We start from the raw sequence: 57,671 nt of genomic DNA on the forward strand, positions 1-57,671 counted from the left end.
CTGGGGGGGAGCGGGCGCGGGGTGGCGGGGGGGTGCGGGGCGCGGGGCGCGGGGGGGGGGTGGGGGCGCGTTTGAGCTAGCTTGTGTCTTGCGTTTGTGTTCGCGCGCGGTGGGTCACACCGGGGGGGGGGGGGGGCGGGCTCCGCCGCCGGGGCCCGCCCCCCGTCCCGGGGCCGCGCCCGACGAAGAAGGGCCCCAGGCAGGTCAGCCCTTGTGCCACTTCTGGTTGGGGGTGCCGGCGCAGGTCCACAGCTGGAGCTTGGTGCCGTTGCCGGTGCCGTTGTCGGTGACGTCCACGCACTTGTCGGCCAGGGAGCTGACCAGGTCGCCGGCCGAGCTGAGGTAGAACAGCTGGGCGCGGTTGCCGCTGCACTTGGCGACCTGGATCGCGGTGCCGTTGGCGGTGTTGCCCCAGGCCAGGTCCATGCACAGGCCGAGCGAGCGGATGGTGCCGTCCGACTGGAAGACCCACTTCTGCTTGGCCGCGCCCGAGCAGTCCAGGATCTCGAGCCGGGTGCCGTCCCCGCCCGCGTTGGTGACGTCGACACAGCGGCCCGACGGGTTCCCGATCAGCGCCACCCCGGGGACCGAGGTCGTCTTGGTGCCCCCGCTCGACGAGGAGCCGCCGGAGGAGGACTTCCCGCCCGAGGACGACGACTTGGTGCCGCTCGGCTTCGAACCGGACGAGGTGGAGCCCGAGTTCGTGCCGGAGTTCCCGTTCGAACCGGAGCTGACGGATCCGCCGCCGGACCGCTGCCCGGACGAACCGCCCGTACCGCCCCCGGATCCCGAGCCGCCGGAATCGGTCTTGGCGGGCTGGTGGGAGGGGGTGTGGGACGGCGTCGGTGACGAGGACGGGGACGGCGACTCCGATGTGCTGGACAGCGTTGCCGGCTCCCCCGCCGCCACCGCCGCGGCCGGTGTGGTGTCCGGGTCCGGGAAGAGGTCGACGTGGCTCAGCACCGGTACGGCCAGGGCGACGACGACGGTCAGTCCGGCCGCCGCGGCCACGGTCGCCCACACCCGTACACCCGGCACCAGCCCGCGACGGGGCGTGGCGGGACGGTGGGCGAAGGTGTCGCTGAAACGTCCCGCCGGACTGCCGGGCCGTTCCGCCGAGGGCCGGGGTTTACGAAGGGGCGGCACGTCGTCTCCTGAAGGTCTCGTGAAGTTCTCGGAACGCCCGGAACGAGCGGGACACAGGAACAGTAACCAAGACGGGGCGCAGCTCAGGAAGCCTGTCCACGAAGATCCCGCCGAACGTCACCTTCCGTCCACCTATGCCGAGTTGCCTGTGACGAACTTGTTGAAGTCCGCTGCAATGGTGACTTCGGGAAGTTCCGTTGTTCGCGCTAGCGTTCGTGCCTGAAGCGTTTCACCGTTCCACAGAGCAACACCGCAAGACGGCACAACAGCACTACCGACACCGGAAGGCGGAGGCATTGAGCCTCATCGACCATGACCGCGCCGACAGCGCGGACCGGACGCTCGGCCTCCTGCTCGCGGAGCGCGACAGCCTGCGCCGCTTCGTGACCGGCATGATGGGGCGTGACCCCCACGGCGCGGAGGACGTCGTCCAGGAAACCCTGTTGCGGGCCTGGCAGTCGGCCGGCCGGCTGGACTGGCGGGACCGGCCCATCCGTATGTGGCTGTTCCGGGTCGCCCGCAACCTCGTGGTCGACAGCCTGCGCCGGGACCGGACCGTCCCGGTGGGGATCACCGCGGCGGACTTCGGAAGTGCCGTGCCGGCGCCCGTGCCCGATCACGCCGAACAGGTCGGTGACCGCCGGGTGCTGGTCTCCGCGCTGCGTACCCTCGCTCCCGCCCACCGCGAAGCCGTCGCCCGGGTCCATCTGCTGGGACAGGCCGGCGACGACGTGGCCCGCCAGCTCGGGCTGCCGCCGGGCACGGTCAAGTCCCGTACCCATCACGGCATCCGCGCGCTGCGCGCGACCCTCGAATCCCACGGCTGCCACCCGGCCGGAGCAGAGAGACTCCGGGGAGAGACGCGATGACCTCCGACACCATCACCACCCTGCTCGGCCTGCTCGGCCTGCTGGTTCTCGTCTTCGCCGTCACGAGCTGGCTGGTACGGCGTGGCGGCGGCTGGAAGGCCCTGGGGCGTCGCCTCCGGCGTGAGATCACCCTCACCGTGCGGGCGTTCACCGGTCCGGTCCGCACCGAGCTGCGCTACCGGCGCGGACTGCGGCTGCTGGTCCGGCTGCTGCGGGACCCGGCCGTGTGGTCCGACGCCGAGCGGGCCACGGCCCTGGCCGCGTCCGTCCGTCCCGGTGTCCGGCCCTACGGCGTGCTGGCAGGGCCCGAGTGGATGGCCGTGCTGGTCGCGGCGGACGGCGAGGCGCTGCGCGAGCCGCCGGAGCCCTGGGCGGCCGACGAGGCCGATCCGCGGCTGTGGTGGATCGACCGCGCCGACCTCACGGACGACGCCGAGGACCCGGCCGTACCGTTGCTGGTGTGCGTGGGTCACCACATGGGGCACGCCGTGCTGCTCGACGTGCGCTCCGGGCCGCCCGCGCTGTCCGTGTACGGCCCGCCGCGTGCCGCCCGTACGGCCCGCGCCGTGCTCCAGGCGCTCGCCGCGCAGGTGGACGCCCGGCTGCCCGAGGGCCGGGTCGCCATCGCCGCCGGGGTGCACCCCCGGCATCCGGGGGCGACGGCCACCGCCACGGTCGGGCAGCCCGGCATCGAGGTCGCCGTGTGCGCCGACCCGCTGGAGCGGCCGCTGCCGTCAGGAGTGCGGCTGCTGAGCCTCGGGGTGGCCCGGGGCCGGACCCGGCTGCTGGAGATCGCGCCGGACTCGACGCTCACGGTGCACGGCGCACCCTCCGCCGCCCGGGTCGACGTACTGCCGCTGTCGCGGGCGGTGGCCCGGACGCTGTCCGCCCTGCCGCCGTCCCCCGGCCTCCCGGACGACGCGGTCGCGCGTCCGCAGGACGTCACCTCCGTAGCCGATCCCGACCTGCTGCCGGACGAGCCCGACCTACACACCGGCGCGGCGCCGGTCGCCGAACCGACCGGTGTCTCGGCCACCCGGCCGGCCCCCGAGCCCGAGCCGGTACCCGCGCCGGTACCCGCCCCGGCCCCGGCGGCCGAGAGCGACGACGACTTCGCGGAACCGAGCACCTCCGGTGCGGCCGGTGTCTCCGCGAGCTCGCCGCCGGCGCCGTAACCGCCGTACCCGCCGTACCCGTCCCCCGATTCCGCACGAACGACCGCCCGGCTGGGAGCCGTGAACCTCACCATCACCACCGTGGACGCCACGGACGGACAGCGCCGCGACCACCAGGTCCGGCTGCCCTCGAACGCGACCGTCGGCGATCTCGCCGCCGCCCTGACCCAGGACGAGGCCGCCGCCGGCGGCGCCGACTGGGCCACGGCCGGCGCCCCGCAGGCGCGCAGCCTCTACGCCGACGGCCACCGGCTCGATCCCGGGACCCGGGTCTCCGGCAGCGGCATCCGCGACGGCGGCCTGCTCGGGCTCGGCGGCCCGGCCCGCCCGGCCGACCTGGTCCGGGTCCAGGACGACAGCGATCAGGACGGTGTCCTCGCCGAGGTGCACATCGTCTCCGGGCCCGGCGCCGGGCGCACCTGGCGGCTCGGCCCCGGCAGCCACGAGATCGGCACCGACCCGCTGTGCGCCCTGCGGCTCGACCCCGGCACCGGGGTACCCGAGTCCGGGCTGTGGGTGACGGTCGGCGCGGACGGCGCCGCGGCCTGGCACCGCACCGACGACGAGCCCGAGGCGACCGTCCGGGCCCGGCTCGCCTCGCCGCCCCCCGACGACGCCATCACCCAGCTGCGCAGGCCGCGCCCCCAGCCGCCGCGGGAACGCCCCGCCGGGCCGGGTCCGGTGCCCTGGCCGGCCGGTGAGGATCTGACCGTGGGTCCGGTACTGCTGCGGATGAGCGCACCGGTCGAGGCGGACGCGGCCGTCACCCCGTCCGCCGACGGTTACGGCGTGGACTACAACCGGCCGCCGCGGATCGCCCCGCACCTGGACGCCGAACGGGTCCGGCTGCCGCAGCCGCCGTCGCCGCCGCAGAAGCGGCCGTTCCCGACCGTGATGATGATCTCCCCGATCGTCCTCGGCCTGTTCATGGTCAGCATCTTCAAGTCGTACTACTTCCTGGTGTTCCTGTTCCTCAGCCCGATGATGATGCTGTCGAACTGGGCGACCGGCCGGCGTGCGGCCCGCAAGCAGTTCCTGGAGTCCGAGCGCGCCTACGAACAGCGCCGTGACGTCCTCGAGAAGCAGGTCCGGGACGCGGTCGTCGGCGAGCGGCGGGTCCGCGACAAGACCGGCCCGGACCCGGCGGCCGTCGCCCTGATCGCGACCGGTCCCGGCGGCCGGCTCTGGGAGCGGCGCCGCCGGGACCCGGATCACCTGGTGCTGCGCCTCGGCACGGTCGACCAGCCGTCGGTACGGGAGCTGGAGGACCCGGCGCGGGACGAGAACCACCGCTCGATCCGCTGGAACATCCCCGACACGCCGATCGGCGTCGACATCACCGCGCACGGTGTCGTCGGCATCGCGGGTCCCGCGGCCGAGGTGCAGCCGCTGGCACGCTGGCTGGTGGCGCAGGCGGGCGTGCTGCACAGCCCGCGCGACCTCAGGGTCGTCATCCTGACCGAGCCGGACCGGGTGGCGGACTGGGCGTGGACGCGCTGGCTGCCGCATCTCAAGCCCGGCACGGCCGGCGGCCCGATGGTGCTGATCGGCAACGACCCCGAGTCCACCGCCGCCCGGATGAGCGAACTGGTCTCCCAGGTGCAGGCGCGCCGCCGGCAGGCCGGCAACGACCGTGACGTGGTCTTCACCGACCCCGACGTGCTGGTGATCGCGGACGGCGCCCGGCGGCTGCGTGACGTGCCCGGCATGGTCCAGGTGCTCACCGAGGGCCCGCGGGTGCGGATCTTCAGCGTCTGCCTGGACGAACAGGAGCGGCTGCTGCCCGAGGAGAGCACCGGAGTGGTCCTCGCGGCCGACGGCCGGCTGACCGTGAAGCGCCCCGGCGCCCCCGACCTGCCCGCCGTCCGTGCCGACCGGGTCTCCCCCGAGTGGTGCGAGCAACTGGCCCGGGCACTGGCCCCGATCCGGGACGTCAGCCCCGAGCACGACGCCGGACTCCCCCAGCGGGTCCGCCTCCTGGACCTGCTGGAACAGGAACCGCCGAACGCGCAGGGCCTGTTGGAGCGCTGGCAGCGCGACCCCGCCAGCACCTCCTTCCTCATCGGCACCGGCTTCGACGGTCCGCTCTCCCTGGATCTGGTACAGGACGGACCGCACGGCCTGGTCGCCGGTACGACGGGTTCCGGCAAGTCGGAGCTGCTGCAGACGTTCGTGGCCTCCCTGGCCGCCGCCAACCGGCCCGACGAACTCACCTTCGTGCTGGTCGACTACAAGGGCGGCAGCGCCTTCAAGGAGTGCGCCCACCTGCCGCACACCCTCGGCATGGTCACCGACCTCGACGCCCACCTCGTGGAGCGGGCACTGGAGTCGCTGGCCGCCGAACTGAGGCGCCGGGAACAGGTGCTGGCCGCCGCCGATGCCAAGGACCACCCGGAGTACCGGGCCAAGCGGGCCGCCGATCCCTCGCTGGCGCCGCTGCCCCGGCTGCTGCTGGTCATCGACGAGTTCGCCACCCTGGTCCGGGAGGTCCCCGACTTCGTCCCCGGGCTGATCAGCATCGCCCAGCGGGGCCGCTCGCTCGGCATCCATCTGATCCTGGCCACGCAGCGGCCGGCCGGCGTGGTCACCGGTGACATCCGCGCCAACACCAACCTGCGGATCGCGCTGCGGGTCACCGACCAGACCGAGAGCCAGGACATCATCGACGTCAAGGACGCCGTCGACATCTCCTCGGCCACGCCCGGCCGGGCCCTGGTACGGCGCGGACCGCGACAGGCGGATCCGTTCCAGACCGCCTGGGTGGGTGCCGAACGGCCCCGGGAGAACCCCGCCGCGGCGGACGAGCCGGAGGCCGGTCCCCGCAAGCCCGTGCGTTCGGTGGACGTCGGCTGGGACGCGCTCGGCCGCCCCGCCGAACTCCCCGCGGAGACCCGGACGGTGACGACCTCGGCCCCGCAGGGCCCGGCACCGACCGACCTCCAGGTCCTCGTCGAGGAGATCCGCTCCGCCGCCGACCTGCTGGACGACTTCACCCAGCAGCCGAGCCCCTGGCTGCCGCCGCTTGAGCGCCGGCTGGTCCTGGACGACCTGGACGAACTCGGCGCCACCCGCGACGGCCGCCTGGTCATCCCCTACGCCCTGGAGGACGTCCCGCAGCTCCAGCAGCGCCGGGTCGCCGTCGCCGACCTCACCACCTTCGGGCATCTGTACATCATCGGCGCGCCGCGCTCCGGGCGTACCCAGGTGCTGCGGACCATCGCCGGTTCGGCGGCAAGGGTGGCGAGCACCGCCGACGTGCACCTGTACGGGATCGACGCCGGCGGCGGCGGCCTCACCGCCGTCGGGGCGCTTCCGCACTGCGGAGGGGTGGTCTCCCGGCACGACCTGGAGCGCCTCGGGCGGATGCTGCGCCGGCTGAACCGGGAACTGACCGAACGGCAGGACCTGGCCCAGACGCACAGCGCCACCGGTATCGCGGAGCTGCGCAAGCTGCTGCCGAAGGCCGAACGGCCGGCGCACATCATGCTGCTGATCGACGGCTGGGACTCGTTGCAGGTCATCCTCGACGAACACGACCACGGCCAGCTGCTCCAGGAGGTCATCCGGCTGATGCGCGAGGGTGCCGCCGCCGGCATCCATGTCGTCGCCACCTCGGAACGCTCCCTGCTGGGCGGCCGGATGGCCGCGCACAACGACCACAAGCTGCTGCTCCGCCAGGGCGACCGCAGCGACTACCAGGCCGTCGGCATGATGCCGAACAAGATCCCGGCCGACATCCCGCCCGGCCGAGGCTGGCACGTGCTCAGCGGCACCGAGACCCAGGTGGCGCTGCTCGCCGCCGGCGGCGGTACCGAGCAGGCGGAGGCGCTGCGCTCGATCGGCGAGAGCGCCCGCAAGCGGGACGCCCAGGTGCCCGAGGCCCGGCTGCCCTTCCAGGTGGCCGTGCTGCCGCGCTCGGTGGAGTTCGCCGAGGCCTACGCGAAAGTCCAGGCGGCCCAGCGGCGGCCGCTGTGGGGTCTGCTCGGTGTCGGCGGCGACGACGGCGGCCCCGTCGGCATCGACCTGGCCGGCACCGCCTCGGCGTTCGGGGTGTTCGGGCCGGCCGGATCGGGACGCAGCAACACTCTCGCCTCGATCGCCGTGTCGCTGCTGGCCGGCGGTACCTCGCTGGTGGTGCTCACCCCGCGCGAGTCGCCGCTGCGCGCCCTGGACCGGCATGCCACCGCCACCGTGCTCACCGAGAGCGACCCCTCGGCCGACATCGTGAAGGCGGCGCTGGACGCGCTGCCCGGACCACGGGTGGTGATGATCGACGACGCCGATCTGCTCACCAACTCGGCGGCCGACAAGCTCCTCAAGGAACTCGCCGTCTCCGGTCGCGACCAGGGTCTGGGCCTGGTCTACGCGGCCTCGGCGGAGGGCTTCCAGAGCGGTATGAGCGGCTGGACGCTCGCCGCCCGGCGGGCCCGCAGCGGTCTGCTGCTCGCGCCGAAGAACCTGTCCGAGGGCGATCTGGTCGGCCTGCGTCTGCTGCCCAGCGTGGTGCGGGCGGCGACGCATCCGGGCCGGGCCTGGACGGGCGGTCCCGGCGGCACCCTGCTCGCCGTCCAGGTGCCGCTCACGCCACTGCGCGCCTGACCGGCACAGCGGACAGCGAGAGGGCCTCCCCGGGAACTCCGGGGAGGCCCTCGTCGCGACTTCGCGAGTTACGAGTTGTTCTGCAGGCTGCTGCTGATGCCCTGGTCGAACTGGATCGCGTTCTCCTTGATGCCGTTGAACATCTCCGAGAAGTCGTTGATGCCCTTCACGGCGGCCAGCAGGCTGGTGTCGAAGTTGTTGTAGGTCGTGCGGATGACCTCGCTGGACTGCTGGAACACCATGCCGTCGTCGACCAGGGTGTTGACCCGGTTGCGCAGGTTGCTGAGCACCGGCAGCAGGTTCTCGTGCGCGTCGTGCAGCAGGCTCACGACCTCCTCGATCTTGTGGTAGTCGAGGTTGATGCCGTTGTAGCTGGCCATGGGGTTCCTGTCCGTTCCTGTCGGTGTCGTTACGCTGGTCGGGTCGTCACCAGGCGGCGGGGGTGCTGTTGTAGTCGTCGCCCCCACCGTCGTCGTCATCGGTGTTGCCGCCCGTCTGCTGCCAGTCCGGCTGGTTGCCGTTGGCGTCCTTGGGGCCACGGGTGTACTCGGTGCGGTCACCGTCGCTGCCGGTGGTCACCATCGTGCCGCTGCCGTCGGAGTTGAGGTTGGTCTCCGAGTGGACGGTGCTGCCGTCCGGGTAGGAGGTGTCCGTTGTGTAGTGATTGCCGTCGGGGGAGTAGTTGGTGACCGAGGTGTACGTCTTGCCGTCGTAGGTGACGGTGGACTCCTCCTTGATCACATGGCGCTGGTCGTCGAGCGTGAGGTGGGTGTGGACGCTGCCCCGCTCGGTGTTGATCGTCTGGTCCAGCGGCGGGTCGCCCGGGTCGGTGGCGGAGCAGAAGTCCGGCATCGTGCCGTCCGGGCCGGGCACGCACTGGCTGAGGTGGGACTGCTTGTAGTCCCACAGGTCCTTGTCCCGGAAGTAGTTCTGCAGGCCCAGGTTGCTGCCCGTGATGCCCATGCCCTGGGCGAGTTCCGAGTCGAAGGACAGGAACGCCTCGCCCACCGAGCCGAAGGCACCGGCCAGCTCCTTGAGGCCCTTGTCCGCGTGGCTCATGGTGCTGCTGGCGTTGTCGTAGAAGCCCGCGACGGCGTCGGCGAGGGTCTGGTCACCGAGGATGGTGAAGGCGTCGCCGGAGGTGTACCCGTCGTAGTCCCGCTGCCCCACCTGGGAGAAGAGACTGTTGTCGAGCAGCGGGCCGATGTCTCCGGCCAGGCTCTCCAGGTCCCGTTTGGCGTCGTTGAGAACGTTGTATTCGATTTTCAGGCTGTCGGCCATGTGTGGGCCTCCCAGTCGAGACTCCGGTCAGTTGGACCACGCCGCACACGTCCCGCCGGTTCACCGGGAACGGTGGGTGTAACTCAGATCACGTGAACCGCAGCGGGCGCTGTGGCGTGGTCAGTTGGGGAGTGACCGCCCCGAGCCCCGCAGCTTCCGGGAGGAACCCGTATGCCACGCCCGACCGACTGGAACGCGATCGGGCTCGACAGCGACCCCACGCCCGGCGACCCCGACCAGATCCGGACCCTGTCCACCGAGCTGAACCATCTGGGTTCCGAGGCCCGGCGCATCAGTACGGCCATCGACGCGGTCATGAACACCGCCGGGGACAGTGTCTTCGTCGGCGAGGCGGCCAACGCCCTGCGTGACAAGGTCAACGACCGGCTGCGCGGGCACATCGAGGACGTGGCGCAGTCCTTCGAGACGGCGGCGACCGCGCTGAACACCTGGGCGGACAAACTCGTCGACCTCCAGTCGCGGGCCGACGGCGCGCTCAACTCGGGGCGCGGGCTGTCCGAGGACGACCCGGACCGGGAGACCTACGCCTCCACGGCCCGGCAGGCCGGCACCGAGCACGGCGAGGGCGCCGCCACGGCGGCGGGCAGCATCTCGGGGGTCTCCAACATCCAGCTGCCGATCTCCAAGTGCCAGCTGTTCTGGGAGGCGTTCCAGTGGCTGGCGATCATCCTGATCGTGCCCGCTCTGATCTTCGGCGGCCCGATCGCGCTCCTGGCCCTCGGCGTCAACCTCACCCTGTTCATCAAGACGATCGTCGACTTCGCCAACGGTGACGCCAGTTTCCTGGACCTCTTCCTCGCCGGGCTGGGCATCCTGGCGCCCACCACCAAGGCGCTGCCGATCTTCCAGATCATCAAGGGCGTCACCACGACGGCCTTCGCCAAGGGCTTCGCCAACATCGCCCGGGGCACCTTCCAGGCCCTGCGCAACCTGTTCACCAACGGCTTCCGCCCCACCACCCTGCTGCTCGGCCTCAAGGACCTGGTGAAGCTGGGCAGCACCTGGGTCTACAAGGGCGGCCTGTGGGTGCTGGACGGCATCCACAACCTGCCCGGCATCATCGGCCGCGGGGTCAACTCCGCCGGCCTGACGATCGTGCAGGGCATCAAGGGGATCCCCGGGTTCGTGCGCGGACTGCCCGAAACGTTCTCCAAGGGCTGGCAGGCGACGAAAACCTGGGTGGGCCAGGAGTTCGGCGGCACCAAGTGGCTGCGGATCTTCCTGCCGGTGGATGCGGCCGAGATCGGCGAGTACGGCTTCGCGCGCGCCCTGCGGATCAGCCTCTTCGACCGCGGTGTGCTCGGCCAGCACGTCTTCGGCGCCCCGATCACCAGCAGCATCGGTCGTACGATCAGCTCGGTCCCGGTCGATCCGCGCACCGTCGACGCCCTGGTCGACATGCCGCGCATCCAGCTGAACGAGGTGCGCTTCGGGGCGGGTTCCGGGCAGAGCAGCATCCGTAACCTCGACCTCAACATCCCGAGCACACATCTGGACGTCACCTCGACCCTGCGTCCGCCGTCCCTGAACCTGGGTGACGTGGGTGCCATCGCCCACCGCGGCAACTTCGGCGTCCACGCGGCGCGTACGGTGGACGCGCTCGTCGACATGCCCCATGTGCAACTCGGCAACGTCCACGTGGAGAACTTCGGCGCGCTGGGCGGGCGTTCGGACGTCGGGGTGAGCGCGGGCGCCACACCGACCGTCACCACCGCCTCCGGCCTCCACCTGCCCGCGTCGGCCGGGGTCCCCGGCGCCACCCACGGCCTCACCAACACGCCGGTCACCGGCGTCTCCGGCGGTGCCCACACCACGCTCACCGGGCTGCACCCGACGCCGACGAACCTGACGTCCACCGCCGACGTGCTGCTGCCGGGCGGGGCGCACAACGGTACGCACGTGCCGGGTACGACCGTCCTCACCGGCACCCACGCCACCCCGCCGCCGGCCGCCGGCACGCTCGGTGACATCGCCACCGGCAACCCGGCCGCGGGCACCCTGCACTCCGCGCTCACCGGCAACCCGGGCGTCGGCGCCGTCCACGCACCCGGCACGCCCGGCCTCGGCACCGTGCACACGACCCTGACCGGCACCCCCGGTACGAACGTGGCGCACACCGCGCTCGACTCGGCCCCGACGCCCGGCGCCCCGCACGACGTGACCGCGCCCCACAGCCTGCTCACCGGCCCCACCACGGTGACCCACCCGTCCCCGACCGGCATCGGGCACGGCGGCCCGGGCAGCGTCGACGCCGGGACCTCGGCCTTCGACCTGCTCGCGGGCACCCGGCACAGCACGCCCAACACCCCCGTGGCCCCCGGCACCGGCAACGCCCTGGCCGACCGCACCACCAGCGCCCTGACGGCCAACCAGACCCGGCTGCACCTCGACGAGCTGGTCCACAACCCCGGCACCTCGCACTCCGGCACCCCGCCGCAGCAACTGCTGCACGACACGACCACGACGCCCCCGGTCGGCCCGGAACGGCTCACCACGAACCCGGCGTCCGTCACGACCCCGGACCGGCTCACGGCGAACCCCGGGAACGCCGGCACCCCCGAACGGTTCACCGGCAACGGCGCCCCGCACGACCCGGCGCCCGTCTCCCGCGGCGGCTCCGGGCACCCGGGCGGGCACGGCAACAGCGCCGCCCTCGACCTCGTCGACACCGGCCGCAGCGCCCGCACCACCGACAGCCCCGCCTTCGCCGGCACACCCGCGCACACGGACGCCGACAAGGGCCTGGCCGGCTCGGCCACCGGCACCTCGGCACATGTCCCCGAGGACCTGCCGGCCCACGCCGCCCCGCCCCCGCCCGCGACCCATACCCCGCTGCCGGGTCACTCCTCCCCCGCGCCGGCCGCCCACACCGCCGACACCGCCGGAGCCTTCGACGATCTCCTCAAGGACCCCAACGTCGTCAAGGTCCCCGGCGACCACCAGCTCGCGGTCAAGGCACCGCGCGGTGGCACGCCCGAACTCCACGGCGGCGCCGTCGGGTCGGGCCTGTACACCGTGGAGAAGCAGGGCATGGGCTTCGTCGTACGGCAGCTGGACGCCGTCGGCGGGACCGTGGTGCACAGCTGGACGTTCAAGCGGCTGGGCGGCATCCGGCTCGCCGAGGAGACCGTGCGGATCGGCGACGGCCCGTTCAGCGGTGTGAGCGTGAAGGTCGTGGGCAAGTCCGTGGACTCCCTGACCGACGGCACCGGCACCTGGCCGGCGAAGCTGAGCGGCGAGGACGAGATCGTCGTCGCCTCGGGCTCCGGGAGCCATGTCTACAGCCGGTCGACCGGCGAGCTGCTGCGCTCGTCCACCCCGGACGTCACCCTGCCCCCGCGCCCGGCCGGCCTTACCGGCCCCGCCGCGGACAGCTGGGACGCCGCCGCCCACGCGGCCCGCGGCCACATGGGCAAGGCCGCCACCGACAACGAGGTCAAGCTGTTCATGCAGGGCGTCATCGGGGGCGCCTTCACCTCGAAGAAGGGGTACGGCGGCTTCGTCAACCCGAGTGCCCTGGAGGCCGGTCCGGGCCTGGTCGGCAAGGTCAAGCAGTTCAACAAGGTCGCCGGTGACCTGATGTTCGAGGGCCCCAACCAGCGCATGACCGTGTGGCGGGGCGTGTCCATGGACCCGCGCGCGGCACAGGCCGAGGTGTTCGTGGAGCGGCTGCCCGCCTCGACCTCCAACAACCGCGCCTTCCAGGCGGAGTGGGCGAAGAACGGCGTCAACAGCAACCGCGTCGTCTTCGAGATCGACGTACCGGCCGACCACGGCAAGCTCGCCATGGCCTACCCGCCGGGGTACCGGAAGGCCGCCGACGACGCCCTCGCGCTCAACCAGGACCAGTGGGAGGTCACCCTCTCGCCGACCCGGCTGGTGCGGACCGGGCCTGCCCGGGTCGAGGACGGCATCACGGTCGTCCCGGTGCGCGCCGAGCAGATCCCCGAGGGCCAGCTCGACCGTCTCATCAACGAGAAGTGGTCCGGGCTGCCCTCGGGCGAGGCGTTCGAGGACTTCGGCCGCGCCTTCGGGCAGGACGCGATGCGCCGCTGGGAAGGCCTCGGAGACGCGGTCGTACGGGAGGGCGGGGATGGCCCGAACGTGAAGACGTTCACCGTCGGCCGGCCCGGCTACGCGGACGAGATGACCATCACGGTCACCCACAAGGCGGACGACAACGCGGTCTCCGTCACGATCACGGGCGGCGACCGCACCTTCACCAAGGAGTGGAGCGGCACCGGCTTCAACGATCTCGCCGCGGACCTGCGCGGCCACGTCCTCCACAACAACGAACTGCTCAGCTCCCTGCCGACACCCACGTCATGGGGCAAGGAGCTGCCGAGCCCGACGCACTCCACCCCGCACACGGACACGACCGTCCCGAGCCCGACCCGGGGTGCGCCCGACACGGAGAGGGCCGTACCGGGATCGGTGCACGGGACCCCCGACACGACACCCGCTGCGCGGCCGGACACCGCGCACACCGGTGGTGGCCAGGAGTTGCCGGGGCGGGGAACGCGGCTCACCCCGGCCCAGATCGAGGAGTCCTGGTTCCGGGACGGGCAGCGTGTCGACGCGTTGTTCGGTCACGCGGACGACCCGCTGCGCCAGGCCCGCCGCGAGGCCTGGCGGGACCATGTCCAGGCGCGCTACGACCTGGGCCGGTCCGAGGACCTGCTGCCGCACAACGGCCACGCCGGCAACTCCAACGGCCCCACCGCCGCCGAGATCCACGCCCGCAGGGACGTCGACATCGCCCGGCAGCAGTACGACGCCACCCACAGCCGTCTGACCGAACTCGGCGTCGATCCGGTACGGATGGAGGCCGACCTCTCGGCCCTGCGTCGGCTCAGCCTGAAGGAGCGGCCCCGCGCGCTCGGCGGCACGGTCCTGCCCACCGACAACGCGACTCCCCCGCCCTCCCACACCGCTACGGCCGCCCATGCCGAGACGCAGGCGGCCACCTCCGTGACGCCTCCCCAGCGGCTCGCCGAGATCCTCGGCGAGCACACCGAGGCCCAGCGCGGCCTGCACCAGGCCGAGATCAACCTCGCCAACGCCGGCACCAAGCAGCGCACGGGCGCGGTGGACGCCCTGGCCAAGGCGAACGAGGAGGCGACCCAGAGCACGCTCCGGCTGGACGAGGCCATGACACAGGCGCTGACCGAAGGCCGGCTGTCCCAGCGTGACCTCAACCTGCTGGTCGACCAGTTCGCCGGTGCCGGGGACATCCAGCGCGCCCTGCGGCTCCAGGAACACGCCCTGCGTCTGGACACCCAGGCCCGCAACGCGCCCGACGCCGCCCGCTCGGACCAGTTCATCAGGACCGGCAAGGAGATCCAGGACCAGTCGCTCGGCCTGCGCCAACTCACCCAGCGACTCGAGAACCTGGTCAAGGCGGGCAAGAAGACCCCGCAGGAACTGCAGACCCTCGCTCAGACCCTCGACAAGGCCGCCCACACACTCGACGCCTCCCTCCAGGGCTTCGTCAAGGACGCCGCCGAGCTGGGCGGCACCTACACCCTGCGCAACGAGCACGCCCCCGTCTCCACCGTGGCCCACCAGCTCGCCAGGACGGTCGACGAGGCCGTCAAAACCGCCAAGCCGGGCGAGTCCATCGCCCTCAAGGGCTTCCTCGGCACCGAGGCCTCGATCACCCGCCTCCAGCACGACATGCCGGCCATCGCCCGCCGCTTCCGCACCGACAAGGCGTACGCCGAGGTGCCCACCGGCCTCCAGTGGAAGGCCGAACTGCCCGGCTCCGAGGCCCAGTGGAAGCAGGTCTTCGACGACTTCCAGGACTTCGACAAGCTCTCCAAGTCCCAGCAGACGGAATTCGTGCGGAAGCTGTCCGAGCGGAACATCACACAGCTGCGCCAGGACGTCGACGACCTCTTGAAGAACCTGCCGCCCACGGAACGCGCGCAGTTCGAGAAGCTGCTGGCCGGCCTGGAGAACCTGCCCTACCGCATCAAGCACGCGACTCCGGCCTACCACGCCATCGCCAACAGCGGAGTGATGTCCTCCCAGGGCGACCTGGCCCGACGGGGCATCAGGTTCCTCGCGTCCGGCAAGAGTTCGGCGAAGAACACCTCCAACCTGGGCAACGACGACTTCGTCTTCTTCCGGATGGAGGCCGGCGACAAGCCGATGGCGACGCGGTACGGGCCGACCACGCTCGTCTTCGACGCCAAGGTCCTTGAGGAGAAGGGCGGTTGGGTGTCGCTGCACGACCAGCTGCATCCGCTGGACCGGGAGACGATGCGCGATCTGAAGTTCGGCGACGACACCGTCCGCAGCGCCAAGTACGACGACGGTTTCGACGAGATGGGCAAGCGGGCCCGCTGGACGTACGAGTACCCGGGCGGCGGCGGATCCCGCACGGTCTCCTTCGACCAGGAGGTCTTCCACGGCGCGCACGTCCAGGAGGCGCTCGCCCTGTCGGTGGTGCGCGAGGTGCACCGGATCGGCGGCGGCTTCAAGGACGACGTCCTCAGACTCGCCCAGGGCCCGGTCGATGCGGAGAAGCTGGGCTCGGTCGTCTCCAAGCTGTACCGGCCCGAGGCCAAGTTCGGCTCCGGTCTGCCCATCAACCCGTTCGCGAGCCGAGTCGAATCCGAGTGGCCGAGGCCGCTCATGGTCCACGACGCGGACGGTGACGGGCGCTATCTCGCCGACGGGACGGTGGACCCGGCCGCGCGGGCCGCGGGCAAGGCGTTCGACGAGGCGTCGGACAAGCTGCGCCAGGCGGACAACGCCGTCATCAGCGGCAACAAGAAGGCGCAGCGTTACAACCTCAACAAGGCGCAGCCCCTGGCCGAGCAGTCGGTCAAGCTGACCCAGGAGTTCCACGACATCGCCGAGGGCGCCCGCAAGGGCATGGCGAAGGGCCTGCTCGACGAGCGCGTGAAGCTCCTCGACACCATCAACGGACGTATCGACGCCCTGAAGCAGCAGCCCGACCCGGACGTGGTGAAGGCGCAGCACGGGCCCGAGACGTCGACGTCGCAGCCCTCCTCTTCCAAGTCGGTCAAGACGGTCAAGGTGCCCAAGCCGGTGGTCGCGGCGGGGCCCGAGGAGGCGCTGCTGAAGGAGTTGCCGCAGCACCTGGAGAAGGCGCTGAGTGACGCGGTTCCCGGCATCACCGACGACATGAAGAAGATGGCCCGGGTGCTGGCCAACTCGGACGGCTCTCGCGCTCTCAAGGACTCCCGAAGGGACGCCCAGACCCAGAAGGCGGTCGGTCTCGGCAAGGACGAGTTCAGTACGGCCTTCGGGGGTCTCAAGGACGCGGGTCTGGTACGGGGCGACAGGACGGGTCTCCACCTCACCGACGAGGGTCGCGGGCTGCTGCTGCCCCCCAAGTCCGACACCGGAACCCTGGCGCCGCCGCTCTCCACCACGAGCGACGTCCATCTGCCCCCGGCCCACGCCGAATCCTCGCTCACCCCCGCCCGGTTCGGCCCCGAGACCAAGCCGCCCACCCTCACGACGGACGGCACGGCTCCACACCTGGCCGACACGGACTCCCCGGCACCCCACCACCTCGACACCGACTCGGTCACCCCCCACCGCATCGACACCGACTCGGTCACCCCCCACCGCATCGACTCCGACTCCCCCACGGCCCACCGCGCCGACGCCGACACGACCGCGCCGCGTCTCGACGACCCCGGGACCACCACGCACCACCCCGCCACCGGCAAGTCGCCCGCCCCGCATCCGATCGACACGAAGACCCAACCGACCCACCTCACCGACACGGACACCGCACCCGCACGTCTCACCGAGACCGACACCGGGACCGCGCCGGCCCACCCCCTCGACCCCACCAGCACGCCGAGCCGCCCCCTCGACGTCACCACCGACCAGCCGCACCCGATCACCCACGACTCGGCCGCGCTGCACCTCGTGGACACCGAGCACCTGGCACCGCACCTCGACGACGTCCGCTCGGCGGCTCCGCACCACGCCGACACGGGCGACTTCTCCCCGCTCCCGCCGAACAACGGCACGGGCCTCGGTGACTCGTTCATCGACGACATCCTCCGGGGACCCGAGCGGTCCGGCCCGCCCGCGCCGCACACCGACGCCACCCCGCACGCCGCACCGACCACCGCCGGTCGCGCGGCCGAACCGAACCTTCTCGACCGGGCCACCTTCCGGAGCCACACCGCCACCCCGACCGGTATCCGGTTCCGCTCACAGATCCACCATGTGGACCGCGCTCTGGACGCGTTCCGCCGGATCCCCGCCGATCAGCCGGCGCGGCGCGCGGACGCCCTCGACCGGCTGGCCACCGCCGCCGAGACCTTCCTGGACGCCCGCCCGCAGTCGGCCCGCCGGGCCGGCGTGGACGCGCTGCTGAACCAGGTGCGGGCCGAGTCGAACGCCTACCGTCTGCTGGACGACTTCGACCGCCTCGGCCCCGCGGGCGGGCTCGGGGACCGGGCGAGGGCCGTCGTCTCCGCCGGCGGCGCGAGTCCGGCGACCCATGCCCGGGTCGAGCAGGCGCTCGGCGACATCGAGCGGTTCGAACGGCAGAACGACGCCCTCGGTCTCCTGGACACGGGTACCACGCCTCCACCCGGGGCGGCCCGCGACACCACTTGGGCCGCCGACCGGGCAGCGGGCGTCACCCGCGTCCTCGGCCCCGAGGGGCGGCCGTGGCGTACCGGCTGGGAGGAGCTGACCGCCGCCCGGCAGGAACTCGGCGACGCCCGGGCGCGGCTGCGGCAGCCCAGCGACGCGAGCACCTCACAGGGGGTCAGTTCCGTCGACGACCATCTGCGGCACCGCGCCGAGGCCGCCGAGGACCGTTTCAACACGGCGTTCCACAACCTGCGCAACGACGCCGCCGACCCGAAGAAGATCCAGGCCGCGATCGGCGAACTGGACGCCGACGCCACCCGGCGCGGCGCGACGCTCGGCGCGGGCGAGTTCGACGACCTGCCCGAGGACGTCCCCGTCACGCTCACCCGGGTCGAGCTGGCCGACTCCGGGGTCGCCGGCCCGAACGGCTTCACGATCGTGGTCGCCACCCCCGCGGAGGGCAATCCGACCCTGCGGCTGGTCGACCGGCAGCTCGACGCCGTTCCCGGCCGCACCGTCACGCCCGGTCCGAACGGCGGCTTCCAGGTACGGCGCACGGACCTGGACACCGTCACGACGTACAACGGCAACGGCGACCGGATCGCCGAGGACATCCCGCTCCTGCACGCCGACGACACGCCCACGGGCCGACGTCTGGACGTCCGTCTCGACGGGCGCGGCCGTCCCGATCACATCACCGTCACCGGTCCCGGCTCCCACGGGCTGGTCGCCGAGCCGCTGCCCGGCGGCGAGGTACGGGTCACCGACTTCGGCACCGGCCGCACGGCCCGCGTCGACGGGCACGGCCGCCCGATCGACGAGGGGATCCGGCTCACCGCCCCGACCGACGCCCCCGAGGACCACGTGGTCCTGGTCACCGACGGCGCGGGCGCCCATGTGACCGACCTCGACGGCAACCGTCTGCCGGTGCGCGTGGACGACCTGGGTGCCGGGAACGGCGTGCGGATCACCGACGACGCGACCGGCGTCTCCGTACGCCATGACGGTCAGGGCCGGTTCCAGGAAGGCGGTGTCTCCCTCACCGACCCGCAGGGCGGACGCGGCGGACCGGGTGCGCGGTTCCTCGCCGAGCAGGGTGACGGCCGGTACGTCGTCACCGACACGGCCGGCGTGCCCCAGGCCGGGACGGTCACCCGGCTGCCCCACGGGTCGGGGGTGCGGGTCACCGACGAGGCGACCGGCACCACCGCCCGGTACACCGGCGAGGGCGTCTTCCAGGATGCGGGCCGGGCCCTGTTCGAGGGGCCCACGGGCGGGCGCGCCGACCGGATCGCCGTGCCGGACGGGGCCGGCGGCCACCGGCTCACCGACACCGCCGGGAACCCGCTGCCGGATCGCGTCATCGAGGTCGGCGACGGCCGGCTGCGCACGATCGACGACGTCACCGGACAGTCCACGCTCTACGACGGGCACGCCCGCCCGGCGGGTACCTCGACGGCGCTGACGGACCCGGCGGGCGGCCCGCGCGGCGGCCGGTTCGTCGAGCCCGACGGGGCCGGCGGTCACCGGCTCACCGGCGCCGACGGCCGCCCGCTGCCCGACACGGTCACCGCGCTGCCCGGCACCGGCGGTTTCCGCACCGCCCACGGCGGCGGCTACCACACTTTCGGGGCCGACGGTGTCCACACCGGCGACGGGCTGCGGCTGACCGGGCGCGGCGGGGACACGGTCGGGCACCTCGACCGTCCGCTGGGGGCGCCCGAGCGCTGGCTGGACGCAGGCTTCGCCCCGGACCCGGCGCACACGGCCGCCGTCGACCCGGGCGGCCGTATCCGGGTCACCCGGCCGAACGGTGTCGTCCAGACCTTCGACCAGGGCACCGGCGGGTTCCTCGGGGAACGGGTGCCGCTGCCCGGCGGCGGTCAGCGCTCCACGGACGCGCTGCCCGCGGGGTACGGCGGACGCTTCGTCGTCACCGAGACCGCGGCCGACGGGCGCTTCGGCGGCGGTTGGCTGGAGAACGCGGCCGGGGCCCGGCTCGACCACTGGAACGTCGGCCGTAGCGAGGGCGATCTGCGGATCGTGTTCCAGCAGCACGGCAGCCCGCGCAACGGCGAGTTCCTGGTGCTCGGCGCCGACGGCCGCCCGGTGCGGCAGGGATTCAGGGTGCTGGACGACGGCCGGCCGACGGACTTCACCTATGTCCTCGACCACAGGCGTCGGACCTGGACCCGCACCGACGGCCGGGGCATCGCCGGCACCGGCGCCTTCCACCACGGCACCGCCGACCTCTCCGGGATCGGGGGCGGCCGGATCCGGTTGCTGGGTTCGACCAAGGCGAAGGTCCCGGTCTTCGAGCGCCGGGCGCTGCCCGGGGCCGGCGGCGATGTCGTCGACTCCTTCCGCCGTACCGACACCATCGCGTTCGCCCGTACCAACCCCCGTACACACTGGGTGCGTTGGGACGAGAACGGCGGCACCCCGGTCGGCACCGGCAGCCGGCATCACGACACGGCGGGCAGCGGCTGGCGGGACACCGACGGCTGGGGACGGACCGTACGCGAGTACCGTGACGGGCTGCAGAAGTTCGACGGCAGCGCCGGGCACACCCTGGGCGTCCGGGCCGACGACGGCACCTGGACCTGGCACCGTTACGACGGCGCGGCCAAGGAGATCGCCTCCGGCCCCCGTACGCCGGAGCGCGTCGGCGGCGGTTGGACCGACCGCACCGCGGACGGCCGGGTCGTCCAGCGGCAGTGGGGCATGGCCGAGTGGCCCGAGCGGGCCGGCCAGTACCAGGAGCACGCCATGAACCCGGACGGCACGCCGGGCGCCACCTGGGAGCGGCACTCCCCGCACGGCAAGGAGGTGGGCAAGCACGAGGTGTTCGGCGACGGCTTCCTGACCACCGACCGCTGGCGCGAGCAGCGTCCGCCGACGTGGGTGCGCACCCGCTGGCTGACCGGCGCCGAGCACACCCGCCCGCCGTACGCGCATGTCCGGGGCGACGACACCTACCAGGTGTTCACCTGGAGCAGGGAGGCGAACGACGGCACCGTCACCGCCTCCGGGGTGCGGTACGTCGGCATGGACGGCAGCGCTCTGGACCTGGCCGCCGACGGCGGTTTCGCCCGCTTCAGCGGCAAGCTGCACGACGGCACGTCGCTGAAGGTCGGCGACCACGCCGGGCGTCCCGGCCACGCCCCGACGAACCCCACCGACCAGCCCTGGCAGGCCGGCAACGTCAGGGGCTACCGCGAACCGCTCGCGAACGACCCGGCGGGCAGGCTCTGGCAGGACGTCTACCAGGACGCCGGCGGCACCACCCGGATCGCCCGTGAGGGACTGCCCGGCGGGGTGGTCCGGGAGTACACCGGCCTGCCGGAGAACCGCCTCTGGGTCGAGCGGGACCCGCACGGCAACCTCGTCGGCCTCAGTCACCCCAAGCCGAACCGGCCGGACCATGTGATCCAGGGCTCCGGCCGCGCCGACTCCGGTCGCTGGACCTGGCGGGAGCTGGACGGGAACGGCGCCCAGGTCGCCTCCGGCGAGCGGGAGTTCTTCCGCGGCTCCACCGACTCCCGGCTGCCCTGGGACGACTCCTACCGGGACTTCGACGCGGGCGGGCAGCTGGTCCGCGAGCGCCGGATGCTCGACTCGGGCAATTACGTGGACGCCTGGCGCGACACCAACGGCTGGTGGACCGCCAACGTCTTCAGGCGCGACGGCACGGCCCTCGACCCGGCCCTGGCCAACCAGGTCCGCCGCTGGTGGCACGGCGGCACCTGGCAGGAGCAGTGGGCGCCCGGCGCCCGCCACTTCCGTGACTCGCTGCCCGGCACCGGGCAGGGCGCGCCCACCGTCGTGCGCGAGACCCCGCTGCACGACGGCGGTCCGGTGCGGGTGCGGACGTACGACACCGGTGCCCCCACACCGGGTTCGGTGTGGAAGGAGTACGACCACGGCAGTGTGGTCCGCGAACGCAAGGCGGACGGCGGCGGGTTCCTGGAGACGGACGCCTGGCGCGGCCAGTGGAACCGTTACACCGACCGGGGCGAGCTGATCGCCCAACGCACGGACAACGGGCTGGTGTTCGAGCGGGACAGTTTCGGCCGGATGCGGCTGACCGGCAACGAGTACGACTTCCGGGGCGCGCTCACCGAGATCCGCGGCTGGGGCCGTACGACTCGTGAGGCCCAGCGCATGCCCTGGTCCGGCACCGTCCTGCCGGACGGCAACGCGGCGCTGCGCGAGGCGCGTTACGAGCCGTACTGGCAGAGCGTGGCCAAGGAGGCGGCGCTGGAGTTCGGTCAGGAGTTCATCCTGGAGTTCGGTGCGAACCTCGCCGTCAACGGGATCGTGGCCGCCGTCCAGAACAAGCCGTTCACCGGCAAGGACGCGCTCAAGTCGTTCGCCAACGCGGCGGTCGGCGCGACCATCAAGACCGGTCTGAGCACCGCGGTGCACGAGAACCGGGCCCGCGGGTTCGAGAGTCTCGGCAAGTTCAAGGCCGGCATCGCCAACGTCGACGGCGGCAAGCCGTGGACCCGTCGCCCGCTGAACCACGACAAGACCTGGGCCAATGAGTGGGCGGGCAACGAGACGCCGACCCGCTGGCGGGGCGGTATCTACGACTACTCGTTCGGTGTCCTCAGCAGCGCGCTGTCCGGCTGGGTCAACGGCAGCATGAACGCGGCCGTGTGGGGCGTGACCAACGCCGACGGCCAGACCGTGAAGCTGCACGGCGGCGACGCGGTCTGGGAGGGCGGGATCAACGCGGCCGCCTCGGTCACCACGGCCGCCACCACCGGTCTGGTCAAGAACGTGTTCGTGATGAGCGCGGGCAGCCGGCTCTTCCACCGCCAGGGCTTCGCCGACTTCTGGATCCAGCTACCCTTCAAGATCTTCGAGAAGTCGATCCAGTCGCTGTACCTGACCAGCGCCTATCGTGCGAGCATCAATCCCACGTATTACCAGGCACCATGATCGGGCAGCGGCGATCACCGAGGACTGAGGACGTAGATGACCACCCGTCACACCGTGGCGCCCAAGGGTCAGGGCGGCCGGGGCGCGTACCGGACCATAGGCGAAGCGATACGCGCCGCCTCGCCCGGCGATCTGGTGGTGATCGCCCCCGGCACCTGGACCGAGAACCTGGTCCTGGACCGCGCGGTGGTGCTCACGGCGGAGCACGGCCGGGGCAGCGTCGTGATCGCGGCGCCGCCCGGTGACGCGCCCGCGGTGACCGTGGACGGCCCGGACTGCGCCCTGCACAACATCACCGTGTGGGGCTCCGACGCGGGCCGCCCCGCCGTGAGCGTGTCGCCCGGGGCCGGGCTGGTCCTGGAGGAGTGCTCGGTGGAGGGCGGCCGGGTACAGGCGAAGGGCCCGGACGACGAGGAGGGCGGTACGACGGCGGTCGTGCTGCGCCGCTGCCGTCTGGAGGGCGCCCGGCTGGCCGGTCTGCATCTGACGGGGGGTGTCCGGGCGCGTCTGGAGGACACGGCGGTCACCGGCGTCGACGGCACCGGCGTGGTGCTGTCCGGCACCGCGAGCCTGGACGCCCTACGCCTGCGCCTGGAGCGCACGACCGGATCCGGGGTACGGCTGCGCGGCCGCTCCCGGCTGCGGCTGACCGACTCGGTGCTGGCGGGCAGCGGCCGGGCCGGACTGCTCCTCGAGGACGCCACCGAGGCCACCGCCGGCGAGTCGCGCATCGAGACGCCCGGGGCGGCGGGCGTGCATCTGACCGGGTCGGCGCGTGCCGAGCTGACCGACTGCAAGATCCGCGGCGCGGCCGCCAGCGGGCTGGTGGTGCAGGAGACCGCGCGGCTCAGCGCGTCCGGCTGCTTCGTGGCCGACGCGGGCGCCAACGGGCTGCTGGTGACGGGAGCGGGCGAGGCGGACCTGGCCGACTGCCGGATCGACCGCAGCGCCTTCAGCGCGGTCCACCTGGCCGGTACGGCCGTGGGGCGGCTCGCCGACTGCCGGGTGCGCGGCGGCTCCGAGCACGGTGTGCACGCCACCGGCGAGGCCCGGATCGAGCTGACCGACTGCGGGATCGTCGACGTCGCGATGACCGGGGTGAGCGTCCTGGAGCGGGCGGTGGCCACGCTCACCGGCTGCCGGGTCGCCGGGTCCGCCGCCGGCATCGGCATCGGCTCGCCCACCGGCAGCACGATCGCCGACTCCACGGTGACCGGCACCAAGGAGATCGGCGTCCAGGTCGCCAAGGGGGCCGCCGCCTCCCTCGCCGGGATCCGGATCAGCGGCGCCGGGGCGGCCGGGCTGGTGGTCGACGAGGGCGCCGAGGCGACGGTGGACGGAGGCTGGGTCGAGAACTGCGCGGGCTCCGGTGCCGTCGTCTGGACCGGCGCCAGGCCGGAGATGACCGGGCTGCGCATCGACCGGCCGGGCAAGAACGGGGTGTTCCTGGCGGAGGGCGCGGGTGGCACGTTCACCGGGCTCGACGTCACCCGCGCCGGCTTCCCCGCGCTGCATGTCGCCGCGGGGGCCGACCCGGTGTTCCGGCACTGCCGGGTCCGTGACTGCGCGGAGGCGCTGGGCACCGACGACGGCGCCAGGCCGGTCCTGGAGGACTGCACGGCCGACGGCACCCCGCTGACCTTCGGCACCCCGGCCGCGACGCCGGCGAACGGCACGCCCGGCACGGCGCCCTCCCCCAGGCCCGCGAAGTCCGCCGGCGCCGACGCCGAGGAGCCCGAGGAGGAGAACCTTGAGGACCTGCTCGGCGAACTCCACGAACTGGTCGGCCTGGACCGGGTCAAGCAGGACGTCGGCTCCCTGGTCAAGCTGATGCAGACGGTCCGCCGCCGCGAGGAGGCCGGGCTGCCGGCCCCACCGCTCAGCCGCCACCTGGTGTTCGCCGGCAACCCCGGCACCGGCAAGACCACCGTGGCCCGCCTCTACGGCCGTCTCCTCAAGGCCCTCGGGCTGCTGCGCCGGGGCCATCTGATCGAGGTCGACCGCACGGCGCTGGTGGGCGAGTACGTGGGCCACACCGGCCCGAAGACCACCGCCGCCTTCAACCGGGCGCTGGGCGGTGTGCTCTTCATCGACGAGGCCTACTCCCTGGCCCCGGCGCTGGCGGGCAACGACTTCGGCACCGAGGCCGTGGCGACGCTGGTGAAGCTGATGGAGGACCACCGCGACGACGTCGTGGTCATAGCCGCCGGATACCCCGGCGACATGCACCGGTTCATCGGCTCCAACCCGGGCCTCGCCTCCCGTTTCGGCCGCACCCTGCTCTTCGAGGACTACGAGTCCGCCGAACTGGTCTCGATCGTGGAGTTCCAGGCCGGACAGCACCGCTACGAGCTGACGCCCACGGCCCGTACCGAACTCCTCGCCCTCTTCGAGGCCATGCCCCGGGGCGAGGGCTTCGGCAACGGTCGCTCGGCCCGGCAGATCTTCCAGGAGATGACCGAACGCCAGGCCCAGCGGGTGGCCGAGCTGACCGCCCCGACCTCGGAGGAACTGATCAGCCTGGAAGCCCACGACCTGCCCCACCCGGCCGCACGCTGACGGCGCCGCCGCCGGACGGCAGGTGTCAGAGCGCCGCCGCCCACGCGTCCACGGTCGTGACCTCCGCCTGCGTGGGGAACACCTTCTCGGTGAGCAGCCGGTGCACCTCCGGGTCGGAGTCGCTCTGCCACGGGCGGAACTGCTGGTCGCACTGGGGGTCGGCGTCGCCGTCGTACGCTCGGCCGTCGGTCTGCGGCCGCTGGCCGACGCGGCACCCGAGGACCTGCTGGGCCCGCTCCGTGACGTCGTGGAAGCCCTGCTCGAGCCCCCGCCGAAGTGACGTCCCACGGCGGACCGGTCACTCGGGCCAGGCGGAGCCCTTGATGACCTCGACGAAGTCGCCGCGGCGGAAGCCGGGCACGTAGTGGGCCAGTACGTCGGCCTTGACGTTGCCGAAGGTGGTGTCGGGGCGGTCCTGGATGCCCTCGGTGAAGGCGGCGAGGATCTGGTTCTTGAAGTCCGGGCGCGGGTGCGCGGCGACGACCGAGGCGCGCTGCTCGTCGGTGACCTCGTCATAGCCGATGCCCAGCACGTCCAGCTCGACCCCGCGCGTCACCAGGGCGATCTCGGGTGCCATGTGCAGCGGGATCTCCGGGGTGGTGTGCAGGGCGATACTCGTCCAGACCCGGTCGGCCGGCTCTCCGGTGATGCCGTGGGCGTGCAGGAAGTGGCGGGCCTCGTCGGCGCCGTCGATCTCGAAGCGCTGGTCGGTGCGGCGCAGGCTCTTGGTCAGCCCGAGGTCGTGGAACATCGCCCCCACGTACAGCAGCTCGGGGTCGAAGGTCAGCCCCAGGGCCCGGCCGCGCAGCGAGCCCCACAGGAAGACCCGCCGGGAGTGGTCGAACACCAGCGGTGTGGCGACCTCGCGCACCCTCTCGGTGGCCTCCCGCACCAGGGCGGTGTCCGGGATCCGTACGCCTGCGATCTCTTCACTCATCGTCCTCAGCCTCCCTATGGGATAGGTGATGTGACTCCAGGGTTCTCCGGGGGACGTAGGCTGGGCCATGTCTCTGCTGCCAGGAAAACCACGGATTCGGACATGGCACATCGAGTGGGCTTTGTGGTCTTCGAGGGCGTGACCATGCTCGACGTCAGCGGCCCCTCGGAGGTGCTCCATCAGGCGGGCCGGCTCGCCGATGCCTATGAGCTGGTGCTGGTCTCGCCGCAGGGGGGCACGGTCACCACGTCCGCCGGGCTGGCGCTGACCGGCACGATCCGGGCGGCCGACACCGGACCGGTCGACACGGTCCTGGTCGCGGGCGGCGACCGGCTGGCCGAGCGGCCGATCGAAGACGAGCTGCTGGCCACGGCACGCGAACTCACCGAGCGGGCGCGCAGGGTCGCCTCCGTGTGCACCGGCGCGTTCGTGCTGGGCGAGCTGGGTCTCCTGGACGGCCGCCGTGCGACGACCCACTGGCGGCACGCGGCCACGTTCGCCCGCCGCTACCCCCGGGTCCGGGTCGAGCCCGACGCCATCCACATCCGTGACGGGCGATACGTCACCTCGGCGGGCATCAGCGCGGGCATCGACCTCGCCCTGTCCCTGGTGGAGGACGACCACGGCGCCGGCGTGGCCCGGGACATCGCCCGCGAACTGGTCGTCTTCCTGCAACGGCCGGGCGGGCAGTCCCAGTTCTCCACCGCCATCACCACCCCACCGGCCCGCAGCGATCTCCTCCGCACCCTGGTCGCAGCCGTGCTCGCCGACCCGACCGCCGACCACAGCCTGCCCGCCCTGGCGACGTCCGCCGCCGTCAGCCCCCGCCATCTGACCCGGCTGTTCCGCGCCGAACTGGGCACCACGCCCGCGCGCTGGGTCGAACGGGTCCGTCTCGACCGTGCCCAGCAACTGCTCCTTGAGGGCCACAGCGTCACCTCGGCCGCGCGGCACAGTGGTCTGGGCACCGACGAGACCCTCCGCCGCGCCTTCGCCCGCCACCTGGGCACGACCCCGACCCACTACCGCAGACGCTTCGCCACGACCAGCGGCAGTCGGGAGTAGCCGCCACCGGCAAGGCAGCCGCGCCGGCAGCAGCCACGATGCGACGGCCGTGCCCCGGACGGGACGGACCGGCTTGGGGCATGGACGTCAGGTGAGGACGCGCCGCGCTCGCCTCGCTCCGCCCGGTATCCGCCGGGCCGATCACCCGGGCGGAACCGGCTCGCCGGATCGGTGCCGTGGCAGTGCCTGAACAACATGGCCCCTGGCAGCACGACCGCGCCCCGTCGTCGACGCCCTTCACAGTTGTATCGGCAGGTGGCGGGGGCCGCGCAGCATGGCGTTCTGGCGGTAGGGAGGTGGGTCCTGGACCAGGCTTGCCGTGCCGAGCACGGGGAGCAGTGCGCCGAGCGCGGTCTGGGCCTCGATGCGGGCGAGTGGTGCGCCGAAGCACAGGTGGACGCCGCTGCCGAAGCCGAGGTGTTCGTTGTCCGGGCGGGTGGGGTCGAACCGGTCGGGATCGTCGAACCGTCGGGGGTCGCGGTTGCCGGCGGCCAGCGCCAGGATGACGGGCGTGCCCTGGGCGAGGGTGGTGCCGGCGACGGTGATGTCGGCGAGCGGGACGCGCTCGCGCATGTGGACCGGGGGTTCGTAGCGCAGGAGTTCCTCCACCGTCCGCGGCAGCAGTCCCGGTTCGCGACGCAGGTGGTCCAGGTGCTCGGGTCCGCGCAGAAACGTGAGCGCTCCGTTGGTGATCAGGTTGACCGTCGTCTCGTGTCCCGCGATGAGCAACAGTACGGCGGTTTCGGCGAGTTCCTCGCGGGTGAGCCGCAGGGCCGGGTCCGGCTCGTTGACGAAGGCGGAGAGCAGGTCGTCGCCCGGGGTGCCGCGGCGCTGTTCGGCGAGGTTCACGAGATACCCGCCCATCTCGATCCGTGCCTGGTCGCCCGTCTCATGCGTCCCGGCGGAGGCGTCCTCCTCAGGCTTGAGGTCGGCTGCCGCGACCAGCGCGTCGGACCAGGCCCGGAAGAGCGGCTCGTCCTCGCGTGGCACGCCGAGCAGGCGGCAGATGACCGTGACGGGCAGCGGGTAGGCGAAGTCGTCGACGAGGTCGATCTGCCGGCCCGCCTCGAAGGGTTCCAGCAGTTCCTTGGTGATCAGGTCGATCTCGCCGCGCATGGCGTCGACGTGGCCAGGGCTGTGCGGGGGGCCGAAGGGTCGCATGGCCAGCGTGCGCAGCCTGTGGTGTTCCGGGTCGTCCAGCCGCAGGAACGGCGGCTTGTACGTCACCTGGCCACGGGTGCGGGGATCGGCGCTCATCCGCGGGTCGTGGAGCAGAGCGGCGATGTCGTGGTAGCCGCCGACCAGGCAGCTGCCGTCCGCCTGCGGCACCACGGGGCCGGCCTCCCGGAGTTCCGCGTACAGCGGGTAGGGGTTGGGGCGGCTGGCGTAGTCGGTGATCCGTGCCAGCAGGGTCTCGGAGTCCATGGTGGCTCCTCGTGGTGGGAGTCGTGGACGGGACGCGGGTCAGCGCGTCGGCTGCACCACGGCCAGTCGGCGGTCGGGCAGGTATCCGGTGAGCGCCACGGTGGGCCCGTGGGAGAGCACGGAAGGATCCGGCACGTCGGACGGGATCGGGACGTCGGCCGCGGTCGCCCGGTCCGCCGCGCCCGGCGGGGGCGGGAACGGAGCGGCCGTCTCGATCAAGTGCCGGTAGTAGTCGAGCGACTTGGCCATGTCGACGGTGACCGCGGCGGTGACCCGTCCCTGGTAGCCGTAGACCATGGCCAGACGGCGCGCCTCCAGCGAGCCCTGGGCGATGACCACGTGGTCGGAGTAGGTGGGCACGCCCACCGACTTGATGTTGAGCCCGAACTGGGTCGACCAGAACGTCGGAATGGCCAGGTGCGGGCGTTGCAGCGGCCCCGGGCTGACCATGTTGTGGGCCGCCACCGCGGCCTGCTCGACCGCGTTGCCCCAGTGTTCCAGGGAGAGCATCTGGTACCCGAACAGCGGATGCGGGAAGCGGGAGACGTCGCCGGCCACGAAGACGTCGTCGGTGACGATCCCGTACATGGTGAAGGCGCGGGAGCCGGCGTCGCAGGCGATCCCGCGTGGGCCCGCCGCGAGCCCGGATTCCGCCAGCCACTCGACGTTGCGGATCGCGCCCAGCGCCACGACGCACACGTCGGCGTCGACGCGGCTGCCGTCGGACAGTTGCGCGTGGGTGAAGGTCCCGTTCCCGTCCCCGTGCAGGGCGGTGACCGTCACGCCGGTGCGCAGGTCGACGCCGTGGTTGCGGTGCATGACGGCTGCGAGCTTCCCCAGGGTGCCGCCGAGGGCGCCCACCAGAGGCGCGGGGCCGCGTTCGGCGACGGTGACGGCCAGTCCGCGTTCCCGGCAGGCGGAGGCGATCTCCGAGCCGGTGAAGCCGCCGCCGATGACCAGCACCCGTTCCGGTCCGGCGGCCAGTCGCTCGGCCAGTGCCCCGGCGTCCTCGCGGGTGCGCAGGGTGACCACGCCGTCCAGGGCGCCTTCGTCGGGATTGGCCCAGGGCCGGGCGCGGGTACCGGTGGCGATCAGCAGCCGGTCGTACGGCAGCGACTCGCCGTCCTCCAGCAGGACCTGTTTCGCGAGCAGGTCCACGCCCGCGGCGCGCACCCCGAGCCGCCACTCGGCGTCCGGATCGTGACGCATCGGCAGCCCGGTGGTCTCCGCGGTCGCCTGCCCGAGCAGCACCTGCTTGGACAGCGGCGGCCGGTCGTAGGGCGGGTGAGGTTCGTCCCCGATCACCGTCACGGAGCCGGTGAAACCCTCGTCGCGCAGTCCCTCCGCGGCCCTCAGCCCCGCCAGGGAGGCGCCGACGATGACGATACGGCCGTCCTTGAGGTCACCGGGCACCGCCGCTCACCTCTTCCCCGAGGAGGATCGCCTGCACCGGGCACGCGGCCACGGCCTGGCGCACCCGCTCCACCTGGTCGTCGGGGACGGCCGTCGCATACAGCAGCCCTTCCTCCCCGTGCAGCTCGAACACCTGCGGTGCGAGGAACACGCACTGCGCATAGCCCTGGCAGCGTGTGAGGTCCACAACGGTCTGCATCCCCACCACTCCCTCCGTTGCCGCACCCCCTCGTCGCCCGCCCCTCGGTTCCAGGATGGGGCCAGGCCCGGCCTCCCGCACGCCGCGCAGCCGGGGCGGTCGATGAGCGGTTCGCACCAGGAACCAGAGCGTCACACCGTTTCCCGCCGTCGTCGCTTCTTCACCGGTTGGCGGGGGGGGTGGTGGTCCCTGACCAGCACCCGACGCCCTGTCCGCCGTCCGCCCGCCTCGTCCGCCTGAGCGACTTGGCCAGGGCACGATAACCCCGGGACGTGGGTCACCAGTTCGATCAGACGTTCGGCAAGGTCGTCGTCGAGGGGCGACCCGATCATGAGACGGCGGTAGAGGACGGCGCCGGCCCACAGGTCCTGCACCAGTTCGGTGTCGAGGTCGGGCGGAAGGTCGCCCCGCGCCATCCCCCGGCGCAGCACGAGATCGATGTTCTGCCGCTTGCGCCGCAGGAAGGTTTCCCGGAAACGGGCCATGAGCTCCGTGTGGGGCAGCAGGCCGGCGGCGAGCGCGGGCAGTGACGCGGCCAGGTCTCGTTGGCGTCGTTGCGGATGAACTGCTGGGCTGTTGGCGGTATCGCCGCGTGGCGCATGCTGCGCGTCCCGCCGAGGGCCCGTTCGGTGTGTGCCCTCGGCGGGAGCGCGCGGTCCCTCAGCGGCGGATCGTCGTCGCGCGGCCGTTGTAGGCCTCCACCCGCAGCGCCGGACGGCGTGAGGGGAGGGCCGCCGACGGCCAGGACAGGGTGACGGTCTGCGATTCGCCGGGCAGCAGCCACAGGTAGTTGTGGCTGTACAGCGTCGGCAGCACCCGGTGGCCACCGGCCTCGTCCACCAGCGACAGCCGGACCATGGCGGCGACGGCCGAGCCGCGGTTGCGGACGGTGGCGGTCAGTTCGTGACGGTCGCCGGCACGGGACACCTGCCCGATGGAGCCGGACACGTTCACCTGCTTGGCCTTGTTGAGGGCCTGCATGGCGGCGGGTTCGCGGTGGCGCCAGTAGGTGTTGCGAGAGAGCTCCCTGCCGTGGGCGTCCTCCAGGGTGAGCCGCAGCAGGTGCAGGGCGGGCAGGTCGTCGGTCCAGCCGGCGGTGAACGCCTCCGTCGTGGCGGCCGGTGCCACGTCCACCCGGGCGGTCCTGCTCCTGCCGAGCTGCCGGCCGGCCAGGTCGTACAGGCGGGCGGTGACAGTGGCGTTCCTGAGGTCGGTACGGGTGTGATTGACCGCCAGGACCTGCCACTTCACCGGGTCCGCCTGGACGTGCAACGGCTCGCAGGCGGAACGGGCGCCGTAGTAGGTGCCGTTGACGTCGAAGTCGTAGTCGTAGGTCTGCCAGACGGTGCTGTGCCAGGCCGGGTGGGACATCCACAGCATCAGGCCGGTGGCGTTGTCCCAGAGGTTGGCGTTCCACGCCTCGAACATGGCGCGGGTGTTCTCGTAGTTGACGAACTGCGCCTTGCGGGCGAAGTCGTCGAGGCCACCAGCCTCGCCGAGGCGGGACTCGACGGCGGCCTTGTAGTTCTGCGGCGCCTGGTTCCCGCGCTCGCTCCAGTCGTGGTAGTACCAGGCGCCGCGGATGGGCCATTCGGGCTCGTCGCCTGTCATGTTGCGCAGGCTCGCCGCGGTGGAGACCACCGGCATGCCGATCTCGGTGTGGAAGCCGAAGTCCTTGCTGCCATAGGTGCTGGGGTCGAAGTACTTCTCCGGCTCGACCCAGCCGTAGGGGCCGCCGCCGGTGACGATGCCGCCGGCCGAGTTGTTCTGGTAGAGCAGCCCGGGGACCTGCTGTTCGACGGCCTCGCGCATCCCCTTGTCGATGGCGGCGGGCGGGTTGCCCTCGTTCGCCCCGCACCAGACGGCCACGCAGGGATGGATCCGGTAGCGCAACACGGTGTCCCGCGCGATCGAGTTGAACGCGTCGTGGTCCGGCGGGTCCATGGCCCAGGCGTTCGGGAAGTCGTTCCAGACGAGGATGCCGTGCCGGTCGCAGGCGGCGAAGAACTCCTCCCGGTCGCTGCTGCCGACCCAGTTGCGGATCATGGTGAAGTTCATGTCGCGGTGCATCCGCACCGCCGCGTCCATCCGCTCCGGCGGCATCCTGCGCAGCAGCTCGTCCCAGCCCCAGTTGCCGCCGCGCGCCAGAACCCGCACGCCGTTGACGGAGATCTTCAGCGGATCGGGCGTGTTGGACACGGACTTGACGTCGGTCCACTGCTCGCCGTCGTCGGACACCTGGATGACGTACGTCTTCGGGTACGCCGTCTCCCAGACGATCGCCACCCGGTCGAACTTCTGCGCGGAGCCCAGGTCCACCTGGATCCACTGGTGGTCCTCGTACTGCGACGACCAACGGGTGCCCGCGTCACCGTCGGTGGCGTGCGTGGCGGGGTGGTCGGAGTCCTCGGTCGAGGCCTTCGCCGTCTTGTGCAGGGCGAGGTCGGTGCCGGGGACGGCACGGTCGACGACGCTCAGCGACCACAGCGAGTTACCCCAACTGGTGTTGCGCAGACCACAGTTGATACGGACGTAGCGAGCCGTCCGCTGGTCGAAGTCCTCGACCTGGAGGCTGGCGTCGCCGTTGTTGAACGGCAACGGCACCGCCCCGTTGTCCACCGACTTCACGTCGGTCCACTCGGAGCCGTCGGCGGAGACCTGCACCACGAAGGCCTTCGCGTACGCCTGCTCCCAGGTGAGGTCGACCCGGTCGAAGGACTGCGCCGAGCCCAGATCGACGCGGATCCACTGGTCGTCCTCGTACGCCGAGGACCAGCGGGTGCCCGGATCGCCGTCGGTCACGTTGGCCGGGCCGTGGTCGTCGCCGTCCGTGCTGGAGGCGTCGGCGGGCGCGTGCAGGGCGAGGTCGGTGGCCGGCCGGATGCTATCCCGCACGGCCAGGGTCCACAGGGAACTGCCCCAAGAGGTTGCCCGCGTACGGCAGTCGATACGGACGTACCTGGCCTGCTGCCGGTCGAAGGTGACGGACTGGAGGTACGAGTCGCCGGACGCCGCGAACGGCAGCGGCACCTCGTACTCGTAGCCGAACTGGCGGATGCCGAAGCGGGCGGTGCGCCGGTCGCTCTCCGTGCCGTCGACCGACGCGGTGAGCGCGAGGTCGTGCAGGTTCGGCTCGCCCAGGCCGTTCGGCCACCACAGCCTGGGGTCGCGCAGCCGCAACTTCGGGAAGGCGTCGGGGGCGAAGACCACGTCGACGCTCTCGCCGGCCGGGACGGTGACCGCCTTGGACACCCGGACGTCGTCGAAGGCCGCGGACACCGTCGCCGTGTGGTCCGCGGAGTCTGCGTTGCGGACGGGGACGACGACGGTCAGCTCCGCGACCGAGACGTCCGGCAGCTTCGGCAGGACGGTGTCCACCCGCGGGTCGCCGATGACGACCTGCCCGGTGGATCGCAGCCGGACGTGATTCCAGATCCCCGCCGCGCGGTCGCGGACGGCCGGCATCCAGTCCCAGCCCGAGGAAGCCAGGTAGGTGGGCGAGTTGAGGTTCATCTGCTGGGCGCCCGCGTCCACCCAGGACTCTCCCAGGGAGCCCTTGTCGCCGGGGCTGCCGGGCACCGGCATCGGCGTGATCTCGACGGCCAGCGCGTTCGCGCCGTCGGCGGCCAGCAGCCGGGTCACGTCGTACGAGGAGCGGGCGAAGGGGTACGTCAGGTCGCCGACCCGCTCACCGTTGAGCCAGACCTCGGCCCGGTGGTTGACGCCGTCGAACTCCAGCCAGATCCTGCGGCCGGACCCGGTGCGCAGGCCGTGCGGCAGCTCGAAGTCCCGCTTGTACCACCAGGAGTGCCGCGACAGCGCCTCGGGGATGTGCAGGTTGTTCAGCCCGGCGACCGGGTCCGGCAGCTTGCCCTGGTCCACGAGGGAGGCCAGGACCGTGCCGGGGACGGTGGCGGGCAGCCAGCGGCTGGTGTCGACGGAGGTCTTCGACAGACCGGGACCGTCGGCGCCGGCCCAGTCGTCCAGGGTGAGCCGCCAGCCGGACTCCACCGGCACCGTGCCGTCGTCGGCGACGGTCAGCCGGGGCGCCTCGCCGTGCCGGGTGCCCCAGTCGGTCCAGCCCGTCGCCGTGGGACGGTGCCCGGCGGGGGTGCCGTACACCTCGAAGCCGTTGAGCCCGAGGGGCAGGGGGCTGGAGCGCTTGCGGGACGTCATGCGCACCCAGCGCGCCGGCATCGGGCGCGGAAGCTGGATGTCCACGGCTCCGCCGGTGCCCGCGGTGGTGCGGTAGACACTCGTCCATGACTTCCTGTCGAGGGAGGTCTCGACCACGCAGTCCACCGCGTAGCTCGACAGGATCTCCTTGCCGGTGGTGCCGTCGGCCGGGTTTCCGCTGGTGGGCGGGGTGAACACCGGGTCCGCGGCGTCGGCTTCGAAGGTCAGGCGTATCCAGGTGACCTGGCACGCGGCCTGCAGATCGACAGTGATCCACTGCGGGTCGCCGGCCTCCGCCCGCCACCCGCTGCCCCGCACGCCGGGTGCGGTGAGCCGGTCGACCGCGAAGGACCCGGGCGTGGCGGCGTAGGCCGTCGAGGAGACCGAGACGGGCCGGTTGAGCGCGAGCTCAAGTGGCGAGTCGGGTTGCGCCGGTCGGCCCGTGGCGGCGGCCGCGGCCACGGCGGGGAGCGACGAACTGAGTCCGAACCCGGCCAACAGGGTGGAGCCCGTGGCCACTATGGACCGCCGCGACGGATTGCGCCACGGATCCGATTGATCGGTCATGAATCTGACGTCCCATCAAAAAGCGGCGGAGTGAGCCGAAGCGGCTCCGCGCACCCCGCACCGAGCAGAATGACAACGTTGCCAAAGGCTGTGGCGTGAGGAGCTTCCTGTCAACCCCTGGTGCGGACATCCGTGCTGAGCCAACAGGTGGGGGGCCTCCCGGCAAGCTCCCTCCCCCGCCCCTGAGTTGAGGACGGATCCTTTTCGCCCGGTCCGAGCCGGAACCGCTCGGCCGGGTCGGCTCCGGGACCTCTGCCCGTTCCGGCGATCTGTCGAAGGGGTGAGCCTGCAGCAGTTGCGGCCGGGCCCGCGGAAAAGTTGTCCATCAGCGTGCGCCGGGATGGTCACGAGAGGTGACGGCACGGCGCGGGGCCGCGACAGGGACGGCTGGACAGTGCCGGGAGGAAGGCCGTCGGCCGCTACGCCGGTACCGGCTCCCCCTTCCCCTCCCACGGCCTGGCCAGGCCGGTCAGCGCCAGCGCCGCCGCCACCAGCGAGACCAGCATGATGAGCGCCATCGGCCGGGAACTGTCTTCCCCGAACACCCCGACCAGCGGTGCGGCCAGGGCGCCGAAGAGGAACTGGAGGCCGCCCAGGAGTGCCGAGGCGGCGCCCGGAGCCGTACGGCCGACCGCCTGGCCGATGCTCATGGCGCTCGGGAAGACCAGGCCGATGCCTCCCGCGGTCATGAACAGGGTGAGCCAGGTTCCCGCGAGGGTCTCGCCCGCGGTCAGCACCAGCAGGACCTGGGCGAGCGCGCCCAGCAGGGCGATACCGACTCCGGCCGAGAGCATGGTGTTCAGGCGTGTGCCACGCCCGGCCCGGCGGGCGAAGGTCGCCCCGCCCGCCAGCATGGCGACGGCGTTGGTGGCGAAGATCAGGGAGTACGTCGTCGACGAGACCCCGTGGAGGTTCTCGAAGACGAAGCTGGAGCCGCTGATATACGTGAACATCGCGGCCGAGACGAGGGCGACGACCAGGACGTAGCCCATGAACGTCCGGTCGGCGAGCAGTGCGCCCATGGCCCGGAAGGTGCTGGCGAGTCCGCCGTCGTGGCGCCTCTCGGGCGGCAGCGACTCGGGCACCGCCCGCACCACGGCGAGCAGCAGCAGCACACCGAGCACGGCCAGCACGGCGAAGACGGTCCGCCAGGTGGAGACGGCCAGGACGGCCCCGCCGAGCACCGGCGCGGCGACCGGTGCCACGCCGATCACCTGCGACAAAACCGCGAAGTAGCGCGGCAGTTCGGGTCCGTGGAAGCGGTCGGTGAGGACGGCCCTGGCCAGCACCATGCCCGCCGCACCGGCCACGCCCTGCAGGAAGCGGGCGCCGGTCAGGACGGCGATGTTCGGGGCGGCGGCGCAGGCGACGGAGAACAGGACGAACCCGGCCGTCCCGGCCGTCAGCAGCCGGCGCCGGCCGAGCCCGTCGCTGAGCGGGCCGATGACCAGCTGACCGACGACGAGTCCGGCGAGGAACGCGGTCATCGTGAGCTGCACCGCGGAGCTGCTCGCTCCGAGCGCCTCCCCCAGCGCGGGAAATCCGGGGACGTACATGTCGGTCGCGAGCGGGGCGACGGCGGTCAGCGCGCCGAGCACGGCGATCAGGGCGGTGGCCGTACGGCCCGAAGGCGCTGGTCCGGTGGTGTCGGGGACGGCGTCGGAGCCGTTGCGCGAGGATGACGGGGCTACCATGGAGATAAAGGTAACCGATAGTTCACCGGCTAACAATTGGACGAGAAGACGAGCCGCATGCCCACTCACACCTCCCCCGCCCAGTCCCCCTCATCCGCGCCCTCAACCCCCTCCGCCGCCGACGTCGGCGCCCAGTGGTCCGCCCACAACCCCGGCCTGGACACCTCCCCCATGGAGCTGGTCGGCCTGCTGAAGCACGCCACCGGCCTGCTCAACCGCGCCGTAGAGCCCCTCTACGCAGGCGCCGCCCTCACCGCGCCCGAGGTCGACATGCTGATCCCCCTCCGGCACGCGACCGGGCCGTTCATCGCCCGCAGCCTGGCCGAACGGCTGGGGCTGTCCCGTGCGGGCGTCAGCAAGACCCTCGGCAAGCTGGAGAAACGCGGCTTCGTCGCCCGCACCCCCAACCCCGCCGACCGGCGTGCCGCCCTGGTCACCATCACCGAGGCCGGGGCCAAGGCGGTCGATGACCTCTTTCCCCGGCAACTCGCCATCGAGATCGGCCTGTTGGCAGGGCTGGGAGAGGACCGCGAGCAGGTGACCAAGGCGCTGCGCCGGCTGGTGGGGGCCATGGAGGCGCAGGTGGGGCACCTCTGATCCACGGTTGGTGCAGGGGATGCTCCCATGAGAGTGGACACTTCGGAGGCGGCCCGCACGAGCCGCCGGGACTCCCGGGAGGCGCAGCGATGCCCGGGCCACGCTCGCGCTGGAGCGCCGCCCCACCGAACCCCGCGGTCGTGCGGTGTTCTGTCGGGGCAGCGCCCGGCACCCGGGCCTCAGACCTCGCGCGCTCTTTCCTCCGCGGCCGAGGCGGCCAGCACGGCTGTCAGCAGGCCGGGAAAACGCTGCTCCATCTCGTCGGCGCGGAGCGTGTTCATCTTGGCCGTCCCGACGTAGTACTGCCGGATCACACCGGCCTCGCGCAGCACGTTGAAGTGGTGGGTCAGCGTCGAGAGCGACACAGGCGCCTCGAACGTCCCGCAGCTCAGGTCCTCGCCCGCGCGGACCAGCTGCGTCACCACCAGACGGCGCACCGGGTCCACCAGCGCCTCCAGCACCTGCTGGAGCGAGACCTCCGAGAGCTCGGGGTGCTCCACTGTGCGTGCGGTGGTACGGGGGCGGGCCACGGTGGCTCCTCGGGGCGGCTTCGGGACGGTCACGTCATAGTACGACTGTCATCGAAACCACCGGCGATGCCAAGATCATTTCCGCGTGCCGCCCGCCGGCGGTTGTTCGGCCTTCAGGAGCTGGAACTCCGCCATGTCGAAGCGGTACCCGTTGACCTGAAGCTGCACGGCGTGAGCGGGCACGGACACACGCGCCGTCGGGTCCCGAGGTCCGCCGTCAGAGATTGATCATGTGTCCGGCGAGGCCGTGCAGGGCGTCCTGAACGGCCTCGCTCAGTGTCGGGTGGGCGTGGACGTTGCGGGCGAGTTCGGTCACCGTGAGGTCCCACTTCTGGGCCAGCGTCAGCTCGGGCAGCAGCTCGGTCACGTCCGGGCCGATCAGGTGGCCGCCGAGGAGTTCGCCGTAACGGGCGTCGCTCACCAGTTTCACGAACCCGACCGGGTCGCCGAGGCCGTGGGCCTTGGCGTTGGCCGTGAAGGGGAACTTCGCCACGCGGACGTCGAACCCCTCGGCGCGGGCCTCCGCCTCGGTCCAGCCGAAGCTGGCGATCTGCGGCTGGCAGAACGTGGCCCGCGGGATCATGCGGTAGTCCAGCTCCATCGTCTCCGCGCCGGCGATGGTCTCGGCGGCGACGATGCCCATCGCCTCGGCGGTGTGTGCCAGCATCAGCTTCGCCGTGACATCGCCGATGGCGTAGATGTGCGGCTGGCTGGTACGGCAGTACCCGTCGACGTCGATGGCCCCGCGCTCGGTGAGCCGTACCCCCGTGGCGGCCAGTCCGTAGCCGGCCGTGCGCGGCTGGAAGCCGGTGGCCTGGAGGACCTTCTCCGCCTCCAGGACCTGCTCCGTGTCGCCCTGCCGGACGGTGACCCGGACGTTCTCCTCGGCCTCCTCGATGGCCTGCACGGCTGTCGAGGTCAGCACGCGGATGCCCTGCCGTTTGAAGCGCCGGGTCAGTTCGGCGGAGACCTCCTCGTCCTCCAGGGGCGCGATCCGGTCCAGGAACTCCACCAGCGTGACCTCGACGCCGTAGGACCGCAGCAGATAGGCGAACTCGATGCCGATGGCGCCCGCACCCGCGATGACCAGGCTCGACGGGAGGCTGTCGGAGAGAATCTGCTCCTCGTAGGTGACGACGCGCCGCCCCAGGGTCGTCCCCGGCAGCAGCTTCACGGTCGAGCCGGTCGCGATGATGCAGGAGCGGAAGGAGAGTGTCGTCTCGCCGTCCTGCATGCGCACTTGCAGGGTGTGGGGGTCCAGGAAGGTGCCCTGCCCCTCGAACTGCTCGATCTTGTTCTTGCGCATGAGATAGCCGACGCCCTTGACGCGTCCGTCGGCCACCACCCGGCTGCGTTCGTAGGCGGCGCGGTAATCCAGGCCCACCTCGCCGCTGATCTTCACGCCGAACTTCTCCGCGTCGTGCAGGATCAGCTGGGCCACCTCGGCGTTGCGCAGCAGCGCCTTCGCCGGGATGCAGCCGATGTTCAGGCAGACACCGCCCCAGAACCGGCCCTCCACGATGGCGGTGCGCAGGCCCAGCTGGGCGGCACGGATCGCGGCCACATAGCCGCCCGGCCCGGCTCCCAGGACGACCACATCGAAGTCGGTTTGCATGGCTCCACCTCACCATTGGGTTGAGTCGGTCTGCTGACTCCACCGTCGCACGATCAGGCGGTCGGGTTGATGAGATCGAGCGGCCCGGACAGCGCCGCGCGGACCTGGCGGGCCGTGTCGTCGACCAGTACCTCGGGCTCGTCGCGGACGATGGCGTCCATGGTCTGCGCCGCCACCTCGGCCGGGTCCGTCTTCGGTACGTCGATCTCCGCGGTTGCATCGGTGTCCACCCAGCCGACGTGCACGCCGACGACCAGGGTCCCCTGGTCCCGCAGGGCGATACGCAGCGCGTTGGTCAGCGACCACTGTGCGGACTTCGACGCCGCGTAACTGGGGAACCGGCTGTTCGGCCGCCAGGAAGCCACGGACAGCATGTTCACCAGGACTCCGCCGCCGTTGGCCGCGAGGACCGGCGCGAAGGCGCGGGAGACGGCCCAGGTGCCGAGATAGTTCACCTCCAGCTCCCGCCGGGCCCCGTCCAGGGAACCCTCCAGCAGGGGCGGGCCGGCCTGGATGCCCGCGTTGTTGATCACTATGGTCGCGTCGGAGGCCGTCCGCGCGGCGGCCGCGACCTGGTCATGGTCGGTGACGTCGAGGCGCAGCGGTTCCAGGCCGGGTTCGGTGAAGTCCTCGGGCCGGCGGACGCCCGCGTACACCTTGGCGGCGCCCCGGGCCAGCAGTGCACGCGAGAACGCCAGCCCGATCCCCCGGTTCGCTCCGGTCACCACCGCGACCGATCCCTCGATCTTCATGGCTGGACACCTCGTTTCGCCGCAGGGAACCCGTCATGACCAGTCAAAGCGCACTGGGCATCGCTGTCCACGCGGCCCGCCCATCACCTCTGTCATCGTCAGCTGAGTTTTTTCGTGAGACTCGCTATCGTAAGGACATGAAACGGACGTCGTTCGCCAAGTGGCCGTGCTCCATCGCACGGACCGTCGATCTGCTGGGTGACCACTGGACGCCGCTGGTGGTGCGGGAAGCGTTCTACGGGATCCGTCGCTTCGACGAGTTCCAGCAGGAACTGGGCATCGCCCGCAACACGTTGACCGACCGGCTGCGCCACCTGGTCGACGAGCGGATCCTGGAGAAACGGCTGTACGAGGCCGAGCCGCCACGCTACGACTACATCCTCACGGCGAAGGGGCGGGACCTGTTCGCCGTGCTCGCCGCCATGTCCGCGTGGGGCGATCGCTGGCTGGCCGGGGAGCGCGGGGTGCCCGTGGTGTTCCATCACGACGCGTGCGACCACGACACCACCGCGGAGGTGGTCTGCGCCCAGTGCCGGACACCGCTGCGGGCCGAGGAGACCTCGATGCGGATGGGGCCCGGCTATCCCGAACGGCTCAGGCAGCGGCCGGACGTACGACGGCGGTTCGGCACCAGCTGAGCACGGTGTGCCCTCTTGACAGGGAGAGTCTCATAAAGCAACTCTGACGTCAGACCCCTGACGGCGAGGAGGCCGACGACCTTGGAGTGGACGGGCGCACGCTACGCGGAGAAACCCACGGTCGAGGTGCGGACCTGGATCGACGCCCCACCGGAGAAGGTGTGGGCCCTGGTCAGCGACATCGAACTGATGCCGGACATGAGCGAGGAACTCCGGTCCGTCGCCTGGCTGGACGGCGCGGCCGGCCCGGCGGTGGGCGCGAGGTTCGTCGGCCGCAGCGAGCACGCGGCGTTCGGCACATGGGAGACCACGTCTCACGTGATCGAGTGCGAACCGTCGTCGGTGCTCGCCTGGGCCGTGCAGGACCCCGCCGAGCCCTCCGCGGTCTGGCGGTTCCGGCTGCGCTCCGAGAGGGGCGGGACCGAACTGTCGCAGTGGATGCAGCTGGGACCGGGGCGTTCGGGGCTGTCGGTGGCGATCGACCGGATGCCCGACAAGGAACAGAAGATCGTGTTCGTACGGCTGCGGGAGTTCGAGCGCGGCATCACCGCCACCCTCGCGCAGATCAAGCAGCGGGCGGAGGCGTGATGCGGACGGCGACCACGATCGAGGCCTCGGGCGGGGAACACTGGTCCCAGACGGGCGACTTCGTCGTCGAGTCGGAGAAGCTGGGCCTGGACATCTGCTGGGTCGCCGAGGCCTGGGGCTCCGACGCGCCCTCCGCGCTCGGCTACTACGCGGCGCTCACCGACCGGATGCTGCTCGGCTCCGGTGTCATGCAACTGGGCACCCGGACCCCGACAGCCGTGGCCCAGACGGCCATCACCCTCTCCAACCTGTCCGGCGGGCGCTTCCTGCTCGGCCTCGGCGCCTCCGGCCCGCAGGTGATCGAGGGACTGCACGGCGTGCCCTTCGCACGGCCACTGCGGCGTATGCGCGAGACGGTGGAGATCGTACGGAGGGTGCTCGACGGCGGCCGACTCGCCTACTCCGGCGCCGAGTTCAACGTCCCGCTACCCGACGGCGAGGCCGTTCCGATGCGGCTGTCGATGCGCGCCGAGCACGAGATCCCGATCTATCTCGCCGCCCTGTCCCCGGCCATGCTGCGGCTGACCGGCGAGGTCGCAGACGGCTGGCTGGGCACCAGCTTCGTGCCCGAGGGCGCGGCCGACGCCTACTTCGCCCACCTCGACGAGGGTCTGGCCCGCAGCGGTCGTACCCGCGCCGAACTGGACGTCTGCCAGGGCGCCGAGGTCGCCTTCGCGCCCGACGAGGAGGCGCTCGGCGCGATGGTCGCCGGACGCAAGAAGGAACTCGCCTTCAGCCTGGGCGGCATGGGGTCGGCGTCCACCAACTTCTACAACGGCGCGTACAGCCGCCAGGGCTGGGCCGAGGTCGCCGCCGAGGTCCACGAGCGCTGGCAGGCCGGCGACCGGGACGGCGCGGCCGCCCTCGTGACCGACGAGATGGTGCTCGGTACGACACTGATCGGCACGGAGTCCATGGTGCGCGAGCGGCTGGCCGTCTGGCGCGACGCCGGCGTCGACACGGTCCGTCTCTATCCGGCCGGCACGACCCTGGAGGACCGGCTCACCACCCTGGGCAGGGCGATCGAGTTGGTCCATGAGGTCGACGGAGCCCTCTGAGCCGACGGTGCCGTCCGGCGTCGGCCCCGCGACGCCCGGCACAAGGAGCGCTACGCCTCGCCGCCGTCAAGGGCGCTCGGCGCAGCAGTCGGCCGACCCTCGCCCGACTGCTGCGCCTCCCGCTTTTCCTGTATTTCCGGAGCCTCTCGGCCGATATACCGCGCGCATTCCAGGATTCTAAGGAAAACGACAGGTAATTCGCGCCCGCCGCCGAGCTGGGCCGACGAGATGATTTCGCAGCCTGCAATCTTAGATCCCGTGTCACCTCGGTTGACGGTCGCTCACCCCGATGCGACGCTCACGGCGCGCCGGCACAGCAATGTGCGTTCTTTTTCCAGGCGTCCGCTCGACCGCCCGCTCGACCCGCGTTTTCTCGCCATATACCACCGGGTCCAATTCGTGCGGTCAATTGATTTCAGCCGGAGGGGAGAAATCTTGACGCCGACCGATGACGACCGGACTCAGGACCGGACGACAGGGCAGGACCATGGCCGGCGGGAGCCCGCCGTGCACGGCCGACCCGGCCGGCGCCGCGGTGGCCGGCCTGGAGCAGCTGTACGGCGGTGACGTCGGCGGCTTCTTCCGGCTCGCACACCGGGGCGGCGCTGCGCCTGCTGACCGACTCGGTCACGGTCAAGACGGTGTCGATGGGCCGTCCGAGGGCGCCCACCACGTCGTACGACTTCCCCCTCGATCGCCACCGCCGACGTGCCGGTGCGGGTTCGGCAAGTCGTGACGGGGGCTTCGTCGGCGTCCCGCACACCGTGGTCGTCGATGCTGGAGAGCGGTGCCAGGAACGTGGCCGACGCCCGGAGTTACGCCCGTATCACGTACGAGGCGATGGGCTCCTCGTACGCCCGGGGCGCGGCCGAGACCGTCGCGGCCAAGATCACCGACCTGCTCCGCCCACCGCGCGGCCGACCCACCGTCGTACCTCCGTCGTACCTCCGTCGTACCCCTACCGATGAAGGAGTTTGTCTTGGTAACCAGGCGCACGCTCATCGCCGGCTCCGCCGGGATCGGCACGGCGGCCGCACTCGGCGGCACCGCCGTCGCGGCCGCCTCCCCCGACCCGACGGACCCGGTGCCCGGGGCCGGGCACATCGTCGGCGCCACCGCGATCACCAAGGTCTACGGCGTAGGGCAGAAGCTCATAGCGGTGGCGGTCGAGTACGACCGTGCCATCGCCGGCTCGTCCCTCTCCGCCTCGGCGTTCGCGGTCACCGACCGCACGATCACGAGGGTCTACGCCAACACCTCCGCCGCTCTCGCCGAGCGGGGCAGGGACGGCCGCCATGTCATCGTGGAGCTCTCCCCCGACGACAGGGCGGCCCTGCTGTGGGGCAAGGACGCGGTCGGCGCGTCGAGCAGCCCGGCCCCCGCCCCCAGCGGTTCGGGCGGCCCGGGCGCCGGCGGTCCGACGGCCGGCGACACGACCCCCGGCGGCCCCATCGTCCCCGCGAAGGCGACCGTCACCCAGACCGGCACGGTCACCACGACCCATGGCAGGTCCTACCCGCCGAGCGGCACGGCGGTGGCCACGAGTGCCGTGGTGAGCCCGATCGTCGACGACTTCGAGCAGTTCACCTTCGACGACCCGGAGACCGGCAGGTCGCTGAAGTACAACCTCTTCACGCCCAAGGGCTACGACCCGCGCAAGAAATACCCGTTGGTGCTGTTCATGCACGACGCCAGCGTCGTCAACGTCGACACCGTCGGCCCGCTGGTCCAGGGGCTCGGCGCGGTGTGCTGGGCGAGCCCCGAGGCCCAGGCCCGGCACGAGTCGTTCGTGCTCGCGCCCGAGTACGGCGAGGTCGTCATCGACGACACCTACCAGCCGACCTCGCTGTTCGAGACCACCGTGCATCTCGTCGAGGCGGTGTCGGAGCGGTACAGCATCGACACGAAGCGGCGGTACACCACCGGGCAGTCGATGGGCGCGATGCTGTCGCTCGGGCTGAACATCCGCTACCCGGACCTGTTCGCTGCCGCCTACATCGTCGCCGGGCAGTGGCCGGACAGCCAGGCCGCGCCGCTGGCGGAGAAGAAGCTGTGGATCGTCGTCTCGCAGGACGACGACAAGGCCTTCCCGGGCGAGAACGCCATCACCTCGGTCATCCAGGCGGAGGGTACCAAGGTCGGCACAGCGGTGTGGGACGCGGGCTCCACGGCCGCGCAGTTCGCGGCGGACGTGCGCAACCTGGAGAAGCAGCGGGCGCCCGTGAACTACGCGACCTTCCAGACCGGCACGGTCACCGGCACCACCGGGGCGACGAGCGCGCACATGGGCACCTGGCAGATCGCCTACTCCATCCCCGGAATCCGTGACTGGATCATGAAACAGTCCCTGTGACCCGACGAACGGGGTGCCCGCCGGCATACCACCGACGGGCACCTCGGCGTCTCCCGTGCCGGGGAATTCCTGGTCGGCGACCGGTCGGCCGGACCGTCGGGGCCTCGCGGCCGCCGGCCGCCGGCATTCCTCCTGACCGGCGGGCGGCCGGCGGCCCGCATGTCGCGTGCGTCTCACGCTGATCAGCCCGCTGATGCCGTTCAGCAGGGCGTCAGGATACGGGTCAGCCGGGGTTCGACGTGGACCACCGCGTGCGCCAACTCGGGGTCGCTTTCGTAGAGTTCGCGGAGAGCGGTGCCGGGTGCGGCCATCTGCCACAGCGCCCCGGCCATGCCCGTGGCCGTGGCGACCAGGTCCACGGCCACGCCCCTCGCCGATCCCGAGCGGACCGCGCGGCACGGTGGTGATCGAGGCGACCTCGGCGAGCGCGATCGGCGGAAGCGTAGCGCAACCCGGTCGCATCAACGGTCGCCTTCCTGGCGCACCCGTGTGCCGCCCATGACCGTTGGCCGGTCCGCCAACACCGATCGCCCCGCCCGCCGTTATAGGACACGCGGGGAACCTGTCGCAGATCTCTCGCGGAATTGTCCGTGATCGGTAACGGATGGATCCGGTGCCCGCCGCCTTCCGTCTGGACGGGTGCACGAGATCAACGGAACGACACAGATCGGGGCGGACGATGGCACGGCGCGGCGGACGAGGTTGGTACGGCCAGGTGGCCGCGGCGGCGATGGGGGTCACGGCGGTGGCCGTGGCCGCCTCGCTGTGGACCTCGCCGTCCGGTCCCGCCGACGGGAGTGCGGGAGCCGGGACTTCGGCGCACCCCGCGGCACCGGGCGCCGACCCGAAGGCGGCCGCGGTGTCGGTGGAGATCGCGCACGCCTCGGACCGCGGCGCCCGGGGCGTGAACATCACCATCGACGACGGCCCGGACCCGGTCTGGACCCCGCGGGTGCTCCAGGTACTCAAGGAGTACGGCGTGAAGGCCACGTTCTGCATGATCGGCCCGCAGGCGCAGGCGCATCCGGACCTGGTGAGGGCGGTGGTGGCGGCCGGGCACCGGCTGTGCGACCACACGGTGTCGCACGACGTCACCATGGACACCAAGTCCGAGGCCTACCAGTCCCAGCAGATCCTCGACGCGGAACGCATGATCACCGAGGCGTCGGGGGGTGTACGGCCGCTCTACTACCGCGCCCCGGGCGGTGCCTTCACCCCGTACAGCAGGAAGCTCGCCGCCTCCCACGGTATGCGCCCGCTCGGCTGGAACGTCGACTCGAAGGACTTCGAACGGCCCGGCACGTCCGCGATCATCGCCACCGTCAAGGAGGAGATGCCCAACGGGCCGACGATCCTCTTCCACGACGCCGGCGGCGACCGCTCCGAGACCGTGGCCGCCCTGCGCGAGGTGCTGCCCTGGCTCAAGGAACAGGGGTACGCGTTCGGCTTCCCGGTGCGGTGAGGCGGGCCGCGTCGGCTGTGGTGCGCCGAGTTCCGGATCGGGCAGACATCCGCTCCGGGGGGTGGCGGTCCGCACGGGAGCCGTATCGTCCCGGTAAATGTTGCGGACCGCCGGGTGGTGGCCGCATATGGGTGGTGTGCGCGGTGCGGCGGCGGGGCCGGCTGCCCTGGGCCAGCGGGAGGTGTACATGTCGGGGCGGGCACCGCGCTGGGTGACATGGTTGCGTGACCGGGACCCGGACCTCGCGGCGACCCGCCGGGCCGGGCGTACCGCGCTGGTGATGCCCGCTCTGTTCGCCCTGTGCGGCGAGGTCTTCCACAACCCGACGATGGCGAGCTTCGCCGCGTTCGGGACGTTCTCGATGCTGCTGCTGGTCGACTACTCCGGTCCGATGGTGGAGCGGCTGCGGGCGCAGGCGGCACTCGCGGTGGCGTGGCTGGTGCTGATCTGCGTCGGGACGCTGGCGGCGGCCGACATCCGGCTCGCCGTGGCGGCCACGGTCGTGGTCGGGTTCGTGGTCCTCTTCTCCGGTGTGGTCAGCTCGGTCCTGGCCGGCAGCTCGACGGCGCTCCTGCTGGCCTTCGTGCTGCCGGTCAGCGCACCGGTATCGCTGTCCCAGCTGCCCGACCGCCTCGCCGGCGCGGGCCTGGCGGCGGCGGTGGCGCTGCCAGCCGTCGCCCTGCTGTGGCCGCGCCCCGTCGCCGATCCGCTCAGCGCCCCGGCGGCCGCCGTCTGCCGGGCCGCCGCCGGATATCTGCGCACCCGCGCGACCGTGCCGGCCCCGGCCGGGTCGGTGCCCTTCGCCGAGCGGTGCAGAGCGGCGGCGGAGCGCACCTCCCGTACCGGCGCGGACCTGCGGGAAGCCTTCGACGCCACCCCTTATCGTCCCACCGGCCTGTCCGCGACCTCACGTGCCCTGGTCCGGCTGGTCGACGAACTCACCTGGCTGTGCGCCGTCCTCGTGGACCGCTCCGACTACACCGCCGAGCCCCCCGGCTGTGATCCGGCCGCCCACAGCGTGCGCCGCGCCGCGGCCCAGGTCCTGGAGGCGGCCTGCGACCTGCTCACGGACCTGACGGGCGACACCGGCCCGCTGCGGGTCCGCGCCGAGGAGCTGCGGGCGGCGCTGACCGGGATGGAGCACAGCTCCACCGTCCGGGTGCCCGCCGAACACCCGGGCGGGAACAGCACAGCGGAGATCTACGGGTTCATCGCCACGCTCGACGTGTCCTTCCGCACCCAGGAGCTCGGCTTCGCCGTGCTGCAGATCGCCGACAACGTGGACATCGCGGCCACCGCCTGGCAGCGCAGCTGGCCCGAACGGCTGCTCGGCCGTGACCCGGGCGCGCTGGCCGCACCGCTGGCCTCCGCACGGGAACGGGCCGCCGCCCATCTCAGGCCCGACTCGGTGTGGATGCACAACAGTCTGCGCGGCGGCGTCGGCCTCGGCATCGCGGTGTTCCTGGCCGGGGCGACCGGTGTGGGGCACTCGTTCTGGGTCCTGCTGGGCACCCTGTCCGTGCTGCGTTCCAACGCGCTCAGCACCGGGCAGAACGCCGCCCGTGCCGTCCTCGGCACGGTGGCGGGCTCGATCATCGGCGCCGGGCTGCTGCATCTGATCGGCCATCACGGCACCGCGCTGTGGTTCGTGCTCCCGGTGGCCATCCTCTTCGCCGGCATCGCGCCCGCCGCCATCTCCTTCGCCGCCGGGCAGGCCGCGTTCACCGTCACGCTCGTGGTGCTGTTCAACATCGGCCACGACCCCAACTGGCATGTCGCCCTGCTGCGCGTCCAGGACATCGCGTTGGGGTGTGCGGTCAGCATCGTCGTCGCCGTGTTCTTCTGGCCGCGCGGCGCCCAGGCCGCCGTCCACAAGGCACTCGCCCAGGCGTACGACGACAGCGCCCGTTACCTCGGCGGCGCCGTCGACTACGCCCTCGGCCACCGCCACCCCGCCGACCCGGATCCGCAGGGCCGGGAGGCGGCGGCCTCCGCCCGCCGCCTCGACGACGCGTTCCGCAGCTTCCTGGCCGAACGCGGCGCCAAGCCGCTGTCGCTGGCCTGCACGACCACCCTCGTCTCGGGAGTCGTCGGACTGCGCCTGGCCGCCGACGCCGTCGTCTCCCTGTGGCAGGGTGAGGACCTGGCGCGCCTCCAGGCCGTGCGGGCCGACGCCCACTCCGCCGTCCTCGGGTCGGCTGCCCTCGTCACCGGCTGGTACCACGGGCTCGCGGCCAGCCTCGGCGACCACTCCCCCGTCCCCGACGTCGTCCCGCTGCGCCCCGAGGGTGCCGCGCGGCTGGTGGAGTCCGTCCGCACCGAACTCAGCGACGGTCAGGGCCGGGCCACCCCGGTGGCGGTCCGGATCATCTGGACCGACGACCACGTCGACGCCGCCCGCCGCCTCCAGCCAGGCCTCGCGGACGCGGCGAAGGCCCGGACGGGGGCACACCACGGCTGGCTGCGGAAGAGGTCCACCGGCTGACCGCGGATCCGGCCGCCTGGTGTCGAGGCCGTCGCCGTGCGTCGGCTCAGTCCGCGTTGGGGCGGGCGAGGCCCTGGTCGTAGGCGAAGATCACGGCCTGGACGCGGTCACGGGCGCCGATCTTGGCCAGGACGCGGCCGACGTGGGTCTTGACGGTGGACTCGGACAGGACGAACCGGGCGGCGATCTCACCGTTGCTCCAGCCCTTGCCGATGGCGACGAGGATCTCACGCTCGCGGTCGGTGAGGGAGCCGAGTCTCGGGTCCTCGGCACGGTCTCCGCGGTGGGCGGGGACGTAGCGGGTGAACTCGTCCAGGAGACGGCGGGTGAGGGCCGGGGCGATGACGGCGTCCCCGGCGGCGACGGCCCGGATGCCGGCGAGGAGTTCCTCGGCGTGCGCGTCCTTGAGGAGGAAACCGCTGGCGCCGGCACGGAGGGCGGCGTGGACGTATTCGTCGAGGTCGAAGGTGGTGAGCACGAGGACACGCGAACGCTCACCGGCGGCGACGATCCGGCGGGTGGCCTCGATGCCGTCCATGCCGGGCATGCGGATGTCCATCAGGACGACGTCCGGGCGCAGTTCGGCGGCCTTGCGGACGGCCTCGGCGCCGTGCGCGGCCTCGCCGACGACGTCGGTCTCGGGGACGGAGTCCAGGAGCATGCGGAAGCCGTAGCGCTGGAGCGGCTGGTCGTCGACGATGAGCACGGTGGTCACCGGGCACCGCCCTGGGGGGTGAGGTCGAGGACCGCCTCGACGCTCCATCCTCCGCCACGCGCGGGACCCGCGCTGACGGTCCCGCCGTACAGAGCCGCTCGTTCCCTCATGCCCACCAGTCCGTGTCCTTCCTCGTTCGGGGGTCCGGACGGCGCCGCGGGGCCGGTGTCCTGGACCCGGATGGCCAGCCGGCTGTCCTCGACGAGGATCGCCAGGTGCACCCGGGTGCCGGCGTCGGCGTGCTTCAGGGTGTTGGTGAGGGCTTCCTGGACGATGCGGTACACGGTCAGCTGCACCCCGCCGTCCAGGGCGTCCACGTCGCCGGAGGTGCGGTAGACGACCTCCAGTCCGGCGGCGCGTACCTTGGCGCACAGCGCGTCGAGGTCCGCGATGCCGGGCTGCGGGCTCAGCTCCGGGCCGCCCTCGGGGCCGTCCGCCGTCTCGCGCAGCACGCCGAGGACGCGCCGCAGCTCGCCGAGGGCCTGCCGGCCGGTGTCACCGATGAGCCGCAGGGCCTCCTTGCCCCGCTCCGGCGCGATGTCGGTGGCGTAGGCGCCGGCGTCGGCGAGCGTGATGATGACGGACAGGTTGTGGCCGACGATGTCGTGCATCTCGCGGGCGACCCGGGTGCGTTCGGTGGCCGTGGCCAGCCGGCTGCGCTGGTCGCGCTCTATCTCGAGCTGGGCGGCCCGCTCCCGCAGCCCGGCGAGCTGGGCCCGGCGGATCCGTACCGTCAGGCCGAGCGCGAGGGCCGCGGTGGCCGTGCTCAGCAGGAAGAACAGCGCGTCCCAGACCGACACGACCGGCGAGACGCGCACCGCCACCAGCGCCATGGCGCCTGCCATGACCCCGCACGCCCACGGCAGCCGCCGCAGCCGCCCGTGCAGGGTCAGGCTGTACAGGGCGATGAAGAGAGCGACGTCCGCGCGCAGCGCCGCGCCCAGGGCCCACTGGACGACGAACACCGCGGCGATGACACCGAAGGCCACCTCGGGCCTGCGCCGCCGCCACAGCAGGGGCAGCACCAGGCCGACCTGCACCGCCAGCATGCCCACGACGGACAACTGGGTGAAGGCGAACCGGAAGTGGCGCGGGCCGTCGCCGTCACCGTCACCGTCGTGGAACAGGTCGGGCAGGCAGAACATCAGGAAGACCAGGACCACGACGGTGGCGTCCAGCACCCACGGATGCCTCCGGTCGGCCTGCCGCAACCGCTGGCCGCCCCGGGAGAGCCGGGCGACCAGCGGTACCGTCCCGCTGATGTCGTCGATGGTCATGGATGTCACGCTGCCATGGTGCGGGTGTCAGACGTCGCTGCGCGCGAGCCGGTACGCCGCGCCGCCCAGTGCCAGCGCCGTCCAGCACAGGAAGACCAGCAGTCCGGCGCCCGACGACAGGGTCGTGGAGTCGTGCGTGAGGGCGAACATCGACTCTCCCGCGTTGGACGGCAGGTAGGGGCTGATGTTGTCCTGCCAGGAGCTGGGCAGCAGTGAGATCAGGCCCGGGACCAGCATCAGGGTGGCCACCAGCACCGAGATCCCGCCGGCCACCGACCGCAGCAGCGCGCCCAGGGCGACGCCGATCACCCCGACCAGGCCGAGGTAGAGCCCGGCACCCAGCAGGCTCCGCAGGACGCCCGCGTGCGACAGGCCCATGGCCGCGGGCGTGCCCGACACGATCCCGCTGCCGAACAGGAAGGCGACGAACGCGCCCAGCGTTCCCACCACCAGCGCGACCAGCCCGAACACGGCCGCCTTGGACCACAGCACGGGCAGCCGGCGCGGCACCGCCGCGAGTGTCGAGCGGATCATGCCGGTCGAGTACTCCCCCGCCGTGACCAGCACGCCGAGGACGCCCAGGGCCAGCTGGGCGAAGTTGGTCCCGAAGAGCGAGAGGCTGACGGCCGTGGAGGAGGCGAAGTCGTGGTCCATGTGCCCGGAGTTGATCCCCGACTTGTAGCGGCTCGCGGCGATCAGCCCGAACGCCACCAGGAACAGCAGGCCGAGGCCCAGGGTGATCCAGGTCGAGCGCAGGGACCACAGCTTGGCCCACTCCGAGGACAGCACCCGCCGGCCGGTCACCCGGTAGGCGGGGCGGGCCGGAACGGTCCGCGGTTCCTCGACGGTCGCGGTAAGGGTGCTCATGCGGGCCTCCCGAGGCTCTCGATCCCGGTCGTGGAGCCGTGGTACTCCACGGCATCCCTGGTCAGGTCCATGAACGCCTCCTCGAGCGACACGGTCCGCGCACTCAGCTCGAACAGCGCGATCCCGTGCTCGGCCGCCTTCAGCCCGATCTCCCGGGCGGTCACCCCGGTCACCTGGAGTTCCTCGGAGCCGATCCGGCCGGTGATGTCGACGCCCGGTCCCGCCAGGACGTCCCGCAGCCGCGCCGGATCCTGCGTGGCCACCGTCACGGTGTCACCGCCCGCCTCGCGGATCAGATCCCCCACGGTGGTGTCGGCCAGCAGTCGCCCACGGCCCACGATGATCAGGTGGTCGGCCACCAGAGCCATCTCGCTCATCAGGTGCGAGGACACGAACACCGTCCGGCCCTCTTCGGCGAGGGCCTTGAGCAGGGTGCGGATCCAGAGCACGCCCTCCGGGTCCAGGCCGTTGACCGGCTCGTCCAGCATCACCGTCTGCGGATCGCCCAGCAGCGCCGCCGCGATGCCCAGCCGCTGACCCATCCCGAGGGAGAAGGCGCCGGCCCGCTTCTTCGCCACGCTGCCCAGCCCGGCCAGCTCGATGACCTCGTCGACCCGGCGGCGCGGAATGCCGTGGGTCAGCGCGAGGGCCCTGAGGTGGTGGTACGCCGAGCGGCCCGGGTGGATCGACTTCGCCTCCAGCAGGGCGCCGACCTCCTGGAGCGGTGCCTGGTGACGGGCGTAGGGGTGGCCGTTCACGGTGACGGTGCCGCTCGTCGGGGCGTCGAGGCCGACGATCATGCGCATGGTCGTGGACTTGCCGGCGCCGTTGGGCCCCAGGAAGCCGGTCACCGTACCCGGCTTCACGACGAAGTCCAGGCTGTCGACCGCCGTCTTCTCGCCGTACCTCTTGGTCAATTGCCGTGCGTCGATCATGCGCGTGTCTTTCTGTCGGCCTCCGGCGCCACTCGTTTCCGACGCCGCACGCCAACGCTAGGCGCCGGATCACCCCGATCCCGTGGTACCGGGAGGCTGACGTGGGCCGAGCGGGTGGTACCTCGGTACCACGCGACTACCTGGGTGCCTTCCGCGCCCGTCGCGCCACGGCCATCGCCCACGGCCGGCCGCACCGCCCGCCGCTGCCGCGCGGCCCGCCCGCGACGTACGACGCCCGCGCCCGCGTCACCGACACTGACGTCACCGGGCCGCGGCGGTGGGCGCCCCGGCCGGCGTGGGCGTCAGCGAGCCCAGATGGTTGAGTGCCGCCTTGCCGAGGCTGTATGCGGCCATGCTGGCGGTCGGTACGGAACGGATCCGGCGGTCACCCCGCCGCACTTCACCTCGAGACAGGCCCGCTCCGCCGGTGCGCCGTACCGCCGGATTCCCACGCCTGCCTCGCCGTTCAGCCCGGTCTCCACGCGCCCGGACTGTCTTGACGCCGTAAGAACAGCCGATCTACGGTGAGCGCGAGCCACGAGTTCCGGTGTCAAGCCCTGGCTGGCCGGACGGCAACCCTCGACGCAGTGGGGTGCCCCAGGTGACGGCTCGGCGGAACTCTTCTTTCTGCAAGTGCGCTCACATCGGCCGCGAGGCGGCCCGGAACCCGGGGGGACGGCATGGCGAGAGCCGTGATGCTGTGCTCCCGGCTCCATGTCGACCTGCTGCTGGTGTCCAGCTGTCTGTGTCAGGGCTGATCACGCCCTCCGTCGGCCGGCCGTGCTGCCGTCCGCCGGTGTAACCCCTCTCCCGCTTTCTCTCACACGACCTCGCATGCCATGGCACAGCCCCGTGCCATGGCTGCCTCACGCACCCCTGATGCGGAAGTAGAGACTCCTGATGGCACTTCACAGCGGCCCGGCGCCGAGCAGACCCCTGCGCTCCGGCCTCGGCGCGCTCTCCCTCGGCACCGCTTTCCTGGTCGCCCTGACGGGCTGCACCAGCAGCAAGGACGGCAGCACCGCGAGCTCCGCCGCGGCGATCACCGTCGGTACGACCGACCAGGTCACCAGCCTCGACCCGGCGGGCTCGTGGGACGCGGGCTCCGGCACGATCGAGAGCGAGGTCTAGGCGACCCTGCTCAGCCAGCAGAACGGCTCCGCGAAGGTCTCCCCGGACCTGGCCACCGGGATCAAGCTGACCGGGCCCAAGGAGTACACGGTCACGCTCCAGAAGGGCCTGAAGTTCGCCAACGGTCACGAACTCACCTCCTCGGACGTCAAGTTCAGCTTCGAGCGGGACCTGAAGATCGCCGACGAGAACGGCCCGTCGTCGCTGCTGTACAACCTCGCCTCGGTCGCCGCCCCGGACCCGGCCACGGTCGTCTTCACCCTCAAGTCGGCCGACGACACGCTGTTCCCGCAGGTGCTGTCCACGGCCGCCGGCTACGTCGTGGACGAGCAGGTGTTCCCCGCGGACAAGATCCTCGACGACAAGTCGATCGTCACGGCCGAGCCGTGGAACGGGCCGTACGGCATCAAGAGCTACGACAAGAACTCGCTGGTGTCCTTCACCGCCAACGCGGAGTACAAGGGCCGACTGGGGGCGCCGAAGACGAAGAACGTCCAGCTCAAGTACTACACGGACGCCGGCAACCTGAAGCTCGACGTCCAGCAGGGCACCATCGACGCCGTCTACCGCACCCTCACCACCGCCGACCTGGACGACCTCGGCAGGCAGAAGGGCGTCAAGGTCCACACCGGCTCCGGCAACGGCATCCGCTACATCGTCTTCGACCTCGCCACCCAGCCGTACGGCACCAGGACGAAGAACGCCGACGCGAAGAAGGCCCTCGCCGTCCGGCAGGCGGTCGCGGACTCCGTCGACCGGTCCCAACTCGCCCAGCAGGTCTACAAGAACACCTACCAGCCGCTCTACAGCTCCGTCCCGGACGGCCTGACCGGCGCCACCCCCTCCTTCAAGTCGCGCTATGGCGACAAGCAGGGCGGCCCCGACAAGGCCGCGGCGGCGGCCCGGCTGAAGGCCGCGAAGGTGACCACCCCGGTGACGCTCAACCTGCAGTACAACAGCGACCATTACGGCTCGTCGTCGGCCGACGAGTACGCGCTGGTCAAGACCCAGCTGGAAGCCACCGGGCTCTTCAAGGTGAACCTCCAGTCGACCGAGTGGACCCAGTACGGCAAGGACCGCGTCAAGCACCTCTACCCGCTCTACCAGCTCGGCTGGTACGCCGACTACCTCGACGCCGACAACTACCTCTCGCCCTTCTACTCGGCCAACAGCTGGGTCGCCAACGGCTACGACGACCCCGCCGTGCGCGCGCTGATCAAGAAGGAGGAGACCGAGACGGACGCCACGAAGCGGACCGGGCTCCTGAAGCAGACGCAGGACAGGGCCGCCGCCCAGGTGCCGCTGCTGCCGCTGCTCCAGGGCTCCACCGCCATCGTCACCCGCAGCGACGTCAGCGGTGTGCCGGCCGAGCTGGACGCGACGTACCAGTTCCGCTGGGCGGGGCTCTCGAAGAAGTGAGCACTCTGACGCAGGAGACCCCCGGCGCCGTCGCCACCCCGGCCGACGGCGCCGCCGGGTACGGGTTCGCCCGCTACCTGGTGGTCCGCTTCCTCCTCATCATCCCCACCGTACTGATCCTGGTCAGTCTGGTCTTCTTCCTGATGCGGCTGACCGGCGACCCGATCAGCGCCGCCTTCGGCGACCGCCTCACCCCGGACCAGCTCCAGGCCAAGCTCCACCAGGCGGGCTATGACCGGCCGTTGCTCACCCAGTACCTGGACTACCTGCGCTCGCTGGCCACCGGTGACTTCGGCCGCACGGTCACCGACAACGAGCCGGTGACGCACGTCCTGGGCACGTACGGAGCCGCGACCGCCGAACTCGCCTGCTACGCACTGCTGGTGGCCCTGCTGATAGGCGTCCCGCTGGGCATGGTGGCGGCCGCCCACCGCGACCGGGCACCGGACGCGGTCCTGCGGCTCTTCGCGATCCTGACCTACGCCACGCCCGTGTTCTTCGTGGGTCTGCTGCTGAAGCTGGTCTTCGCGATCTGGCTCGGCTGGCTGCCCGCGTCGGGCCGGGCGAGCACCGGCGTCCAGCTCTTCCTCCAGGACCAGACCAGCACGACGGGCGTGTACCTGATCGACGCCCTGCGCAGCGGCGACGGCACGGCGATCGCCGACGTGCTCGAGCACGCCGTGCTGCCCGGGCTGGCCCTGGGCCTGCTCGTGGCCGGCGTCCTGCTCCGGCTGGTGCGCACGAACCTGATCGGCACGCTCTCCGCCGAGTACGTCGAGGCCGCCCGCTCCCGAGGCGTGGCCCCGCTCCGCCTGGTCACCCGGCACGCCACCCGGCCCGCGCTGATCCCCGTCGTCACGGTCCTGGGCCTCCAGGTCGCCGGGCTGCTCGGCGGGGCGGTGCTGACGGAGACGACCTTCGAGTGGAAGGGCCTCGGCTACGAGCTCGCCCACTACCTGACGGTCCGTGACTTCCCGGCGGTGCAGGGCATCGTGGCCCTGTTCGCCGTCGTCGTGGCGGTGACGAACTTCCTCGTCGACGTCGTCGCCGCGCTGATCGACCCGCGAGTGAGGTACTGAGTCATGGCACTGGTTCTGGCACGACGGCTGCCGCTACGGCTGCGGACGGGCGCGGGAGTGCAGCGGGCCACGCTGCTCACCGGCCTCGTCCTGACCGGGCTGTTCGTCCTCACCGCACTGCTGGGGCCGTTGCTCGCCCCACACGGCTACGCCCAACTCCGCGACAGTGCGGGCCTGTTCGGCTCCCAGCAGCATCCGAGCGGCGCCCATCCACTGGGCACCACCATCGCCGGGTACGACGTCCTGTCCCGGACGGTCTGGGGCGCGCGGACCGCGCTGCTGATCATCGTCGCCGCGTTGCTGCTGTCGGTGGGGCCGGGCACCGTGCTCGGCCTGCTCTCCGGCTATCTCGGGGGCAGGCTGGACCGGCTCCTTGTGGGGCTGGCCGACGCGCTGTACGCGTTTCCGCCGCTGCTGCTCGCCATCCTCATGTCGCTCGTGATCAGCGGCGGCCGGTCGAGTCTCGTCGGCGGTCTCGGGGCGGCCGCCTGCTCGGTCGCGGTGTCCTTCGTACCGCAGTACTTCCGGGTCGTACGGGCCGAGGTGATCCGGGTGAAGGCCGAGCCGTTCGTCGACGCGGCCCGGGTGATCGGCACCGGGCCGTGGCGCATCATGACCCGCCACGTGCTGCGCAACTCGGTGCGCACCCTCCCGCTGATCTTCACGATCAACGCGTCGGAGGCCATCCTCACCCTCGCCGGCCTGGGCTTCCTGGGCTTCGGCATCGAACCCAACTCCGCCGCCGAGTGGGGTTACGACCTCAACCGCGCGGTCGCCGACGTCACTTCGGGCATCTGGTGGACGGCGATCCCGCCCGGCCTGGGCATCGTGCTCACGGTTCTGGGCACGACCCTGCTCGGCGAGGGTCTCACGGACCTGGCCGACCCGCGGCTGCGGCGCCGGACAGGTGCCTCCGCCCTGCCCACGGACGGAGCTGGGGACGATGACTGACCTGCTGCGCATCGAGGACCTGCACGTCGGCTTCGCCACCGACACCGGCTCGGCTGCCGCCGTCCGCGGGGTCAGCCTGTCCGTCGCCCCCGGCGAGGTGCTGGCCCTGGTCGGCGAGAGCGGCAGCGGCAAGACCGTCACCGCCCGGTCGGTCCTCGGCCTGCTGCCCGACACCGCGACCGTGGGTGGCCGGGTGCTGCTCGGCGACGGCACCTCGGAGCCCGAGGAGAACGTGCTCACCGCGTCCCCGGCCTGCCTGCGCGCCCTGCGCGGCACGCAAGCCGCGATGGTCTTCCAGGAGCCCTCCACCGCGCTGAACCCCGTCTTCACCATCGGCTGGCAGCTCACCGAGGGCCTGCGCGCCCACGGGCGCGGCGGTGGCAGGGCCGAACGGCGGGCGCTCGCCGTGGAGTGGCTCGACAAGGTCGGCATCCCCGACCCGGCCACCCGCGTCGACCACTACCCGCACCAGCTGTCCGGTGGTCAGAAGCAGCGCGCCGTCATCGCCATGGCCCTCGCCCTGGGCACCCGGCTCCTCGTCGCCGATGAGC

General features: G+C 72.0%; 36 protein-coding genes, 2 pseudogenes and 1 riboswitch (1 of these 39 running past the window's edge). Of the genes and pseudogenes, 19 read left to right on the forward strand and 19 right to left on the reverse strand.

Annotated features, from left to right (window positions below; translation table 11 throughout):
- Positions 1-204 precede the first annotated feature (204 nt).
- Positions 205-1,146 carry an RICIN domain-containing protein gene (locus AB0N16_RS35800; protein ID WP_365804169.1) on the reverse strand — a complete coding sequence of 314 codons (942 nt, stop codon included), beginning with the start codon at positions 1,144-1,146 and terminating at the stop codon, positions 205-207.
- Positions 1,147-1,442: 296 nt separating this feature from the next.
- Between AB0N16_RS35800 and AB0N16_RS35805 the strand changes: the two genes are divergently transcribed.
- From AB0N16_RS35805 to AB0N16_RS35815, 3 genes are read left to right on the forward strand one after another with little or no spacing between them, the layout of a single operon-like run.
- Positions 1,443-2,015, forward strand: a complete 573-nt coding sequence (locus AB0N16_RS35805; protein WP_365804171.1) for a sigma-70 family RNA polymerase sigma factor — start codon at positions 1,443-1,445, stop codon at positions 2,013-2,015.
- Positions 2,012-3,190: a hypothetical protein gene (locus tag AB0N16_RS35810; RefSeq protein WP_365804173.1), complete on the forward strand. Its 1,179-nt coding sequence runs from the start codon at positions 2,012-2,014 to the stop codon at positions 3,188-3,190. Before AB0N16_RS35805 ends, AB0N16_RS35810 begins: the two co-directional genes overlap by 4 nt.
- Positions 3,191-3,250: 60 nt before the next feature.
- The gene (locus AB0N16_RS35815; RefSeq protein WP_365804175.1) at positions 3,251-7,789 is read left to right on the forward strand and encodes an FtsK/SpoIIIE domain-containing protein; all 4,539 of its coding nucleotides are present in this window, start codon (positions 3,251-3,253) and stop codon (positions 7,787-7,789) included.
- A 68-nt stretch (positions 7,790-7,857) separates the two neighbouring features.
- Here AB0N16_RS35815 and AB0N16_RS35820 read toward each other — a convergent pair whose 3' ends face one another.
- Both AB0N16_RS35820 and AB0N16_RS35825 read right to left on the reverse strand, forming a co-directional pair.
- Positions 7,858-8,169 carry a hypothetical protein gene (locus tag AB0N16_RS35820; protein WP_046730425.1) on the reverse strand — a complete coding sequence of 104 codons (312 nt, stop codon included), beginning with the start codon at positions 8,167-8,169 and terminating at the stop codon, positions 7,858-7,860.
- 46 nt (positions 8,170-8,215) lie between these two features.
- Positions 8,216-9,070, reverse strand: a complete 855-nt coding sequence (locus AB0N16_RS35825; RefSeq protein ID WP_365804177.1) for a hypothetical protein — start codon at positions 9,068-9,070, stop codon at positions 8,216-8,218.
- Positions 9,071-9,241: 171 nt separating this feature from the next.
- On the opposite strand from AB0N16_RS35825, the gene AB0N16_RS35830 reads away from it, so the two are divergent.
- Positions 9,242-22,633: a hypothetical protein gene (locus tag AB0N16_RS35830; RefSeq protein ID WP_365804179.1), complete on the forward strand. Its 13,392-nt coding sequence runs from the start codon at positions 9,242-9,244 to the stop codon at positions 22,631-22,633.
- Positions 22,634-22,669: 36 nt separating this feature from the next.
- Positions 22,670-25,192 carry a right-handed parallel beta-helix repeat-containing protein gene (locus AB0N16_RS35835; RefSeq protein ID WP_365804181.1) on the forward strand — a complete coding sequence of 841 codons (2,523 nt, stop codon included), beginning with the start codon at positions 22,670-22,672 and terminating at the stop codon, positions 25,190-25,192.
- Positions 25,193-25,217: 25 nt separating this feature from the next.
- Here the strand turns inward: AB0N16_RS35835 and AB0N16_RS35840 are convergent.
- Positions 25,218-25,313, reverse strand: a pseudogene (locus AB0N16_RS35840) (cysteine hydrolase); the annotation flags it as partial.
- Between AB0N16_RS35840 and AB0N16_RS35845 the strand changes: the two are divergent.
- Positions 25,293-25,472, forward strand: coding sequence for a hypothetical protein (locus AB0N16_RS35845; RefSeq protein WP_365804183.1), 180 nt, complete (start codon positions 25,293-25,295; stop codon positions 25,470-25,472). The pseudogene AB0N16_RS35840 and the gene AB0N16_RS35845 sit on opposite strands and share 21 nt — an antisense overlap.
- A gap of 18 nt (positions 25,473-25,490) precedes the next feature.
- Here the strand turns inward: AB0N16_RS35845 and AB0N16_RS35850 are convergent, their stop codons facing one another.
- Complete coding sequence (locus AB0N16_RS35850; protein ID WP_365804185.1) at positions 25,491-26,129, reverse strand: HD domain-containing protein; 639 nt, start codon at positions 26,127-26,129, stop codon at positions 25,491-25,493.
- 102 nt (positions 26,130-26,231) lie between these two features.
- Between AB0N16_RS35850 and AB0N16_RS35855 the strand changes: the two genes are divergently transcribed.
- Positions 26,232-27,194 carry a GlxA family transcriptional regulator gene (locus tag AB0N16_RS35855; protein WP_365804187.1) on the forward strand — a complete coding sequence of 321 codons (963 nt, stop codon included), beginning with the start codon at positions 26,232-26,234 and terminating at the stop codon, positions 27,192-27,194.
- Positions 27,195-27,431: 237 nt separating this feature from the next.
- On the opposite strand, the gene AB0N16_RS35860 is transcribed toward AB0N16_RS35855, so the two are convergent.
- The 6 genes from AB0N16_RS35860 to AB0N16_RS35885 form a co-directional block, all read right to left on the reverse strand.
- Positions 27,432-28,619 carry a cytochrome P450 gene (locus tag AB0N16_RS35860; protein WP_365804189.1) on the reverse strand — a complete coding sequence of 396 codons (1,188 nt, stop codon included), beginning with the start codon at positions 28,617-28,619 and terminating at the stop codon, positions 27,432-27,434.
- A 39-nt stretch (positions 28,620-28,658) separates the two neighbouring features.
- Positions 28,659-30,032 (reverse strand): FAD-dependent oxidoreductase, encoded by a 1,374-nt coding sequence (locus AB0N16_RS35865; RefSeq protein ID WP_365804191.1) that lies wholly within the window; start codon positions 30,030-30,032, stop codon positions 28,659-28,661.
- The gene (locus AB0N16_RS35870; protein ID WP_365804193.1) at positions 30,022-30,231 is read right to left on the reverse strand and encodes a ferredoxin; all 210 of its coding nucleotides are present in this window, start codon (positions 30,229-30,231) and stop codon (positions 30,022-30,024) included. The genes AB0N16_RS35865 and AB0N16_RS35870 overlap by 11 nt, the downstream gene beginning before the upstream one ends.
- A 131-nt stretch (positions 30,232-30,362) precedes the next feature.
- Complete coding sequence (locus AB0N16_RS35875; RefSeq protein WP_365804410.1) at positions 30,363-30,770, reverse strand: TetR-like C-terminal domain-containing protein; 408 nt, start codon at positions 30,768-30,770, stop codon at positions 30,363-30,365.
- A 121-nt stretch (positions 30,771-30,891) separates the two neighbouring features.
- Positions 30,892-34,974 carry a discoidin domain-containing protein gene (locus AB0N16_RS35880; RefSeq protein ID WP_365804195.1) on the reverse strand — a complete coding sequence of 1,361 codons (4,083 nt, stop codon included), beginning with the start codon at positions 34,972-34,974 and terminating at the stop codon, positions 30,892-30,894.
- Between the two features lie 419 nt (positions 34,975-35,393).
- Entirely contained in the window at positions 35,394-36,668 is a 1,275-nt protein-coding gene (locus AB0N16_RS35885) for a multidrug effflux MFS transporter (protein ID WP_365804197.1), read from the reverse strand.
- 57 nt (positions 36,669-36,725) lie between these two features.
- Here AB0N16_RS35885 and AB0N16_RS35890 point away from each other — a divergent pair, with 57 nt between their 5' ends.
- On the forward strand, positions 36,726-37,265 hold the full coding sequence (locus tag AB0N16_RS35890) for a MarR family transcriptional regulator (RefSeq protein WP_365804199.1): 540 nt from the start codon (positions 36,726-36,728) through the stop codon (positions 37,263-37,265).
- A 179-nt stretch (positions 37,266-37,444) separates the two neighbouring features.
- Here the strand turns inward: AB0N16_RS35890 and AB0N16_RS35895 are convergent, their stop codons facing one another.
- The 3 genes from AB0N16_RS35895 to AB0N16_RS35905 all read right to left on the reverse strand — a co-directional run bounded on the left by AB0N16_RS35895 (position 37,445) and on the right by AB0N16_RS35905 (position 40,162).
- Positions 37,445-37,795: an ArsR family transcriptional regulator gene (locus AB0N16_RS35895; protein WP_365804201.1), complete on the reverse strand. Its 351-nt coding sequence runs from the start codon at positions 37,793-37,795 to the stop codon at positions 37,445-37,447.
- Between the two features lie 217 nt (positions 37,796-38,012).
- Positions 38,013-39,410: a dihydrolipoyl dehydrogenase gene (gene lpdA, locus AB0N16_RS35900; protein WP_365804203.1), complete on the reverse strand. Its 1,398-nt coding sequence runs from the start codon at positions 39,408-39,410 to the stop codon at positions 38,013-38,015.
- Positions 39,411-39,463: 53 nt separating this feature from the next.
- Positions 39,464-40,162, reverse strand: coding sequence for an SDR family oxidoreductase (locus AB0N16_RS35905; protein ID WP_365804205.1), 699 nt, complete (start codon positions 40,160-40,162; stop codon positions 39,464-39,466).
- 137 nt (positions 40,163-40,299) lie between these two features.
- Here AB0N16_RS35905 and AB0N16_RS35910 point away from each other — a divergent pair, with 137 nt between their 5' ends.
- The 4 genes from AB0N16_RS35910 to AB0N16_RS35925 all read left to right on the forward strand — a co-directional run bounded on the left by AB0N16_RS35910 (position 40,300) and on the right by AB0N16_RS35925 (position 44,799).
- Positions 40,300-40,800, forward strand: a complete 501-nt coding sequence (locus AB0N16_RS35910; protein WP_365804207.1) for a helix-turn-helix domain-containing protein — start codon at positions 40,300-40,302, stop codon at positions 40,798-40,800.
- An 81-nt stretch (positions 40,801-40,881) separates the two neighbouring features.
- Entirely contained in the window at positions 40,882-41,388 is a 507-nt protein-coding gene (locus AB0N16_RS35915; RefSeq protein WP_365804209.1) for an SRPBCC family protein, read from the forward strand.
- On the forward strand, positions 41,388-42,446 hold the full coding sequence (locus AB0N16_RS35920; protein WP_365804211.1) for an LLM class flavin-dependent oxidoreductase: 1,059 nt from the start codon (positions 41,388-41,390) through the stop codon (positions 42,444-42,446). Before AB0N16_RS35915 ends, AB0N16_RS35920 begins: the two co-directional genes overlap by 1 nt.
- 979 nt (positions 42,447-43,425) lie before the next feature.
- The gene (locus AB0N16_RS35925; protein WP_365804213.1) at positions 43,426-44,799 is read left to right on the forward strand and encodes an alpha/beta hydrolase-fold protein; all 1,374 of its coding nucleotides are present in this window, start codon (positions 43,426-43,428) and stop codon (positions 44,797-44,799) included.
- A gap of 200 nt (positions 44,800-44,999) precedes the next feature.
- Here AB0N16_RS35925 and AB0N16_RS35930 read toward each other — a convergent pair.
- Positions 45,000-45,161, reverse strand: a pseudogene (locus AB0N16_RS35930) (TetR/AcrR family transcriptional regulator); the annotation flags it as partial.
- A gap of 317 nt (positions 45,162-45,478) precedes the next feature.
- Here AB0N16_RS35930 and AB0N16_RS35935 point away from each other — a divergent pair.
- Both AB0N16_RS35935 and AB0N16_RS35940 read left to right on the forward strand, forming a co-directional pair.
- Positions 45,479-46,261: a polysaccharide deacetylase family protein gene (locus tag AB0N16_RS35935; RefSeq protein ID WP_365804215.1), complete on the forward strand. Its 783-nt coding sequence runs from the start codon at positions 45,479-45,481 to the stop codon at positions 46,259-46,261.
- Positions 46,262-46,358: 97 nt separating this feature from the next.
- A complete protein-coding gene (locus AB0N16_RS35940) occupies positions 46,359-48,746 on the forward strand; it encodes an FUSC family protein (RefSeq protein WP_365804217.1) in 2,388 nt (795 codons plus the stop codon).
- 46 nt (positions 48,747-48,792) lie between these two features.
- Here AB0N16_RS35940 and AB0N16_RS35945 read toward each other — a convergent pair whose 3' ends face one another.
- From AB0N16_RS35945 to AB0N16_RS35960, 4 genes are read right to left on the reverse strand one after another with little or no spacing between them, the layout of a single operon-like run.
- Complete coding sequence (locus AB0N16_RS35945; protein WP_365804219.1) at positions 48,793-49,461, reverse strand: response regulator transcription factor; 669 nt, start codon at positions 49,459-49,461, stop codon at positions 48,793-48,795.
- On the reverse strand, positions 49,458-50,738 hold the full coding sequence (locus AB0N16_RS35950) for a sensor histidine kinase (RefSeq protein ID WP_365804412.1): 1,281 nt from the start codon (positions 50,736-50,738) through the stop codon (positions 49,458-49,460). Before AB0N16_RS35950 ends, AB0N16_RS35945 begins: the two co-directional genes overlap by 4 nt.
- A gap of 27 nt (positions 50,739-50,765) precedes the next feature.
- Positions 50,766-51,605 (reverse strand): ABC transporter permease, encoded by an 840-nt coding sequence (locus tag AB0N16_RS35955; RefSeq protein ID WP_365804221.1) that lies wholly within the window; start codon positions 51,603-51,605, stop codon positions 50,766-50,768.
- The gene (locus AB0N16_RS35960; RefSeq protein WP_365804223.1) at positions 51,602-52,540 is read right to left on the reverse strand and encodes an ATP-binding cassette domain-containing protein; all 939 of its coding nucleotides are present in this window, start codon (positions 52,538-52,540) and stop codon (positions 51,602-51,604) included. Before AB0N16_RS35960 ends, AB0N16_RS35955 begins: the two co-directional genes overlap by 4 nt.
- A gap of 533 nt (positions 52,541-53,073) precedes the next feature.
- Positions 53,074-53,182: riboswitch (SAM riboswitch) on the forward strand.
- Positions 53,183-53,440: 258 nt separating this feature from the next.
- Here AB0N16_RS35960 and AB0N16_RS35965 point away from each other — a divergent pair.
- The 5 genes from AB0N16_RS35965 to AB0N16_RS35985 all read left to right on the forward strand — a co-directional run.
- Complete coding sequence (locus AB0N16_RS35965; protein ID WP_365804226.1) at positions 53,441-53,671, forward strand: hypothetical protein; 231 nt, start codon at positions 53,441-53,443, stop codon at positions 53,669-53,671.
- Positions 53,672-53,737: 66 nt separating this feature from the next.
- Entirely contained in the window at positions 53,738-55,090 is a 1,353-nt protein-coding gene (locus tag AB0N16_RS35970) for an ABC transporter substrate-binding protein (RefSeq protein WP_365804414.1), read from the forward strand.
- A complete protein-coding gene (locus tag AB0N16_RS35975; RefSeq protein WP_365804228.1) occupies positions 55,087-56,169 on the forward strand; it encodes an ABC transporter permease in 1,083 nt (360 codons plus the stop codon). The genes AB0N16_RS35970 and AB0N16_RS35975 overlap by 4 nt, the downstream gene beginning before the upstream one ends.
- A gap of 3 nt (positions 56,170-56,172) precedes the next feature.
- Positions 56,173-57,120 carry an ABC transporter permease gene (locus tag AB0N16_RS35980; protein WP_365804230.1) on the forward strand — a complete coding sequence of 316 codons (948 nt, stop codon included), beginning with the start codon at positions 56,173-56,175 and terminating at the stop codon, positions 57,118-57,120.
- On the forward strand, positions 57,113-57,671 hold the 5' portion of the coding sequence (locus tag AB0N16_RS35985) for an ABC transporter ATP-binding protein (protein WP_365804232.1). It continues 1,112 nt past the right edge of the window; the window shows 559 of its 1,671 coding nt (coding positions 1-559); its start codon is at positions 57,113-57,115; its stop codon lies off the right edge, out of view. Before AB0N16_RS35980 ends, AB0N16_RS35985 begins: the two co-directional genes overlap by 8 nt.

The organism is Streptomyces sp. NPDC051105 (genome assembly GCF_040682795.1).
Lineage (GTDB): Bacteria > Actinomycetota > Actinomycetes > Streptomycetales > Streptomycetaceae > Streptomyces.

Coding starts and splice junctions, on each gene's coding strand:
- AB0N16_RS35885 (WP_365804197.1), bottom strand. CDS start 36,668: ATGGTAGCCCCGTCATCCTCGCGCAACGGCTCCGACGCCGTCCCCGAC.
- AB0N16_RS35965 (WP_365804226.1), top strand. CDS start 53,441: ATGGCACTTCACAGCGGCCCGGCGCCGAGCAGACCCCTGCGCTCCGGC.
- AB0N16_RS35850 (WP_365804185.1), bottom strand. CDS start 26,129: ATGAGTGAAGAGATCGCAGGCGTACGGATCCCGGACACCGCCCTGGTG.
- AB0N16_RS35940 (WP_365804217.1), top strand. CDS start 46,359: ATGTTGCGGACCGCCGGGTGGTGGCCGCATATGGGTGGTGTGCGCGGT.
- AB0N16_RS35960 (WP_365804223.1), bottom strand. CDS start 52,540: ATGATCGACGCACGGCAATTGACCAAGAGGTACGGCGAGAAGACGGCG.
- AB0N16_RS35825 (WP_365804177.1), bottom strand. CDS start 9,070: ATGGCCGACAGCCTGAAAATCGAATACAACGTTCTCAACGACGCCAAA.
- AB0N16_RS35980 (WP_365804230.1), top strand. CDS start 56,173: ATGGCACTGGTTCTGGCACGACGGCTGCCGCTACGGCTGCGGACGGGC.
- AB0N16_RS35810 (WP_365804173.1), top strand. CDS start 2,012: ATGACCTCCGACACCATCACCACCCTGCTCGGCCTGCTCGGCCTGCTG.
- AB0N16_RS35860 (WP_365804189.1), bottom strand. CDS start 28,619: ATGGACTCCGAGACCCTGCTGGCACGGATCACCGACTACGCCAGCCGC.
- AB0N16_RS35950 (WP_365804412.1), bottom strand. CDS start 50,738: ATGACCATCGACGACATCAGCGGGACGGTACCGCTGGTCGCCCGGCTC.
- AB0N16_RS35935 (WP_365804215.1), top strand. CDS start 45,479: ATGGCACGGCGCGGCGGACGAGGTTGGTACGGCCAGGTGGCCGCGGCG.
- AB0N16_RS35870 (WP_365804193.1), bottom strand. CDS start 30,231: ATGCAGACCGTTGTGGACCTCACACGCTGCCAGGGCTATGCGCAGTGC.
- AB0N16_RS35905 (WP_365804205.1), bottom strand. CDS start 40,162: ATGAAGATCGAGGGATCGGTCGCGGTGGTGACCGGAGCGAACCGGGGG.
- AB0N16_RS35835 (WP_365804181.1), top strand. CDS start 22,670: ATGACCACCCGTCACACCGTGGCGCCCAAGGGTCAGGGCGGCCGGGGC.
- AB0N16_RS35955 (WP_365804221.1), bottom strand. CDS start 51,605: ATGAGCACCCTTACCGCGACCGTCGAGGAACCGCGGACCGTTCCGGCC.
- AB0N16_RS35910 (WP_365804207.1), top strand. CDS start 40,300: ATGAAACGGACGTCGTTCGCCAAGTGGCCGTGCTCCATCGCACGGACC.
- AB0N16_RS35890 (WP_365804199.1), top strand. CDS start 36,726: ATGCCCACTCACACCTCCCCCGCCCAGTCCCCCTCATCCGCGCCCTCA.
- AB0N16_RS35920 (WP_365804211.1), top strand. CDS start 41,388: ATGCGGACGGCGACCACGATCGAGGCCTCGGGCGGGGAACACTGGTCC.
- AB0N16_RS35820 (WP_046730425.1), bottom strand. CDS start 8,169: ATGGCCAGCTACAACGGCATCAACCTCGACTACCACAAGATCGAGGAG.
- AB0N16_RS35880 (WP_365804195.1), bottom strand. CDS start 34,974: ATGACCGATCAATCGGATCCGTGGCGCAATCCGTCGCGGCGGTCCATA.
- AB0N16_RS35855 (WP_365804187.1), top strand. CDS start 26,232: ATGGCACATCGAGTGGGCTTTGTGGTCTTCGAGGGCGTGACCATGCTC.
- lpdA (WP_365804203.1), bottom strand. CDS start 39,410: ATGCAAACCGACTTCGATGTGGTCGTCCTGGGAGCCGGGCCGGGCGGC.
- AB0N16_RS35830 (WP_365804179.1), top strand. CDS start 9,242: ATGCCACGCCCGACCGACTGGAACGCGATCGGGCTCGACAGCGACCCC.